This window comes from Blautia sp. AF14-40, assembly GCF_003479665.1.
GTDB classification, from domain to species: Bacteria; Bacillota; Clostridia; order Lachnospirales; family Lachnospiraceae; genus Fusicatenibacter; species Fusicatenibacter saccharivorans.
This window is the reverse complement of the sequence record NZ_QUHK01000025.1, coordinates 1-42,160: the sequence shown is the minus strand read 5'-3', so window position 1 is coordinate 42,160 and position 42,160 is coordinate 1. Positions and strand designations below refer to the sequence as shown.

Annotated in this window: 37 protein-coding genes and 2 pseudogenes; 14 read left to right on the top strand and 25 right to left on the bottom strand. The window is 47.3% G+C overall.

Annotated elements, in window-relative coordinates:
• Window positions 1–26: 26 nt before the first annotated feature.
• Window positions 27–338, bottom strand: coding sequence for a helix-turn-helix domain-containing protein (locus DWW13_RS14715; protein WP_117762084.1), 312 nt, complete (start codon window positions 336–338; stop codon window positions 27–29).
• Window positions 339–443: 105 nt separating this feature from the next.
• Here DWW13_RS14715 and DWW13_RS14710 point away from each other — a divergent pair.
• From DWW13_RS14710 to DWW13_RS14695, 5 genes and pseudogenes are all read left to right on the top strand, one after another.
• Window positions 444–611: pseudogene (locus DWW13_RS14710) on the top strand (IS256 family transposase); the annotation flags it as partial.
• Between the two features lie 96 nt (window positions 612–707).
• On the top strand, window positions 708–1,151 hold the full coding sequence (locus DWW13_RS19470) for a transposase family protein (RefSeq protein WP_173829196.1): 444 nt from the start codon (window positions 708–710) through the stop codon (window positions 1,149–1,151).
• Window positions 1,144–2,466 (top strand): ISL3 family transposase, encoded by a 1,323-nt coding sequence (locus tag DWW13_RS14705; RefSeq protein WP_243004596.1) that lies wholly within the window; start codon window positions 1,144–1,146, stop codon window positions 2,464–2,466. The genes DWW13_RS19470 and DWW13_RS14705 overlap by 8 nt, the downstream gene beginning before the upstream one ends.
• Before the next feature lie 313 nt (window positions 2,467–2,779).
• Window positions 2,780–3,139, top strand: a complete 360-nt coding sequence (locus DWW13_RS14700) for a transposase (RefSeq protein ID WP_243004597.1) — start codon at window positions 2,780–2,782, stop codon at window positions 3,137–3,139.
• Window positions 3,140–3,752: 613 nt separating this feature from the next.
• Window positions 3,753–4,208 (top strand): hypothetical protein, encoded by a 456-nt coding sequence (locus DWW13_RS14695; RefSeq protein WP_055221777.1) that lies wholly within the window; start codon window positions 3,753–3,755, stop codon window positions 4,206–4,208.
• Window positions 4,209–4,355: 147 nt separating this feature from the next.
• Here DWW13_RS14695 and DWW13_RS14690 read toward each other — a convergent pair whose 3' ends face one another.
• The 7 genes from DWW13_RS14690 to ispE form a co-directional block, all read right to left on the bottom strand.
• Entirely contained in the window at window positions 4,356–4,808 is a 453-nt protein-coding gene (locus DWW13_RS14690; protein ID WP_118720448.1) for a DUF1934 domain-containing protein, read from the bottom strand.
• 39 nt (window positions 4,809–4,847) lie between these two features.
• Entirely contained in the window at window positions 4,848–5,672 is an 825-nt protein-coding gene (murI, locus tag DWW13_RS14685; RefSeq protein ID WP_022462144.1) for a glutamate racemase, read from the bottom strand.
• Between the two features lie 197 nt (window positions 5,673–5,869).
• Window positions 5,870–6,616, bottom strand: coding sequence for a stage II sporulation protein R (gene spoIIR, locus DWW13_RS14680; RefSeq protein ID WP_117510034.1), 747 nt, complete (start codon window positions 6,614–6,616; stop codon window positions 5,870–5,872).
• A 96-nt stretch (window positions 6,617–6,712) separates the two neighbouring features.
• Window positions 6,713–8,449: a GerAB/ArcD/ProY family transporter gene (locus DWW13_RS14675; RefSeq protein ID WP_118720446.1), complete on the bottom strand. Its 1,737-nt coding sequence runs from the start codon at window positions 8,447–8,449 to the stop codon at window positions 6,713–6,715.
• 3 nt (window positions 8,450–8,452) lie between these two features.
• A complete protein-coding gene (locus tag DWW13_RS14670) occupies window positions 8,453–9,985 on the bottom strand; it encodes a spore germination protein (RefSeq protein WP_118720444.1) in 1,533 nt (510 codons plus the stop codon).
• Between the two features lie 145 nt (window positions 9,986–10,130).
• A complete protein-coding gene (locus DWW13_RS14665; RefSeq protein WP_226906400.1) occupies window positions 10,131–10,841 on the bottom strand; it encodes a GntR family transcriptional regulator in 711 nt (236 codons plus the stop codon).
• A complete protein-coding gene (gene ispE / locus DWW13_RS14660) occupies window positions 10,828–11,709 on the bottom strand; it encodes a 4-(cytidine 5'-diphospho)-2-C-methyl-D-erythritol kinase (RefSeq protein ID WP_118595250.1) in 882 nt (293 codons plus the stop codon). Before ispE ends, DWW13_RS14665 begins: the two co-directional genes overlap by 14 nt.
• A gap of 355 nt (window positions 11,710–12,064) precedes the next feature.
• On the opposite strand from ispE, the gene DWW13_RS14655 reads away from it, so the two are divergent.
• Complete coding sequence (locus DWW13_RS14655) at window positions 12,065–12,808, top strand: AzlC family ABC transporter permease (protein WP_118720442.1); 744 nt, start codon at window positions 12,065–12,067, stop codon at window positions 12,806–12,808.
• Window positions 12,798–13,100 (top strand): AzlD domain-containing protein, encoded by a 303-nt coding sequence (locus DWW13_RS14650; protein ID WP_330410127.1) that lies wholly within the window; start codon window positions 12,798–12,800, stop codon window positions 13,098–13,100. The genes DWW13_RS14655 and DWW13_RS14650 overlap by 11 nt, the downstream gene beginning before the upstream one ends.
• A gap of 60 nt (window positions 13,101–13,160) precedes the next feature.
• On the opposite strand, the gene DWW13_RS14645 is transcribed toward DWW13_RS14650, so the two are convergent.
• Window positions 13,161–14,690: an alpha-N-arabinofuranosidase gene (locus DWW13_RS14645; RefSeq protein WP_118720440.1), complete on the bottom strand. Its 1,530-nt coding sequence runs from the start codon at window positions 14,688–14,690 to the stop codon at window positions 13,161–13,163.
• A gap of 245 nt (window positions 14,691–14,935) precedes the next feature.
• On the opposite strand from DWW13_RS14645, the gene DWW13_RS14640 reads away from it, so the two are divergent.
• Window positions 14,936–16,225, top strand: coding sequence for an L-cysteine desulfidase family protein (locus tag DWW13_RS14640; protein ID WP_118720438.1), 1,290 nt, complete (start codon window positions 14,936–14,938; stop codon window positions 16,223–16,225).
• A gap of 135 nt (window positions 16,226–16,360) precedes the next feature.
• On the top strand, window positions 16,361–18,031 hold the full coding sequence (locus tag DWW13_RS14635) for an AAA family ATPase (RefSeq protein ID WP_118720436.1): 1,671 nt from the start codon (window positions 16,361–16,363) through the stop codon (window positions 18,029–18,031).
• 421 nt (window positions 18,032–18,452) lie between these two features.
• Here the strand turns inward: DWW13_RS14635 and DWW13_RS14630 are convergent, their stop codons facing one another.
• From DWW13_RS14630 to DWW13_RS14605, 6 genes are all read right to left on the bottom strand, one after another.
• Window positions 18,453–19,079: a GntR family transcriptional regulator gene (locus tag DWW13_RS14630; RefSeq protein WP_118720434.1), complete on the bottom strand. Its 627-nt coding sequence runs from the start codon at window positions 19,077–19,079 to the stop codon at window positions 18,453–18,455.
• A 214-nt stretch (window positions 19,080–19,293) separates the two neighbouring features.
• Entirely contained in the window at window positions 19,294–19,725 is a 432-nt protein-coding gene (locus tag DWW13_RS14625) for an RrF2 family transcriptional regulator (RefSeq protein ID WP_055226207.1), read from the bottom strand.
• A 147-nt stretch (window positions 19,726–19,872) separates the two neighbouring features.
• Entirely contained in the window at window positions 19,873–20,241 is a 369-nt protein-coding gene (locus DWW13_RS14620; RefSeq protein WP_226906401.1) for a prenylated flavin chaperone LpdD, read from the bottom strand.
• Window positions 20,235–20,810, bottom strand: coding sequence for a UbiX family flavin prenyltransferase (locus DWW13_RS14615; RefSeq protein WP_118720430.1), 576 nt, complete (start codon window positions 20,808–20,810; stop codon window positions 20,235–20,237). Before DWW13_RS14615 ends, DWW13_RS14620 begins: the two co-directional genes overlap by 7 nt.
• A gap of 17 nt (window positions 20,811–20,827) precedes the next feature.
• Window positions 20,828–22,228 carry a subtype B tannase gene (locus tag DWW13_RS14610; RefSeq protein WP_055267175.1) on the bottom strand — a complete coding sequence of 467 codons (1,401 nt, stop codon included), beginning with the start codon at window positions 22,226–22,228 and terminating at the stop codon, window positions 20,828–20,830.
• Window positions 22,229–22,263: 35 nt separating this feature from the next.
• The gene (locus tag DWW13_RS14605) at window positions 22,264–23,733 is read right to left on the bottom strand and encodes a UbiD family decarboxylase (RefSeq protein WP_118720428.1); all 1,470 of its coding nucleotides are present in this window, start codon (window positions 23,731–23,733) and stop codon (window positions 22,264–22,266) included.
• A gap of 219 nt (window positions 23,734–23,952) precedes the next feature.
• Here DWW13_RS14605 and DWW13_RS19775 point away from each other — a divergent pair.
• Together DWW13_RS19775 and DWW13_RS14600 are read left to right on the top strand one after the other, a co-directional pair.
• Window positions 23,953–24,066 (top strand): annotated as a pseudogene (locus DWW13_RS19775) (LysR family transcriptional regulator); the annotation flags it as partial.
• A gap of 57 nt (window positions 24,067–24,123) precedes the next feature.
• On the top strand, window positions 24,124–24,774 hold the full coding sequence (locus DWW13_RS14600) for a LysR family transcriptional regulator substrate-binding protein (protein ID WP_306666000.1): 651 nt from the start codon (window positions 24,124–24,126) through the stop codon (window positions 24,772–24,774).
• Window positions 24,775–24,920: 146 nt separating this feature from the next.
• On the opposite strand, the gene DWW13_RS14595 is transcribed toward DWW13_RS14600, so the two are convergent.
• On the bottom strand, window positions 24,921–26,228 hold the full coding sequence (locus DWW13_RS14595) for an O-acetylhomoserine aminocarboxypropyltransferase/cysteine synthase family protein (protein WP_055221806.1): 1,308 nt from the start codon (window positions 26,226–26,228) through the stop codon (window positions 24,921–24,923).
• 358 nt (window positions 26,229–26,586) lie between these two features.
• On the opposite strand from DWW13_RS14595, the gene DWW13_RS20205 reads away from it, so the two are divergent.
• Complete coding sequence (locus DWW13_RS20205) at window positions 26,587–26,730, top strand: DUF6783 domain-containing protein (protein ID WP_416388132.1); 144 nt, start codon at window positions 26,587–26,589, stop codon at window positions 26,728–26,730.
• A 141-nt stretch (window positions 26,731–26,871) separates the two neighbouring features.
• Here the strand turns inward: DWW13_RS20205 and DWW13_RS14590 are convergent, their stop codons facing one another.
• From DWW13_RS14590 to DWW13_RS14570, 5 genes are all read right to left on the bottom strand, one after another.
• Window positions 26,872–27,780: a LysR family transcriptional regulator gene (locus tag DWW13_RS14590; RefSeq protein WP_117762099.1), complete on the bottom strand. Its 909-nt coding sequence runs from the start codon at window positions 27,778–27,780 to the stop codon at window positions 26,872–26,874.
• A gap of 122 nt (window positions 27,781–27,902) precedes the next feature.
• Window positions 27,903–28,835, bottom strand: coding sequence for a cysteine synthase A (cysK, locus tag DWW13_RS14585; protein WP_055267184.1), 933 nt, complete (start codon window positions 28,833–28,835; stop codon window positions 27,903–27,905).
• 135 nt (window positions 28,836–28,970) lie between these two features.
• Window positions 28,971–29,495: a spore maturation protein gene (locus DWW13_RS14580; protein ID WP_055267185.1), complete on the bottom strand. Its 525-nt coding sequence runs from the start codon at window positions 29,493–29,495 to the stop codon at window positions 28,971–28,973.
• Window positions 29,496–29,620: 125 nt separating this feature from the next.
• A complete protein-coding gene (locus DWW13_RS14575) occupies window positions 29,621–31,831 on the bottom strand; it encodes a glycoside hydrolase family 36 protein (protein ID WP_226906402.1) in 2,211 nt (736 codons plus the stop codon).
• A gap of 135 nt (window positions 31,832–31,966) precedes the next feature.
• Entirely contained in the window at window positions 31,967–34,714 is a 2,748-nt protein-coding gene (locus DWW13_RS14570; RefSeq protein ID WP_226906403.1) for an alpha-mannosidase, read from the bottom strand.
• 362 nt (window positions 34,715–35,076) lie between these two features.
• Here DWW13_RS14570 and DWW13_RS14565 point away from each other — a divergent pair, with 362 nt between their 5' ends.
• On the top strand, window positions 35,077–36,219 hold the full coding sequence (locus DWW13_RS14565) for a LacI family DNA-binding transcriptional regulator (protein ID WP_117762100.1): 1,143 nt from the start codon (window positions 35,077–35,079) through the stop codon (window positions 36,217–36,219).
• A gap of 232 nt (window positions 36,220–36,451) precedes the next feature.
• On the opposite strand, the gene DWW13_RS14560 is transcribed toward DWW13_RS14565, so the two are convergent.
• Window positions 36,452–37,483: a MerR family transcriptional regulator gene (locus DWW13_RS14560; RefSeq protein ID WP_117762101.1), complete on the bottom strand. Its 1,032-nt coding sequence runs from the start codon at window positions 37,481–37,483 to the stop codon at window positions 36,452–36,454.
• A gap of 435 nt (window positions 37,484–37,918) precedes the next feature.
• On the opposite strand from DWW13_RS14560, the gene DWW13_RS14555 reads away from it, so the two are divergent.
• Entirely contained in the window at window positions 37,919–38,662 is a 744-nt protein-coding gene (locus DWW13_RS14555) for an SDR family NAD(P)-dependent oxidoreductase (RefSeq protein WP_117762102.1), read from the top strand.
• Between the two features lie 60 nt (window positions 38,663–38,722).
• Here the strand turns inward: DWW13_RS14555 and DWW13_RS14550 are convergent, their stop codons facing one another.
• The 3 genes from DWW13_RS14550 to DWW13_RS14540 form a co-directional block, all read right to left on the bottom strand.
• A complete protein-coding gene (locus DWW13_RS14550; RefSeq protein WP_117762103.1) occupies window positions 38,723–39,484 on the bottom strand; it encodes a sulfite exporter TauE/SafE family protein in 762 nt (253 codons plus the stop codon).
• Window positions 39,485–39,516: 32 nt separating this feature from the next.
• Complete coding sequence (locus tag DWW13_RS14545; protein ID WP_158568589.1) at window positions 39,517–39,939, bottom strand: MarR family winged helix-turn-helix transcriptional regulator; 423 nt, start codon at window positions 39,937–39,939, stop codon at window positions 39,517–39,519.
• Window positions 39,940–40,398: 459 nt separating this feature from the next.
• The coding region (locus DWW13_RS14540) for an AIPR family protein (protein ID WP_118720424.1) at window positions 40,399–42,160 on the bottom strand (1,762 nt) is incomplete at its 5' end.

Below are 42,160 nucleotides of genomic sequence, written 5' to 3'. Positions count from 1 at the left end.
GTTCCCTGGAGGTCGTGAACGGGTGATTATTCATCGCTTACATAAATACTAGCTCTACTATACCCAATGTCTTCTGAAACATATTTTATATTTTCTCCGAGCTCATAGCAACGGTGAATTGCATTTAATTTTACTTCTAATGGAGGATTGCGAGGATGATCAGGAGGATTATCAATTACAGGGTATTCTTTCCTTGTTTTGGGTGGGGTATTTTCCTCAGCAATCCATGTGTACAGATTTCTACGTGTTGGATACCCTAGAATCCTAATAGTTTCAGTTACAGACTCTGTTTGATGATATATCCGTAGTGCAATATCCTTTTGTTCTTTTGAATACATAAAAAGGCTCCTTTCGAAGCCCTATAGTAGTCCAGAATTTTGTCCGCACCCTCCTTTGTTCATTTCACAGAGTGTGTTAAGATAACAGGAAAGGATTAGAAAAGGATGAACACACTCACTATGGCAAGAAGAAAAAAAGATGTAACCCCGAACCGACAGCTTGCACAGGCTATCCTTGAGCAGTACCAGCCAAAAAGCGTAGAGGATATACAGAATGCACTAAAAGATATTTTTGGTCCCATGTTTGAAGCAATGCTGCAGGGCGAAATGAACGTAAATCCTCAAACGGTTCTTTCCACACTTGGTTGAAATTGATGTGTTAAAGTTATATAATACATTCAAAATATATTTACCAAGAGGGATATTTATATGGACGAATTTATTAAGTTACTTGACCCAGCCTATGAACTAATACAATATCGCATAAAAGAAGATAAAGTGATTTTTCATATTGCATCAACAATAGCTGAATTAGAATGTCCGTTTTGTGGAAGAAAAACATCTAAAGTTCATTCTATTTATGAAAGAGAAATTCAAGATCTTCCTATGCAAGGAAAAAAGGTCATTCTGTTGGTAGATACCAGGAAAATGCGATGTATGAATCTGGACTGTTCTCATAAAACTTTTTCCGAGAAACATCCATTTGTGGCTGCTAAATCGAAAAAAACGAACAGGTTAATCCAAAATATTTTATATACATCATCCCAACTAAGCTCGTTGAATGCTTCTAAACTTTTAAAAAGCGAAAATATTTCAGTTTGCAAAAGCAGCATCTGCGATCTGCTTAAAAAAAATGCCATCCATTGTGGATAAATCTTCTGTAAAAATGGTATGTGTGGATGACTTTGCTCTCCGTAAAAGATTTTCTTATGGAACAGTTATGATAAATTTGGAAAATCATCGGATTGTTGATATGATTCCGTCAAGAGATACAAATGTTGTCTGCAACTGGCTGAAAACGTTTCACAATATCGAAGTTATTTCAAGGGATGGAGCCATTACATACGCATCCGCTGCTACAAATTCTCATCCTGATGTCATACAGATTAGTGACCGTTTTCACTTGATAAAGGGACTTTCGGAAGTTATCTGTAAATATATATTTCGTGAGTTTTCTGCAAGGGTTGAAATACCATTAACAGAAGGCGTTACGGATGAAATGAAAGCATTATATAACACTGCAAACCGGTCATTGCGTATAAAATTCGCCCATGAAAAACGCAGGGAAGGACTGACCATATCGGATATAGCATTATTGTTACATTCATCACCTAAAACAATCCAAAAATATCTTGCGATTCCAGAAGACCAGATTCCAGAAAGTAAGGAAATTGCCAGGGAACGGCAACACCAGCTGGCTATAAAACAAAAAGAACAGGAAATAAAAGAAGCAAGAAAAATGGCTTTGGCAGGATATCCGATTGAGCAGATTGCATCTCAGATGCACCGTGCCCATAAGACTATACAAAATTATTTAAATCCTGATTTTTCAGTTACAAATGGTCATTATAATGTTCGAATTCCAGGAAAATTAGCTCCATATGAGAACGAGGTAATAAAACTCAGGAGTCAGGGATTAACGTATCCCCAAATACATGATATTATTTGTAAAAAGGGATATACTGGCAGTGTAGCTTCGTTACGAATGTTTATGCAAAAAGAAAGAACACGAATACATGAACAGAATGAAACAGAAAAGCCGCATTCTGAATATGTGCAAAGGAAATCCTTATGCCAGCTGGTTTATAAAAAACTCGAGGATATTGGCACAATCACTGTCAAACAGTATCAGGAAGTATTAAAAAAATATCCTTTATTGAGTGAGTTATATACATTAACCAAAGACTTTTGTAATGTCATATTCTCTAAAAATCCTACAAAAATAGATGAATGGATCAATGCAGCACAAAAATATGATATCCCTGAACTTCAAACATTCATAAACGGCATAAAAAAGGATATAACTGCTGTAAAAAATGGAATTATATATTCGTATAATAATGGCTTAGCAGAAGGCAGTGTAAATAAAATCAAAGTCATAAAACGGGTAATGTATGGTCGAAACAGTTTTGAACTATTGAAAGCGAAAGTGCTATTCGGAGAACTCTTTCACGTTAAATTCAACTAAGAATGGAAAGAACCCCTCAAACATGAGTACTGGATATTAAAAATCCCCGCCTTTTAGCGGGGATTGAGAGGATTTTATAGAAATGGAAGGCACATTGAAAAATCAAGCCTTTTGGTATCGGCTTGGGCATTCTTTCTAAACTCTGGGTGACCATGGAAGCAGATCATCAATAAATCGCAGATCTTTATCATCCATATGCTGTGGAAGTTCAGTAAGCAGCAGGTTGAAATACTCTGATGGTGTATAAATAAAGTTGACAGCCTATTCTCAAGGATTTCATAGTATAATCAAGAGAATAAGGAGGTGCCCAACTATGGCACGAAGTCAACGTAAGTACGATCATGAATACAAAGTGCAGGCAGTTAAGCTTGCAAAAGAAATCGGTGGTGCTAAGGCCGCTAAAGAATTAGGAATTCCTGAAGGTACTATCCATACCTGGCTTAAAGCCGTAAGAACCGGACAACTGGATATTGGAGAAGGTGCCTATACTCCAGAATCTGCCATGAGTCTTGCGGAGGAACTAACCATGCTTCGAAAACGCGTGAAAGATCAGGATAAAGAAATTCGTCGTCTGAAAGAAGAAAACGAGTTTCTGGAAGAAGCCAGCGCTTTTTTCGCAGCGAGCCCCGTCGGAAGTCTCCAAGACCGAAAGAATGAAATTCATTGCGATTAAGACTGACGATGGCACCATCAAGGGAAAACTGGCTTTTTACTGTGTAGCAGCTGTCCTTATAAAAAGGAGTTCTACAGGACATTGGAGAATATCCAGCAGCTGTTCGTGCAGTTGGAATAGCAACTATTAACGTACCTTGACAGTTCCAAAGTAACTTAATCAAACTTCACAGGGGGTAGTCTGTACATTTTCTGGGGGTGATTCGATTGAATTCAAGGAAACTGTTTCAAGGCTTTGCAGTATTGAGCATTTTTATATGCTCATGAATAATTGAGACTAATATATAGAGCTGTATAAACAGTAACACCAGTAAGAGTATAGCACTTTTTGAAGCAGATGAAAATCTGCTTATTTGTCGTTGAAAATACATAGTTTATTTACTGACAATCAAGCTTTCAACTATATTTGAAGCCTACAGCATCGTTTGACATGGAATATCATCAAGTATTGTTTACGTTATCTAAATACCATTGGTGAGTGAACAGTAACTGAAAATCACCTGGATTAGTCTAAAATGTGTTTGCGTTTTGCTGAAATCAATGTTAGAATGTTTATAGACTGGCATTGTATGTTCCGATGCCCACATTATTTTTTGCAGAGGAGGAATAGAGGGATGAAACCCTGGATTATCGTATTAATCGTATTAGCTGTCATCGCTGTCATCCTTGGTCTGCTGTATTACTTCGGTAAAAAAGCACAGACAAAACAGGCCGCACAGCAGGAACAAATGGAGGCCATGAAACAGACTGTCTCCATGTTGATCATAGATAAGAAAAAGCTTCGCATGAAAGATTCCGGACTTCCACAGATGGTCATCGACCAGACACCGAAAATGATGCGTCGTGCAAAACTGCCGATCGTCAAAGCAAAAGTCGGTCCGAGAATCATGACCCTGATCTGCGACGCTGCTATCTTCGATCAGATCCCGGTGAAAAAAGAAGTCAAAGCTACCGTAAGCGGTATCTACATCACCGGCGTTCGCGGCATCCGCGGTTCTTTAGAGCAGCCGGAAAAGAAAAACGGCTTCTGGCAGAAAATGCTCCGCAAGGCACGCGGCGAGGAGAAATAAAATTTCATCTGAAACAAAAAGAAACACGCTTTGCGTGTTTCTTTTTGCTTTCGCGGCAGTCGCCAAGGTCTCGTGCAAGCCCGGACTTTGGCTCGTTGCTCGCGAAAATACCCGAGTTGAATGATTTTCATTCTTCCCGGGTATTTTTTATAAATTCAGTTTTCCGCCTTCCCGCGGTCTTACCTCGATATCGATTGCGCAGTCCCCCACGTAGCTGTCGTTGATGTCGAGCGCGTATTCTGCCTTCAGTAAAATCTGATCCGGCGTCTCTTTCATTCTGACCTTCGTCGCCGCAACTCCCATGTTGATCATGCCATATGGCGTATGATAAAACGAAATGTTCTTTTTATCCTCCTCAAAAATCATATGGACATCAATGAGGCCGCGCTTGCGCACCTCGAGGGCGTTTTCCGTAAATTTGATCATGTTGTGCGTCATCATATCAAAGCCTTCGGTTGCCTCGTCGTAGATCAGAAAGTGATGGCCGTTTTTCTTGTAGTACGAACCCGTCGTCATAACCTCCACCGGTTCTTGTTCGCCGGATTCCTCATCCATCAGATACTGCAGTCCGCGGATGCTGATGAGTACGTCTTTTTCCATCCTTTTCTGGTGTTCCTCTCTCTTTTCTGTATGTCGTTTTTAATAGTTTTCAATCTGTACCTGTTTCGTATCGCTGATCTGCTCCGGCAGAACGGAATGTGCGAAGGCATTGAACCGCTCCACGCCGTCGCTTGCGAAGAACTGGTATTTCTGACGGCCCAGCTCATCGTTTCCCGGATTCTCCAGATCCAGCTCCCGCAGCAGTCTGCACAGTGCCTGTGAGGTTTCGTATGCCGGGTTGACGAGTGTTACTTTTTCTCCGACTACTTTCCGCAGCAGAGAACGCAGCAGCGGATAGTGGGTGCATCCCATAATCAGCGTGTCGATGTCTTTATCCAGAATCTCTGCCAGATAGCGGCGCGCCACTTCCTCGGTGATCGGATCTTTTGTCCAGCCCTCTTCCACGAGCGGCACGAACAGCGGACACGGTTTTCCGTAAACGGTGATCGCCGGATCTGCCTCGGTAATAAGCTGCTGGTAGAGGCCGCTCTGAATAGTGCTCTCGGTTGCGATGACGCCGACACGCTTGTTCTGCGTCGTCTCGACGGCCATCTGTGCGCCCGGTTTTACCACGCCGATGATCGGGAGATCAATCTCTTTTTCGATCGTATCGAGTGCCAGCGCACTTGCGGTGTTGCAGGCGATGACGATTGCCTTGACCTGCTGGGTTTCCAGAAAGTGTACGATCTGGCGGGAATAACGGATGACGGTGTTCTTCGATTTGGAACCGTACGGCACACGCGCGGTATCCCCAAAATATACGATTCGTTCATCGGGCAGGTTTCGCATAATCTCACGCACTACGGTCAGTCCGCCGACACCGGAATCAAAGACGCCGATCGGCGCCTGTCTGTCTGCTTTCATACTTTCCTCCATTTTTCATCCGGCATTACTTTTTTGTCATGCCGAATGGGGTTCATTTCTATATTTAATATATCTGAATTTTTACATTTCTTTTTTCATTTCACGACCCTGGTTAAAATAGGTCACTGATACATTATTTTAACCCGAATGGAGGAATATTGCAATCATTTCTCTTGAAAGTCTTTCGAAAAATCCGCTTAACGCCAGAAAAACCGAAACGAAATCCGGTCACTTTTCAGGATTTCGCGGTAGGCGGCGTCACTCAACAGATTCTGCAGCGGAATCCGGCTTTTTTCGACTTTTTCTGCACTTTCGCCGTCCTCGTTTACGGGGCGCAGGGCATCCGAAAAGCAGATGGACGGGTACAGCATGCACCACCAGTTGTGCCCTTTGGCTCTGCCGATGTTGATCTGAAGAGCGTCGTACGTTCCGGCGGGGAGAATATAATTGCCCGTTTCTTTTTCCTCAAAACTGGCTTTTCCGTACGTTACGGTGATATCGTCAGTACTGCCTCCTGCGCGCAGCGTCTGAAGGGCGGCGGCACGGATGGAGGGCTCGTTTTCACGCAGGATTTCTTCGGTTTCTGCTTTTGTTTCGGCTCCGTGCAGGATCGTCTGCAGTTCTTCGGCAACGGCATCGCGTACCTGAAGCTTGATCTGCTGGTCGGAGGCGCAGTCGCTGTTGGCTCTTACGTGAAAGCGCACGATCTTTGCAGCGACTTCCTGCTGCAGACGGGACTCGCGGAGAAGATTGGCGGTTCCGGAAAGGATCAGCGCCGCAATGCAGACGGGGAGCCAGCGGCGGCAGAAAATTTGAAATGCCGCCTGGAATTGACTTCTATGCTGGTTCCCAAATGTATTTCGGGGCTGCGCCTGCCTGTCTCTGGATTTCTTCTGTGTCTGATTTTGATTCCGTTTCCGGCTCTGTACTTTTTTCTCATTCATATGCTGCCTCCTGTTTTTTCCAGTTTTGCCGGATTTCAAAACTTTTATACACAGACACTCACTACCCGCTCCGATATTCCATACACTTTAAACCTTTTACGGCGCTTTCGGAATCCACGAAATGCTCCTTTCGTTTTCCCACGCATAGCGCAAGTCTGCCAGTGTCACCGCCTCTTTTCTTTTCACCCGGTTGTCATAAATTCCGCACAGGTACTCACCGACGGACTCCACCTGTTTTCCGTTCTGCTCCATGATATCTTCTGGTTTTTCTGCGTGAAACAGATAGGCACTGTGCCCAAGCGCACGGTCCTGTTCCAGGTACTTCAACAGTTCTTCCATCCGTCCCCGGTCACTGAGCAGTGCATCGGAAAATACAATCGCCTGGACGTGTCCGGTGTCGAGATCATATTCCTCTGTGCTGTCATATTGCTGCGCAATCTCCTCAAACGTCTCCGCTTCAAAGAACAGCGATGCGGGGTCCTCGTCGGTTCCCTCCTCCTGCTCATCCTTTCCCTGGCCGGTCACCACCGCAAGATTCGCAGGCGCATACCAGACGCGCCATTTACCGCCAGCCGTCTCCTTTTCTCCGCCGCTCTCACTGACCGCCGTCCCGGTTTCTTCCCCAGTTTCACTGTTTTCCGGCGCAGTCGCCTCTTCCGACACATAATCAAAGGCAACCGCCAGTGGATACAGCCGCTTTTCCGGCTCTACTGCCCCGCAGGATGACAGGAAAATCATACTGCCCAGCGCCAGACACACAAGCCGCAGTTTTTTCATATGCTTCTGGCAGAAGCCGAGCAGCACCGTGATGGCAAGGAAAAACGGAAAGTAACCGTATCGGACCGACCAGACGCTTTCCGCGCATGACAGCAGCCATATAAAAAGCACTGTACCGATCCGTACATAGAGATTCTGCGGTTTCCACAGTCCCGTCTTCTCTCCGATCAGCGATACGTAAAACAGCAGACTTCCCAGTGTGAACAGCAGTCCCATCAAAAGAAATGCCATCCACAGAATATCAAACCGCTCCAGAAATCCACCCGGCAGGCTCGTTCCTGCCATTAACAGTAAGAGCGGGTCCTGCGCCGCAGCCGTGCCGCACCGGCCGAAAACGCCGAGCAGCGCCATGCTTCCTGCAATTACAAGAAGCCCCGTTTTCCAGATACTCTGCGTCACCGGAAGAATGACACTCCTGTGCTCTTTCTGCACATGCCCCAGTAAAAACGGCAGCAGCGCAATCGGTGTTCCATTTTCCAGTGTTCTCCACACATTCCACCCAAAAAGTATTCCGTTATCCACAATTTCAACAGACTTTGCTGTCTTCCAGGCATCCTCAAACGAGGAAAAATGCATCTGCGGAACCGTCAGCAGAAGCAGAATCAAAATCCCGCCCACAATCCACGGATAGAGTGCTTCCGCCAGCCGTCCTCTTTTCTGTACTTCACTGCCGACACCAAACCCGGCCGCCGCGAGCAGAAACAGTCCGCAGAGCTCCTGCGGTACACCCGCTGTCAGATACGCGGCGGCAAGCTCCGCCATTCTGCGAAGCAGTGTTCCGCCGAGGAAAAGCAGATAACACAGATACATCACTGCCAGAAGGAGTTTCCCAGCCTTTCCCATCACGCTTTCCAGGCGGCAGTAAAGCCCGCCAAAGCGCACGAGATAAATGCACCACACCGCCAGCAGCCCATATCCAACGAAAATCCCTGCCATACCGGGCAGGCCGTCCGATGCGCCGTACGCCGCGAGCTGCCAGAACGCCGGGCAGAGCAGAACGAGCACGATCTGGCGTTCCATCTGGCGCTGTGAAATTCTGTCATTTTCCGAAAACATGCGTCACTCTCCCCTTTCCTGTTTTTCTTCCGGCTCCGCAACTTTTCTGTTTTTCCGCAGCCGCACTCTCTGATCGCGCTTTGTAAAGACCGGCCGCTCCCGCATCTGATGCAGCGGCGGCCGCCATACGGAATCCTTCGGCGCATGGTAGCCCGCAAGTCCTTTCCCGACGAACGGCATCAGATAGGGAATGCCAAAACTCGTAAGCCCGGCGAGATGACCCGCGAGAAGAAACGTGCCGAGCACCATGCCGAAAATGCCGAGCCATCCGCCGAGCAAAATGAAGCCGAATTTCAGCAGCCGGAACGGCGCACCGAACTCTTCGTTCGGAATCGCCAGCGAACAGAGCGCCGAAACCGCAACCACAACGACGGTCATCGGGCTTACCAGATTGGCGGAAACCGCTGCATCTCCGATGATCAGTCCGCCCACAATTCCGATCGTCCCGCCAAGCGGCCCCGGCATGCGCACACCGGCCTCGCGGATCAGTTCAAAAGCAAATTCCATCAGAAGAATTTCCAGAATGCCGGGGAACGGAACGCCTTTCCGCGCTTCGGCGAACGCCAGCAGGAGTTTGGTCGGAAGCACCTGCGTGTGAAAGCCCGTGACAGCCAGGTATCCGCCCGAAATCCACATGGCGAGAAAGACTGCCGCATACCGCAGCAGCCGCTCAAATGAGACGATCAGAAAATGATGATACCGGTCCTCACTGACCTTTAAAAAGCTGTCAAATGATGCCGGGAAGAGAATCCCGACCGGGGAATTATCACATAAAAGCAGGATTCTTCCGTCCAGAATCTCCATCGCCGCGCGGTCCGGCCGTTCGGTCGTCTCGAAGCGCGGGAACGGCGATTTCCACTGCGGTTCGCAGAGCTGCTCGACCATGCCGCTGTCAAAAACGCCGTCCACTTCCCAGCCGGCAATCTGCTGTTTTACCTCTTCCAGAAATTTCGGATAAATCAGCTCTTTCTCATACACCAGAGCCAGAACCGTATCAGAACGCGCACCAAAATGTATTTCTTCTACTTTCAGACTGGTCGTCCGCAGTCGTTTTCGGACGAGCGCCGTGTTGGTTTTGACAGAGTCGGAAAAACCTTCGTTAGAGCCGCGCAGCACTTTTTCGGACTCCGCTTTTTGCACTCCTAAATTGGGATAGCCCTTCGATCCGATTTTGACTGCACGGTCATAATGATCCACAAAAAGGACTGCATTTCCCGCAAGCATGGAAGCGAACGCTTCTTCCATGGTATCAAATTCCAGTGCATCCGAAATTCCGAGCTGATTTTCCGAGAGAACCCCCGGGATATCTGCCTCGGGAACCTCCATCAGACGGTTCAACAGCTTCCCGATCACGGAATCCTTCAACATAACGCAGCTCACCGCCACTTCTACGTAGATCAGCAGCGCACCGGTTCCGCCCGTTTTGCCGAGTTTCATCGGGCGGATCTGAATATCATCGCAATTTTCACACCATGTACGGATCACGCTTTCATTTTCCGCCAGTGTGAGTGAAATCTGCGTCTTCTCTTTTTCCATGCCTGCGTCCCTCCTTCTCCTCCTTTTGAAAGCTTCCGAAAAACCATCTGGAGAAATATACTCTGCAAAATCCCATAAAAAAACATTCTGTCACGATTTTTTTACTCTGTAACAGAATGTTCCTTTTTCGAAATTTTATACGCTTTTATTCTTCTACACCCGTCATGCTCTGGTGATGTACGGTCTGCATAATACTCTCCTGCTGTCGCTCGATATGCTCGCGGATCATCTTCTGTGCGCCTGCAAGATCCCGATTTTTCATACGTTCATAGAGGGCATCGTGCTCCTCGACCAGGGAACGTCGGGATTTTACATCCTTTAAATATTCAATCCGGTAACGGTACATTTGCTCCCGCAGATTGTTCAGCAGCTGAATCAGACGTTCGTTGTTCGTCGCCTGATAAATCACATCATGGAATGCCACATCTGCCTGTGCAAGCTTCTGCAGATCATCCGTCTCTGTTGTCTCCAGCATTTGTTCAAAGCTGCGCGATGCCTGATAAAGCTTCTGCAGTTCGCTCTCTGTAATCCGCTGACACGCCAGTTTTACCGCCAGCTCCTCCAGTCCAAGCCGCACCTCCAGCACATCGTTCAGGTCTTTTTCCGTAATCTGTGCTACCTGCGCACCCTTCCGCGGCACCATGATCACAAGGCCGTCCAGCTCCAGCATACGGATCGCCTCGCGGATCGGGGTACGCGAAACGCCGAGCTGATTTGCCAGCCGGATCTCCATCAGCCGTTCACCCGGCTTTAACTCCCCGCGCAGAATCGCCTGGCGCAGCGTGCGGAACACGACATCGCGGAGCGGAAGGTACTGATAATCCTCCATCTGCAGGTCTAACTCATTTTTTGCCATACTTTGTACCTCCCGGTTTTGATACAGTAGTCAGGAATGTCTGTTTCGACAGTCCGCTTATTTTTAACTGATCGCGGGCAAATTCTGCCTTGTCCGGATCGTCGAAAATGCCGAATACGGTCGGGCCGCTGCCGCTCATCATCGCATTGACCGCACCGTTTTTCATCATCTGTGCCTTGATCTCATCGATCACCGGATACGCCGGACACGTCACGGATTCCAGCACATTTCCCATGCGGTCCGTGATGCCGTACAGGTCATGATTTCGGATCGCCTCTACCATGCCGTCGATATCCGGATGCTCCGTCACCTCGTCAAGATGCAGGTTTCCATAGACAAATTTCGTCGAAACATTGATGCCCGGTTTTCCGATCAGCACGTAGCACATCGGTACGCCGGGAAGGGATGTCAGCTTTTCGCCGATTCCTTCTGCCAGCGCCGTACCGCGCATCACACAGTACGGAACATCCGCTCCGATCTGCATACCCCGCTCCATCAGCTGGCGTTTTGTCAGACCAAGCTGAAACATGCGGTTAATTCCTACCAGTGCTGCTGCCGCATCCGAGCTTCCGCCCGCCATGCCGGCCGCTACCGGGATAAATTTTGTCAGGTTCATATCGACACCCTGACGGATATCGAATTCATCCATCAGAAGTTTGGCCGCTTTGTATACGAGATTTCCGTCATTACACGGAAGGAACGGCAGATTGGTTGTCAGCCTTATGCCAAGTTCTTTGCTCTCCTTTATTTCCAGCTGATCGTACATCTGGATCGTCTGCATTACCATGCGGACTTCATGGTAACCATCCTCTCTTTTTCCGGTCACATCAAGACCAAGATTTATTTTTGCAAGCGCACGCAGTTTCATCGTAAGCACCACCTTCGGTAATGTTTTTTGTATACATAGATATTAATGGATTTTTCTTCTATTTTCAAGCGTTATCTTCTGTTTTTGTACATAATTTTATACAATTCAGTTCAACAGCCTTGGAAACGCAGGCGTAAGCGGTGGCTGAGGGAAACGAACAAGAGCAAAATAAGAGTTTACGAACCTGTCGAAACTTGCTATAATTTTCACCAGAAGATTGCGAGAGTGCAAAGCACGTAGCAATCTGGTATCAGACCATGTCTGAAAAAACCTTTTCGTAAGCTGCGAATCCCCGGTTACGGAAAGGTTTCTCAAACACACTCTGATTTTTACGCAGGAGAAGGAAGTATTTTTTATGAGTTCACAAAAATCTTATTCATTTTCCCGCCAGGTTCTGGTCAACGGAATCCGCGATGGCATTCCGATCGGGCTTGGCTATTTTGCGGTCTCGTTTTCGCTCGGCATTGCAGCGCGTAAGGCAGGTCTTAGTCCTTTTCAGGGCTTTCTCGCCAGTCTTTTCAACAATGCTTCCGCCGGAGAATACGCTGCCTTTACATTGATTGCCGCCAACGCAGGCTATCTGCAGGTCGCTATCATTACACTCATCGCCAATGCGCGGTATCTTCTGATGAGCTGTGCGCTTGCCCAGCGCTTTTCGCCGGACACGCCGTTTTTCCACCGTTTTCTCATTGGTTACGATGTAACGGATGAACTGTTTGGCATCACAATCGCGCGCCCGGGCTGGCTGAATCCATATTATACATACGGTGCCATTCTCGTCGCTGCTCCCGCGTGGTCGATCGGCACGGCTCTTGGCATTATTGCCGGAAATCTGCTGCCGCTGCGCGCTGTCAGTGCCTTAAGCGTGGCGCTGTACGGCATGTTCCTTGCAATCATCATTCCCCCGGCGAGAAAGAGCCGTGTGGTAGCGGGTCTTGTTGCCGTCAGCTTTTTCTTAAGCTTTATCTGCAGCTATCTCCCGGGCATCTCCACTCTCTCCGACGGAACCAGAACGATTCTGCTCACCGTTCTGATTTCCTGCGCCGGAGCTATCCTGTTCCCGGTAAAGACAGAGGAGGAAAATGCTGATGTACAATAATTATATCTATATCGCTGTCATGGCTCTGGTTTCCTACACAATCCGGATTCTGCCGCTGACGCTGATTCGGAAGCCGATTAAAAATCAGTTTATTCAGTCGTTTCTGTACTACGTTCCATACGTGACGCTGTCAGTCATGACCTTCCCGGCGATTGTCCATGCAACACAGAGCCCTGTTTCCGGCGCACTCGCGCTTGTCGTCGGCATCGCAGCCGCATGGTTCGGTGCAAGCCTGTTTCAGGTTTCGGTGGCATGCTGTGCCGTGGTGTTTGTGATTGAATTATTTTTGTAATAGAAATGAGCCGCCCTGTGGGAACAATCCTTTTCCCCGGGGCGGCCCGTTTTGTATGTATTACTTTTCTGTTTCTGTTTTTCTGAAATGATAAACGCTGACCGAAGCCGCCGGCAGTGCAATCTGGAAGGAGTCTTTTTCCCGTGCAGGTGCTTTTCCTTCTTTGCAGCGGACTCGGTTCGGATGTTTCGCATCGTTGTAGTTCTGCGGATCTTTGGAGTACAGTGTTTTGGCCTCAACAAATTCCGGACACTGTTTGAATTTCAATTCGATTTTCTTTGATTCGCTGTAGCTTGTATTTACGAGGTTGACGTAGATATCATCATTTTTGATCGAAGCAAAGATGCAGACCTCAGGATCTTTGTTCTTTTCCTCAAAGCCAAGCGTATACGCACCCTGATGCACCTGATACATATCGAACACATCGTAGTTTGGTGTCAGAATACAATGCTCACCATCCGTCAGGAACAGGGAATTCAGGACATTGACAGACTGTGCCACACATGCCATGCGCACATCCCCGGTATTGCGGTGGAAGATGTCGAGCGTCAGTGCAGTTGTAACGGCATCACGCATCGTACACTGCTGATACAGCGCCGGGCGCGCATTAAATGCACTGCTGTGCCAGTTGCCCCACTCACCGACAATCAGTTCACATTTTCTGGGTGCCGCCTGGAACGGACCCTCCGGTTTCGGAAGTGCCTCAAGACCAGCGTCTATCAGGCGGCGCTGCTCGTGAATGACATTTTCCAGCTCTTTGCATCCATTGATCACATCATACCACTGTTTTTCATCAAACTTTTTCTCTGTCTGAAGCTGTTTCAGATTCCAGTTGTAAAAATGGAGATCGTAGCCGTAAAGCAACGGCATACGGTATTTTCCCATCTCCTTAAAAAAGTCTTTCGTCCACGCAGCACGTTCTTTCGGCTTATTTCCATCCGGGCCGCTGGCGATGCATTTCATGGAAAATGTCTGATCGCCGCCTCCAAACGACGGACAGGAGGAACTGAATTTCCGGTATTCGTTCGCATACATCTGCGGCGTCATTTTTCCGCCGCCGTCCCATACTTCATTTCCGATACCCCAGTATTCAATCTCGAACGGTTTTTCATGGCCGTTTGTTTTTCGTTCCTGCGAAAGTGCCGTCGGCTCTTTGCGGTTACAGTACTCCATCCACTCTCGCATCTCGGATGGAGAGCCGGTCATCATATTGATATTAAACCATGGCTTCGCGCCGATCATCTCGCAAAATTCCATCATCTCGTGCGTACCGAACTGATTGGGATCCGTCTCGAAAGTACCGAAGTTTTCATTGTATGTAACCGGCCGCTGCTCCCGCGGACCTATGCCGTTCCGCCAGTGATATACATCCGCAAAACATCCGCCAGGCCAGCGGATCACCGGCGGGTGCAGCTTCTGAAATGCATCAACAAGGTCTTTTCGGATTCCATGATAATTCGGAATCTCCGAATCCTCTCCAACCCAGATTCCATCATAAATACAGGAGCCAAGAAACTCGATAAAGTGTCCCTGCAGTTCCGGGTAAATATATTTTTCTCCAGCTAATTTTCGAAACGTAATCTTCTGCATAAAAATCCTCCAAATGAAAGGGTGGTGTGTATTTTTGCTACTTTTCAGTATAGGACACTTTGAAAGGAAATACAATTTAATCTAAAAAAAGTCTTATGGATTCCTGTTTTTCACGGTATTTCTCTACATATTGCAATTCTCTGCTTGACATCTAATATTATCAGTGATATATCAATAGTATAATCAGAGCAGATACAAGATTTACCACTTACGAACAATAGAAAAAACTACACAGGAGAATTTTCATGGATCAGAAATTATATGACAGTTATGTAAAGATTTTAAAGAACGAGCTTGTTCCGGCGCTTGGCTGTACAGAGCCGATTGCCATCGCCTATGCGGCAGCCAAAGCACGCGAAGTGCTCGGAGAGATGCCAGAATCGATTGAGCTTTGCTGCAGTGGAAACATCATCAAAAACGTAAAGGGTGTTAAAGTTCCAAATTCCAACGGTCTGAAGGGCATTGATGTTGCGGCAACGCTTGGCGTCGTCGGAGGCTGTGCCGAACGCGAGCTTGAAGTACTTGAAGATGTGACCGAGGCAGATATTGAAAAGACAAAAGAACTGGTACAGCAGGGATTCTGTACCTGTACTTTAAAAGAAGGCGTAGAGAATCTTTACATTGTTGCAAAAGTCATTGCCGGAGAGCACAGCGCGGAGGTAACGATTGTAAACCGTCATACCCTGATTTCACGCATCGTAAAAGATGGTGAGATACTTTATCAAATTGCGGCTCATGAAGATTCCCCTGAATACGTTGATAAAAGTGTGCTGAACGTCAAGGATATTCTCGAATTCGCCGATACTGTGAAGATCGAAGATGTCAAAGAAATCCTCGACCGCCAGATCACCATGAACTCTGCGATTTCTGACGAAGGTCTCCGCCACGCTTACGGTGCACAGGTCGGCCGCACTCTGCTGAATGAGTACGGCGATGACGTAAAAATCCGCGCCCGCGCCCATGCCGCTGCCGGTTCCGATGCCCGTATGAGCGGCTGCTCTCTTCCGGTCGTCATCAATTCCGGCAGCGGAAACCAGGGCATGACCGTTTCCCTTCCTGTCATCGAGTTTGCAAAAGAATGGAACGTTTCCCAGGAAAAACTGTACCGCGCACTCGTTGTCAGCAACCTGATCGCGGTTCATCAGAAAAAATATATTGGAAGTCTTTCCGCTTACTGCGGCGCCGTCAGCGCAGGCTGTGGAGCCGGCGCCGCCATTACCTATCTTTCCGGCGGATCCTATGAGGATGTTAGCCTGACGATCGTCAATACCATTGGAAACGTCGGCGGTATTGTCTGCGACGGAGCAAAATCCTCCTGTGCGGCGAAAATTGCATCCGCTGTTGACGCTGCTATTCTCGCCCACTACATGGGCCAGCATCACAGAAGTTTTCAGCCGGGCGAAGGTATTGTTCGGGAAGATGTGGAAGATACGATTAAAAGTATGGGATATATCGGAAGAGTCGGCATGAAAGATACCGATACGGAAATTCTGAATATTATGATTGACCGGGTGGATGTGAACAAGGTCTGCTAATAAAAGAATAACTGATTTTGCTCAATTGATACATGCCTTGTTTTATGGTAACATATACATAAGTTTTGATACTATGTCTAAAAAGCCAGCATGCATAGTCTCTGGCGCGTGTTTGACAAGAAAGGAATGACCGAAATGAGCAAATTAAGTATTCCCGTTGGCATCTCAAATTTCGAAAAAATCCGTAATGGTGGATTTTACTACATTGACAAAACAGGTCTGATTGCAGAACTTGTGAGATCATCAGCAGAAGTGACATTAATTACACGACCCCGACGTTTCGGAAAAACGCTTGGCATGAGCATGCTGGAGAGTTTTTTTGACATCCGCAAAGACTCAAAAAAACTATTCGATGGCCTCGAAATTTCACACCAAAAGAATTTATGTGAGAAATGGATGAATCAATGGCCTGTTGTGTTTTTATCGCTCAAAAATGTTGACGGTATTCATTTTTCAGATGCTTACCAACAGCTGGTCTATGAAATTTCCCTTCTTTATCAGCAGCATGATAACCTTTTGAAAAGTACAGCTTTAAGTGATCGGGATAAGTTTCTTTTTAAACAGCTGCAGGAACGACAAGCCGGAAAAACGGATATTATGCGTTCCCTCCAGTTTCTTACGCGGCTGTTGGAACAGCATTATGGAAAAAAAGTGATCCTGCTGATTGATGAGTATGATGTGCCAATCGCCAAGGCGAACAGTCACGGATACTATAATGAAATGATGGATGTTATAAAGGGATTGATGCAGGCATTAAAAGATAATCCATCTCTTCACTTTGCTGTTATCACAGGATGTCTGAAAATTGCAAAAGAAAGTATCTTTACAGGAACAAATAACTTTGTCTCGGATACAATTACCAATTCCCGACTGAATGAATATTTTGGCTTTGTTCAGCATGAAGTCGACCAGCTTCTCCTTTCTGCAGATTTTACAGATAAAGCATCTGCCATGAAGGAGTGGTATGACGGCTATCATTTTGGTACTTTCGATGTTTACTGCCCCTGGGATGTGATGAATTATCTTCTGGAATTGCAGCGAAATCCCCAGGCAAGTCCTGTCAGCTACTGGAAAAACACGAGTGACAATGCCATCATCCGGTCTTTCATTGACTACGCCGGAAGCAGCATCACAAAAAAGCTCGAAACTCTAATGGCTGGCGGATCCATTTTGCAGCGTGTGGATGAAAATCTAACGTATGATTATCTACATTCCTCGGAAGATAATCTCTGGAGCCTGCTGTATCTGACAGGATATCTTACAAAAGCCCAAACTACGATTGATACAGATGAACTGCCTCCAGGAATGATGGAGCTGAAAATTCCGAATGCTGAAATCAAAGAAATCTTTGAGACAACAGTGGTCCGCTGGTTTGATGAAAGTGCAAAAACCTGGAACCGGAAAACACTGTTTGATGCCATCTGGAGTGGTGACTGCGATCGTATTACGCAAGAACTGACGGCTCTTCTTCGAAGAACGATCAGTTATCACGACTATCGGGAAGACTTTTACCATGCATTTCTTGCCGGAATCTTTACCGGGGCCGGTTACATGGTAGATTCTAACAAAGAACACGGCGAAGGCCGCAGCGATGTCGTTTTGTATGATTCCATTAACGGCCGGGTGGCAGTTTTTGAAGCAAAATATACGAAGGCTCTGGAAAATCTGAGTTCCGCATGCGACAGCGCCTTACAGCAGATGAACGAGAAGCTGTACGCAAAGGAATACGAGGATGACTACGATCAGATTTTCTGTTATGGAATTTCATTTTTTAAGAAACGCTGTCTGGTAAAAAAGGTACTGTGAAAGATCTCTTCTCCCGCAGAAAAGTTTTCTTTACAGCATGCACAGGTCTCTATCAAAAACGTCAAAAGTACAATTCTATTTTTCCAGATATCATTGGTATATAATAGAATCTTGACTTCTGACGTTTTTTCGTTCTTTTTTAGATCTTTTGTCTTTATCCTGTTTTATTTTACTCTTCCGCTATTCCATTCGGAATTATACCTCATAATTTCAAAATGACATGACCTCTTTAAAAAGCAAGGATGATGTGCTGACGCTGTTCGTTCACCTTGGGTATCTCGCTTATGATAAAAAGACACGGGAAGTATTTATTCCAAACAAAGAAACACTGGAAATTTGCAAAAGAAATAGTCTATATACAAAAACAGTCGTCCAAGCTATATCATAGCCGACGACTGTTTTTCTATATAATTACGTTTTCTCACCCGCAAAAATCCGCCAGATCCTCTTTCAGATAATTCAGCGTTTTCTCCAGATCTTTTTCCCGAATGTTCTGCATGATATCGGTATGATGCGCAATATCCAGCGCCGGATTCACGTTGGACCAGGTCTGCCAGTAGAACTGGGCATAGGCGCGTTTTAAAACGTTCATGGTTCGCTCGAGTTCCTGATATGCATAAGCATTTCCGGAAAAGGAGATTAATTTCAGATGAAATGCCGTATTTGCCTCCCAGTGATCCCAGACGCTGTCGGTGCTCTGCTTGCATCTCTCATCAATCTCGGCAAGCTCCGCCAGATTTTCTTCGGTGATATGTCCGATCGACTGACGAAGATATCCGCCCTCGAGAACAAGGCGGAAATCCAGAATATTCTGTGCCTCTTCGCGGGACACGCTGACAACCTGGTAGCCGAAGCGCGGGAAGCTGTGGAGAATTCCCTCGTTGCAGAGCGTCACCAGTGCTTCACGGATTGGCGTCTTGCTGCAGCCGAATTTCTGTACCAGCTCCTGCTCGTTGATAATTTGATTGGGTTTATATTCATCGGTAAAAATGCCGTTCAAAATGGCCTGATATACCATATTTTTAAGGCTTTCCTGTTGTTTTTTCATAAGGGGAAACTCCTTATCTTTTATTTTCTTCACTTTTGCGCATCCTGATTTTTTTCTTCTCCAAATGCGCCCTGTTTTTTATCTTAACAAATTTTTTTTTGCTTGTAAATGCCGTGCTCCCAGATTTTTACCGGTAAAAAAGAGGAAAATGATGTTTTCACCATTTTCCCTCTTCTGTTCCCTCATTGGACGTTATCGCTTATTCTGTCTGCCGTCAGATCACATACTCATTCGACTTCTGCATCTGCCATTCCACCAGATCTGCCAGCGTAATATTGTCCACCACACTGTTGATGGCATCGTTCAGTTTTTTCCAGAGCATCACCGTAACGCACTGATCTTCCCTGCCGCAGTCGGCGCCGTCTTCTACACAGTCCACCGGCGCAAGGCTGCCCTCGGTCAGACGCAGGATCATGCCCACGGTATATTCTTCCGGCTTTCGTTTCAGGGAATAACCGCCCGCCGGGCCGCGCACACTTTTTACGAAACCAGCTTTATTCAAAATCGAGATGATCTGTTCCAGATATTTTTCCGAAATCTCCTGCCGCTTTGCCACATCTTTCAAACGCACCGGTTCGCCGGTATTGTTGAGTGCCAGATCCAGCATCAGACGAAGCGCATACCGTCCTCTTGTCGAAACTTTCATTTTATTTCCTCCGAATATATGTCATGATAAAAATACCTTCTTTTATTTTATTCCATATTCTCTACATATTCAATAGGAAATATAACACAAACCCAAAGCATGTCCGAAAAATGCAATGACTTTTTATCCGCTTTCCATGCTTACTTATCATCTCAAATCCTGCGCAATCTCTTCTCCCATCTTCTCTACCGCATCCACAATCTCCCGGATCTGCTCTCCGGTAATTTCATTGATATGCACGCCACCGGTGCAGACGGTCACGGTACGGCAGGCACAACAGATTTTTTCCGCCAGCATCCGGCACAGTACCTCATCTTTATGTCCGGTGCGGTTCCACACCGAGGAAGTCGCACTCCAGCTCCCGTCTCCGGTCAGCGATTCTCGTGGTACGGCCTGCACCACACAGCCGATATGCGGCTTTTCTCCTCCGGCGAGACAGATCTGAAAGTCCTCACCGAGCTTCATTACCGTCACTTCCATCGTGCATCCTGCGGCTGTTGCCTTTTTTGTCAGCATTCTTTCCATCTCCGGTACTCCTTTACTTCCACGCCGAACGGCGAAAGCAGTTTGGCCGCAAGATGTGTCACCATATCGTCGATGGACTCCGGTTTCTGATAAAAGGTCATCATCGGCGGAACAATCCATACATTTGACAATCTCGACAGTTCGTACAGATTCCGCAGATGAATTTCACTCATCGGTGTCTCCCGTGCTGCCAGTACAAGCGGGCGTTTCTCCTTGATCGTCACATCCGCCGCACGCAGCAGCAGATTGTCGGTGTATCCGCTTACAATTCCTGCCGCTGTTTTCATGCTGCACGGCACAATCACCATGCCTTCTGTCCGGTACGACCCGCTCGCCGGGCCTGCGCCGATGTTGTCCGGATCGAGCACCTCGTCCGCCAGCGCTTCCACCTGCGAAACGCTCCAGTCCGTCTCCTGCTCCAGCGTCAGCTTCGCGCTGCGGCTCATCACCAGAAGGGAACGGTATTCTTCGTTATCCTGCAGAATTTCGAGACATTTGATCAGCAGCGGCATTCCGCTCGCCCCCGATGCGCCGACTACAATTTGTTTTTCCACAGCCATCCGTCACACGCCTCCCTTTATCCACAGATTCCGTCAATCCATGCGAATAACTCGTCGAGATCGTAGTCGCCCGCATGCGGTGTATTCCATGGGGAATGATAATCCACCTCACAGCCTGCCTCACGAAGTTTTAATACCAGCATCGCCGAGATCACCAGCGAGGTATCGCGGTCGCACTCGCCGTGGCGGATGCGGAAATGGTGTGCCTTTTGCGCCATTTCATCCATGACATATTCCATTGGATTCAGCATTTTCACGATCTTTTTTTCTGCGCGCTCACCCTGCACTTTGGTGTTGGCCGCACTGTATTCCGTGAAATGACGGCAGTTCGTCATCTCATTTCCAAACAGATCATTCTCCGGGCTTTCCAGATCCAGCGCATCGAAGGCCGGTGCGGTTTTCATGCGGGTGATGTCTTTGACATACGCCGCAAAATCCATGCTCTGCACTTTGCCGTTTTCGATGGTCAGCCACGTTTTATCCGCTAAATCCACGCCGCCGTCAAGCGCTCTCTGTGCGGATTCCATCACAATGTGTTTGACATACTCTTTCAAAGAACCTTCGCCGTCCGCATCGAGCGTCAGCGGAGCTCCGTTTTCGTCTTTTAATCCAAGGCTGCTCACATACGCCGGAAACAGGGCTTTTTCCTCAACGGACACGCGGATCTGTTCTTCCGTCATCTCGCCGTCCACCGGTGTGAAAACCGGGCGGCCGCCCTCGTCCATTTTCATGTTTGCGCGGTGGAAATCATTCACACTGCAGAACTCCCACTCATACGCCATGTCCGCGTGCTCCAGATTGATGATCGGGCAGTAACAGGAGGCCGCAAACACATCATCCCCAGCATCCGCTGCGCCGAGCGCCTGCAGATACGGCTCGTAGTCAGGGTGGTTTCCCGTGCTTCCCATCAGGGATGACAGTGCGCCGCCGGCACTCGTTCCGTTGGTGATGATTTTATTTTCATCGCCAGGCAGCTCATCCGCCAAAAAGTGAAGATACCGCACAGCCGCTTTATAATCCACTACGCACGCAGGTGCTTTCCCATTATAATGACCGTCCTCACCCTTCTGCACTCTGCCGCGGATCGCTGGAGATGCTACGACATAGCCGTGCTGTAAGGCGCGGAAAATCGTATTCGGTTTTCCCTGTAAAAACGGATTCGCTCCCGGCTCGTCCGCCGGACCCGGCATATAGCCGCCAACAGTATTCGGCATGAAAACCGGCGCGCTCAGTAAATCGTAACCGTTGATGGACGTTCCCTCATAATAACTCTCCGGCACAAAGAGATTCATTTTCTGAAACTCCACATTGACCGGTTTTTCCACATAAACCAGGTCACGGAACGCCCGAAACCGGACCGTCTCCCCGCACAGTGTTACTTCTTCTATGGTATAATGATTTTTCTTAAATTTCAGCATATCACAATGCTCTCCCTTTCCCAAAAACGTATTCTTTATTCCTCATCCAGCCAATGCTTCGGATCGACTTCCATAAATCTCGCCCGCACAAACCGTTCTTTTTGATCGTACGGCACCGTACAGTCGAAAATCGTCTTGCATGCAATCCCATGATCGCGGATCGACGGTGAACACGTCGGATCGTTCGACGGATCGAGCGGATGGCACCGCACGCCTGGAATTGTGATGATGTCCGCGTCACCCTGGAATCTCGTATTCATTGCCCAAATCACATCGTTCATATCAAAGCAGTCCACATCCTCGTCCACCAGAAAAACGTGTTTCAGCTCACTGAACGCCGAAAATGCCAGCAATGCTGCCTGACGCTGTCTTCCCTCGTCGCTGGGACTCAGTTTTTTGAACTGGAGAACCGCCATATACTTTCCGCCGCCTGCGGAACCGCAGTACACATTCTGGAGCCGTCCCGGCATCGCTTTTTCTACCATGCCGTAGATGCTCGCCTCGGTCGGAATACCAGCCATCGAAACGTGCTCTTCGCTTGGTCCGATGCAGGTCTGCATAATCGGACTGCGGCGGTGTGTCACGGCTTTTACTTTAATCAGACGGCACTGATCACTTGCCGGGCCGGTGTAGCCCGGGAACTCCGGCATCGCATAGCCAGTATGGCTGTTCTGGTCCTCCTGCACACGCACACCCGGGATGACCTCGCCCTCGATGACGTACTCTGCATTTGCAATCGCCATCTCCTTCACGGAAACGCAGCGGCACAGTTCTACCGGCTCTTTCCGCAGTGCACCCGCAACGGAAAGCTCATCGTAACCGAGCGGTGTTGTCGGCGGCTCGAAACAGGAACCGATCTCAATCGCAGGATCAACACCGATACTGATGGAAATCGGAAGTGTCTGTCCCAGTTCCTCCGCGCGGTCTGCCATTGCGCCGATGTGGCGTGCGCCCGGGGTGAAGAAAATCGAAAGCTCGTCTTTTCCCTGAATGCAGAGACGGTGAATCGTCACATCATGCAGTCCGGTGTCCGGATGGGAGGCGTAGCACATGCCGAGCGTGATGTACGGGCCGGCATCATCCGGCGTATTCGTCGGCGCCGGGACGAGACGGTTCAGATCAAAATCGGGATCGGTCGCCAGATGTACCACTTCCTGGCATGGCGGCGCGCCCTGAAATTCAACCGGTACAATCGGCTCTTCTACGCTGTGATACAGCATTTTTCCAAGACTCTCCGGCTCGCAGTCCAGCAGGGCAGCCACGCGTTTCCGGCTTGCCAGAACACCAATCGCAACGCTGGCGTCCGGGTGCCCTTTTACGTTGCGAAAAATCATCGCCGGGCCTTCTTTCGTCGGACGCTTTACGGTCCCGCCCGCACCGACGTAACGGTAAACACCGGCAAGCTCCGCCATCGGATCAACCTCAACGTCTGTCTCGGCAAGCTGTCCCGGCATATTTCTCAATCGTTCCAGCGCACTACGCAGATCTCTTACTTTTTCAGCCATAGTTCTTCTCCTTTTATTCTATCGACGGCGCCCCGAAGGATGCCTTTTCATCCTCATTTTCTACCCTTATTGTAAAAAGAAACCTTTGTGGAATCAATTCGATTTGTGGTACAATTGTTTCCAGAATGGAATGAATCAAACAAAAAGGAGGCTCCCCTTATGACTCTGGAACAGATCGACTTTTTTCTGATGGCCGTTTGATGCGACACCTTTTTAGAGGCCGCGGAAAATCTTCATATCGCACAGTCCACGCTCTCGAAACAGATCCAGAAGCTCGAGACTGAATTGAATCTTCCCCTCTTCGACCGCACCCGCCGCCAGGCCGTACTGACTCCGGCAGGCGAACTATTTCTGCAGGAAGCCGCGGAGCTCTCCCTCCAGTATCACCAGATGCTGCAAAAAATGCATCACTTCCAGGAAACCACGCGCCAGCCGCTCCGCGTTGGCTCTCTTCCGTTTCTGACGCAGTATCATCTCACTTCCCGCATCCGTGCCTTCACGCACGCGCATCTGGAAATTGGGCTGACTCTGGAAGAATGCGAAGAGACTGAGCTGATGGACGGCCTGCAATCAGGCCATTTTGACCTTGTGATCGCGCGGGATTCCATGATTTCACTGCAGAAATACCACTTCGAACCCATCACAGAAGACCGCCTCTGCGTGATGCTGCCCATCGATCATCCACTTGCCGAAAAGCCTGCTCTTACCATCGCTGATCTTGCCGCCGAACCGCTGATTCTCATGCACCCCTATACCTCGATTTATCAGCTCTGCATGCAGCTATTTGAAAAGGCAGGTGTAAAACCGCAGATCCTGCGCACGGCCCGCCTGGAATCCACGATCAGCTCTGTGGAAATCGGCGAGGCTTTCAGTCTCTTTGCCGAGAGCAACTTTGAACTTTTCCGCCATCCAAATGTCACCGCCGTTCCTCTTCTCGACGCACCACCGCTTGTAATCGGTGCAGCGTATCCGCTCCGAACGGAAACAATGAAAAAACCAGCATTAAAATCTTTTTCCTCTTTCATTCAAGATCCCACATAACCAAAACTCGCTTCACTCGTTATCGCGGCATTCGTCAAGGTCTCATGCAAGCACGGACTTTTCCTCATTGCACGCGAAAAATACGCCCCTGACACTTTGAACTGTGCCAGAGGCGTACGTTTTATTTACTATAACCTGTTTTCCAATTACTGAACTGCCTTAAATGCCTCATCCAGATCCTCGATAATATCATCGACATTTTCGGTACCGATGGAAAGACGGATGGTGTTTGGTTTGATTCCCTGATCCAGCAGTTCTTCCTCGGTGCACTGGCTGTGAGTGGTGGTTGCCGGATGGATTACCAGAGATTTTACATCGGCAACGTTAGCCAGCAGGGAGAACAGTTCCAGATTGTCGATGAAATCTTTTGCTTTCTGTGCATCGCCTTTGATTTCGAAGGTGAAGATGGAACCGCCGCCGTTCGGGAAGTATTTTGCGTACAGTGCCTGCTGCTTGGGATCGTCGGATACAGACGGATGATGTACTTTCTCAACCTGCGGCTGGCTCTCCAGATATTTTACAACTTTCAGTGCGTTCTCAACGTGACGCTCTACGCGGAGAGACAGAGTCTCAAGTCCCTGCAGAAGCAGGAATGAGTTGAACGGAGAAAGCGTAGCTCCGGTATCACGAAGAAGGATGGCACGTACTTTTGTAACGAATGCAGCCGGTCCAACTGCTTTTGTGAAGCTGATGCCGTGATAGCTCGGGTTTGGCTCGGTCAGGGATGCGAATTTTCCGGATCCCTCCCAGTCGAATTTACCGCTGTCTACAATCACACCGCCAAGAGTAGTTCCATGGCCGCCGATGAATTTGGTTGCGGAATGAACAACGATGTCTGCGCCGTACTCGATCGGACGAACGAGGTATGGAGTTGCGAAGGTATTATCGACAACCAGCGGAATTTTGTTCTCATGTGCAATTTTTGCAAGTGCTTCGATATCGACAACATCAGAGTTCGGGTTTCCGAGGGTCTCGATGTAGATGGCTTTTGTGTTCTCCTGAACGGCTGCGCGAACCTCATCCAGATCGAATACATCAACAAATGTGGTGCTGATGCCGTACTGTGGAAGGGTGTGTGCCAGCAGGTTGTAGGAACCGCCGTAGATGTTCTTTGCGGATACGATGTGGTCGCCCTTCTGAGCCAGGTTGATGATGGTGTAGTTGATGGCTGCTGCTCCGGAAGCTACTGCAAGTGCCGCAACGCCGCCCTCCAGTGCTGCCATTCTCTGCTCGAAGACGTCCTCTGTCGGATTAGTCAGACGACCGTAGATGTTTCCTGCATCCTGAAGTCCGAATCTTGCTGCCGCGTGATCGGAGTTATTGAATACGAAAGAAGAGGTCTGATAGATCGGAACTGCTCTTGCTCCGGTTGCCGGATCCGGATTTTCCTGTCCTACGTGAAGCTGTAAGGTTTCAAATTTAAGATTTCTTTCTGCTCTTGTTTTTTTGCTCATGATTGTATTCTCCTGTTCTGTTTTTCGTTTTTCTATTTCTTTTCATGTTCGATTTTCTATTATCTATCGGAACCGGTTGTCATCCTGTTCTGTCTATGCTGCAATGCGGCTCCGTTTTCTTTCGGTTTTATCTGCTTACGCTGCAACACATGACATCATAGATCACGATTCGATTCTCTGCGAAAACTGCTCTCATTCTCTTCGCTTCCTCTCGTTTTTGTGATATTTCCTATCTGTTTACAAGGATTATTATAGCGACAGTCTTCTGCTTTGTCCAATATAGAAAATTGATGGCTGGTTATAGGGTTTCCCTATAGCTATTCTTTATCGCCAATATTTTTTCTTCTGAAATTTCTATATCCAATCATGCTACATAAAACAAGATAACAAATGCAATTCATCTCCCACAAGATGGGACTCGCAGCTTGCGAAAAGCCTTTTTCAAACACACTCCAGAGAGTCAAAGCGGATATTCGCAATCCGCTTCGCTACTTGCTCATAACCGAATAGCTGCTTCGCAGCTTATCAGGAGTGGCTTGTACCACTCCTGATACAAGCAAGTCCCCACCCACTGCTTATTGCTTTTCGCAATGGAAGCAGGGGACTTACTTGATTCGGTTAAAGTCTTCTTGTTTCTCCTTTTTTACAGCACAAGCTCCTTATATTTCCGAATTTCTTCCAAATACTGCTGTCCCAGTGCGCTGATCGACATACCCTTCCTGGAAATATAACCGATCATCATGTTTTCCTCCGCGTGAAGCGGCACAGCGCGGTAGTCACTGCCGTTTAATTCCTCACAGATAATGCCGGAGCAAAGCGTATAACCATTCAGTCCGACCATCAGATTCAGCATGGTCGCACGGTCATTTGCTTTAATGATTCTCTTATATTCATACGTCGAAAGCACTTCCTCTGCCAGGAAGAACGAATTGTTGCTTCCCTGATCAAATGACAGGCATGGATATTCCTTCAGCTCCTCCATTGTGATCTCCGCCTGATCCGCAAGCGGATGATCTTTCCATAGATAGACGTACGTTCCGCAGGAAAACAGGTCGTGAAACTCGAGGTTATTATCCTTCAGCAGCTTGTTCAGCACCTTCGCATTAAAGTCATTCCGATATAAGATCCCAAGCTCGCTCTTGAAGTTCTTTACATCCATCAGCACATCATACGTTCTCGTCTCATAAACCGCAAACTCGTACTCATCCATACCAAACTGCTTCACCAGCTCCACAAACGCCTTTACGGCAAAACTGTAATGCTGCATCGACACGCTGAATTTTTTCTTTCCCTTGGTGCGATAAATATAGCGGTTTTCGAGAAGCTGATACTGGTCTGTGACCTGACGTGCGTAACCCAGAAACTCCTCGCCCTCCGGGGTCAGTACTGTTCCGTGGCTGCTGCGCTTGAACAGCTCAATTCCGATCTCTTTTTCCAGCTCCTTGATTGCTCCAGAGAGACTCGGCTGTGAAATATAGAGTGCCTTTGCCGCCTCATTCATGGATCTGGAGTCTGCGGCCTGAATTACGTAGCGAAGCTGTTGTAGTGTCATAAGTAAAGTTCCCTTTCTGGTATAAATTAATATGCGAAACTGCCATTCGCGGTGGAGAGAAAGTGCCGCGGATGGCAGTGTTCACTGATATCTATTATTTTAAAATCTGAGGCTGTTCCCTTTTATTTGGCAAACAGAGCTGTGGAATAGTATCTGTCTCCGTTATCCGGCAGGAGCACAACGATGGTTTTTCCTTTATTTTCCTCACGTTTTGCCAGCTGGATCGCCGCATACAGAGCTGCTCCGGAGGAAATTCCCGCAAGAATAGCTTCCTCGGCTGCCAGATCTCTGCCGGTCTTGAAAGCGTCTTCATTTTCTACCTTGATAATCTCATCGTAAATGCCGGTATTCAGCGTCTCCGGCACAAAGCCTGCACCGATTCCCTGAATCTTATGTGGTCCGGAAACACCCTCCGACAGCACCGGTGAGGATGCCGGTTCTACCGCTACCACTTTTACTTCCGGTTTTTTCTCTTTTAAGTACTCACCCGTTCCGGTAATGGTTCCACCGGTACCAACGCCCGCAACAAAGATATCAACTGCTCCATCGGTGTCTTCCCAGATCTCCGGTCCGGTTGTCTTTTTGTGTGTCTCCGGGTTTGCCGGGTTCACAAACTGTCCTGCGATAAAGCTGTTCGGAATCTCTTTTGCAAGCTCATCGGCTTTCTCGATAGCGCCCTTCATTCCTTTTGTTCCATCCGTCAGAACAACCTCTGCGCCGTATGCCTTTACGATATTCCGGCGCTCTACACTCATCGTTTCCGGCATAGTAAGGATCATGCGATAGCCTTTTACCGTTGCTGCCGCTGCCAGTCCGATTCCGGTATTTCCGGAGGTCGGCTCAATGATAACGGAGCCTTCCTTTAAGAGACCTTTTGCTTCCGCATCCTCGATCATCGCTTTTGCAATACGGTCTTTGACACTTCCTGCCGGATTAAAGGATTCTACTTTTGCGATCAGTTTCGCCTGCAGTCCTTCTTTTTCTTCGATCCGTTTCAGCTCTACCAGCGGAGTTTTTCCTACAAGATCTAAAATGCTGTCATATACCTTTGCCATCGTTCATTTCCTCCTTATTCTGCACTTTTTTATTTCCTTATTTCCTATTGATTTTGTATGTTTTAAGTTGTTTCCATCTTATTCCAATCGTTTTGAAATGTCAACACATTTCACTGGTATGATCAGAAAAAATGGTCAGATCAACCGTGCAAGCAAAACACCGACTGTCATTCCAACAAGAGAAGAAAACAAGGCGCCAGCCAGAGTATACCGCGTTTTTTTGATCCGAACCGCACCAAAGTAAACCGTCATCGTATAAAAAACGGTCTCGGTACACGACATGATAATGGAAGCTGCCCGTCCGGCAAAGGAGTCGCAGCCCGCCTCCTTGTAAAGATCCAGCAAAAGGCTCACCGCCGCGCTGTTGGAAAACAGACGCACAACACTGAGCGGAACCAGCGCAGATGGGATTCCCGTCGGTTCCAGCACAGTTCCGAGCAGGTTTCCAAAATCCTCCAGAAATCCCGATGACCGCAAAACCCCGACCGCCGCCATCAGCCCGATCAGCGTCGGCACAATCCCGATCACAGTCCGCATGCCATCCTTTGCCCCGTTCAAAAAATCTCCAAACACATCCTGCTTCATCAAAAGCCCCAATCCGACCACATAAAAGATCAGCAGGGGAACCATAAGATCTGAAAGTACCGTAAGAATACGCAAAAAATCCCCTCCCCGGAAAACATTGCTGAAGATACACTCCATACAATTTATTCCGTGGGTGGGGATTTATGTTTTTATTTCGTAACGATTCAGCGCCATGCGAAATGGGGCTCTCAATCGTTACTTTATTTCACTTTAATCTGAAACAGCCGCGCCATATACGTCTCCGGAAAATGGACCTTCAGTTTTTTGCTGTAATCATCGTAATGGAATACATCTCCGCACGCTTTCGGATAAATACAGCTTACTTCCAGCTCTTTTCCCGGAAAGGCACGGTCAAGCGGAACTTCAAAATCCGTCTCTCCGCCGCGTCTCCATACACCAAGGTAAATCACATCTCCGGGTACCCGGATTCCGGCTGCAAGATGCTTGTCCTCATTATCCGCCCATCCCATTGACCAGAACGGAACACCATCCTTGATTCCGCTGCGGATCTCTTTGTAGCAGTCGATTCCCTCTTTTACCAGTGCAAACCGCTCCGGCGAAATTTCTGCCAGATGACCGCTCTGGTGAATACGAAGCAGAAGCGCGTTGACCATGTTGAAAATAACTTCCTCTTCGGTACCGTCCCGCAATGGGTACGACCAGATCGCAGCCTGCTCCGGCGTTACACCAATCGCCGCATTCGCCGAAATCGTCGCGTAGTTACGGTAATCCTCCTGATCACTGGTGGACTGAATACTGTTTCTTGCCAGCATCGCATAATCCATCCGAAGACCGCCGCTTGAGCAGTTCTCGATCACGAGATCCGGGTATTTTCTGTAAATACCATCCAGCCATGCCAGATATGCTCTCTCATGCTCTAAGAGACCATCTCCAAAACTGTCTGCATCCACTTCCGTACCGATACCAGGTTCGATATTGTAATCCATCTTAATATAGCCGACACCATAATCTCTGACCACGCGGTCGATCACTTCCGTTACATGCTCAACGACCAGCGGATGACGGAAGTCAAGCTGATAACGGCTTCTGTCATACACACGTTTTCCATGGCGCAGGAAGAAACACTCATCCGGCAGAATAGAAGCCTTTTTACAGTTAATACCCATAACCTCAAGCTCCAGCCATACGCCGGGAATCATACCCTTGGAACGGATATAATCTGTCACTTCACGAACGCCGTTCGGGAAACGTTTTCTGCTCTCCTGCCACTCGCCGACACTGTCCCACCAGTTGCCGTCCGCATACCAGCCGGCATCGATGACAAAGTATTCACATCCTGCTTTTTCGGCAGCATCCACCAGCGGAAATTCTTTTTCTGTCGTCGGATCTCCAAACAGACAGTTCATGTAATCGTTGAAAATAACCGGCAGGTTCTCATTGTCCTTATTCGGACGGCGAATTCTTCTGCGGTACTTCGTTAAGGTACCGATTGCCTCCTCAAAATCATCATGACCGACACCGACAGCCACCGGCACGGTTGTAAAGCTGTCTCCCGGCTTCAGGTTTTTCGACCAGTGCGACTGGATTTCCGTCGGGCCGCTCACAGCCAGGTAAAAGTGGCAGTTCTGATCTCCAATTTCATAATGCCAGGAACCGCTGTGATCGATCTCGAAAAACAGGCTCGCATCTGCTGCGCTGTTCCCAATATATCCCATCGGAATATATTCCTTCGCCGACCAGTTACCCGTATTTGTAATCTCAATCGTCTTCGATGTTCTCTGATAGTTGTGCGACTGCGTCTGCGCCATGCCAAGATCTGCAAAGCGGTATTTTTTCACCGTCAGCTCCTTCTGCCAGCCATTGTGAACCACTATCATCGACATCTTATCATCTGAGCTGATAAACTCCGGAATGCCCTCTTTCTGCTCTTTTTCGATGCCCCAGTAGCTGAAGCTTGAGATATATTCCAGTGTCTGGTTCTCACTGCCCTCATTCGTCACGGTATTGTACATTCTTGCAACCGGAAGGCCGTCATAAAACTGCATAACCGACTCTACCCTTGCTCCCGTCACATCATCCTTCTGTACAATGCGAAGCAGATCGCCATCTTCGTTTCTTTCTTCCGAAATCGAGTCAAATTTCAGCATAAAGCCAGGCGCTGTCACAATGTACTTATTTCCGTGCTTTTCATACGGCCGGTTATAACCGGAAAAATTCACCTGTACCAGCTGGAAGCTCTCTTCGATCTGAGCCTCCCGCATTCCCTCCATCGGCCACCAGTTATCCGGCTTCCGGCAGAGATTCTCTGCATCAAACGGCGCACTCGAAAAATGAAACAGCTTTAACGCCTTCTCTTTTGTCACCCCAAACACAATGTGAATTCCATTCACATCATAACAGATCAGCTCCGCCTGAATCGGAGTTTCCATTCGGTCTGTCCATTTTTTCATGTAAAAACCCTCCTGTAAAAAATCATTTTTTACTTATACCAAAAGCATATAACTTGTCTGCCCTAAAGTCCACCTTATTCTTGCTTTTTCCCCGTTTTTTGCAACGACCGCACGCCCTCCTGCCGAAGCGTCCGCTTATCTCACAACCCCAAACGTAGCAATCTCAAATTCCCTCAGCGACACATGATAAATACCGTCCGCATCCGGGGTCAGCACATTGTCCTTCTCTTCGATGACATTGCTGCGATAAACCTCTTTCATCCAATCTTCTTTCTTAAAAGAAAGGATCTCTCCCTGCTCCATATGATTCACGAACCGCACAAACAGATCGTCCTTCTTCTGACCTTTCTTAAATGCAGTCATATGAATACCATTGCCTTCAAATGTAAGAAAACTCATCTCTAACGGAAGTTTACCTTCAATCAGCTCCGGCTTTACCTGACCCGGTTTCCGAAGGAACGCTCTCTCCAGCCCGGCCTGTGCCACCGTCAGATCCTGCTGGAACGCATAGCCTTCCTCAAATGCAGTGCCGGTCTCCCCGGCCGCATATGGCACAACCTCAAACTCCAGACAGAATGTTCCAAGCTGCTGTGCCTTCGGTGTCGGGAAATATCCCCAATCGCCCATCTCCGCAACACAGCGAAGCAGCGTCACCGCAATTGCATTCTCCTGCTCTTCCAGAATCTCATACTCATACAAACCGCGGTTGGCAACCAGAAGGCCGCCCTTTTCGTCCTCCATCGCCGCAAAACACTGCTGTCTCTCACATCCGCATGGATTTGTCCAGGTATCGTTATGACGGTTATTTCTCCGAACCACCTCAAACGCAGAATCCGCCATATGCATCGATGTATGCAGTCCCGTCGGAAAAATCACACGAACCCGGTGATCCTTCGCCTGATTGCAGATGGTGGTAGCCACACGCAGCCCTTTCGCCGATTTTTCCAGCGTAAGCACCGTCTTCACATCCATTTCAACCAGCTCAAAAGAGCGGTTTGCCACCCGCGTATATGGATCAATACACATCTCGCGCTGCCGCTGCAGCTCTTCACCCATTCCGGACGGAACCATCATTTTGTGGCGGATTTCAACCACTGTACGGAACGCATTTCGCTCCACGCAGGAAACCTCCGCCTTTCTGCCCTTCGTGGAAATCACCTGTTTTCCGGTATCCTGAATATAAATATACTCATTGCCCATATCCCCGGTGTCTTCATAGCAACCCAGGTTCTCATACGTTCTGCCCGTCTTCTTGTCCAGAAGGCTGTAAGAACCATCCTCGTTCACAACAACCTTCATTGCATCATTTTCAAGCACATTCGCGTCACCGGAAACTACGTCCACGTTTTGCAGCTGTTCTGCGGTTTCCAAATAATACGTACGGTATCCAAGAGCCGGAACCTCTGCCTCAAACGTCACCCGTACCTTCTTCGCCATATATGGCTGACGGAACCGGTCATCCGGCAGATCGTATCCGAACGCAATCCCCGCATCCGCAATCTTCGCCGGAACTTCATTTCCGTCCGCATCGCGCAGCACCATTGCCGGAAGCTCCACCTGTTCTGCCGCCTCATAGCCATCCCACACAAACAGATTGTAATCCCGGAACAGGTGAATTTCTTTCTCCACCACCTGTGTTTTCGCTGTTCCCGATGTATTCCATACCACAAACGGGATTTTCTCGCCGTCCCCCGGAAGTGCCGCCGTGTTTACCTTATTCGTCAGATACTCCACGCTCTCCTCGTAAATTGCATCCGCAACCTGTCTGCTCTTTGCAAAACGAGTCTTCATTTCTTCGTTGACCTCGTCCACACTGCAGCCGCAGATGCTGTCATGCGGATGATTCTGCATCAGCTTCTTCCAGCTGTAGGTCATCTGGTCCTCCGGATATGTTTTTCCAAACACCTGTGCCATTGCAGCCGCAGGCTCTGCTTTTCGCTCCAGCGCCGTCTCTCCCGCGCGGTTGTCCTGTTTTAATCCGATCCAGGAAGACGCTGTATTTGCCAGCGTCCATCTTCCATCGGTTTCCTGGCTTGTCAGCTCACCCTTAACCGTAGAGAAGTTCTCAGAGATTTCCTTCTCCATTGCTTCTACATATTTTTTGAAATCAGAATGAATAAACTCGATGTCCGGGTACAGCTTTCTTGCCACGCGGATTGCTTCCGTAATGTTCTTCTGCAGCGGCTGATGATCGCATCCGTTCATCAGCAGAAGCTGATGCGTTGCAGCAAATTTTCTCGCATCTGCCAGCTTTTTATCCCAGTAAACCTTCGCTTCCGCCTCGTCTACCGGAATTTCAACGCCGTTGTTATACCAGTTTGCAAACAGGATGCCCGGCAGCTTCGTTCCATCCGGGGATTCCCACATCATCTCAGAATATGTAGACTCATACTGTCCGCCGGTAACTTCGTTGTTCGGTCCGATTGGTTTGACGCCCCGCCCGAAGACAACTGCCTCCATGCCTGCCTGCTTCAATACCTGCGGCATCTGACCTGCGTTTCCAAACGCATCCGGGAAATAGCCAACGTTTCCGACTGCACCGTACTGTTCTGCTTCCTGCATGCCGACCTGAAGATTGCGGACACATGCCTCTCCGCTCGTCAGGAACTCATCCTGCAGAATATACCACGGACCGGTCTGGATTTTGCCCTCGCGGATACATTTTTCCACCTGCGCACGCTTCTCCGGACGGATTTCCAGATAATCATCGATTGCGATGACCTGTCCGTCGAGGAAAAAGCCTCCAAACTCCGGGTCGTTTTCCGCCTTATCCAAAATATTGTCCACCAGCTCAATCAGTTTCATGCGGTGTGTTTCAAAAGACTGATACCACTCTCTGTCCCAGTGGGAATGGGAAATAATATGTACGGTTGTTTTCATCATGATCTGTTTCCTTTCGTTTCTTTGCAGTCTGGTATCAAATGGTTCAAAATACCTTTCTACCTATTTGATATATCATATTATAAAAATCAGACGATATTCTGTCAAGTATTTTACACTTCTTTTCTATATGATATATCAAGTTGCCATTTTCTCATGTCACACCTGATCTGGCAATAAATCGTGTTTGAAAAGGCCTGTTACAATTCACGCAGCACCGGAGCACTTGCTGTTCCGGTGTACAGGAAAATAATTCCGGCGCGAGCAGCTCTTATTTGACTTGCTTTTTTGCATTCGTTATAATAACAAAAGAAACACGCAGACAAAGTCAACGTTTTTATATCTTTTTATCCCAGAGGAATTTTATGGATTCACAGACCAGAAAAACAAAACCAAAATATGAAATCATCAAAGAAGCCCTGCTTGCACGCATTCACGCCGGAGACTTTTCGTTTGACGAATCCTTCTGCACCGAAAAAATGCTGTCGGAGCAACACCACGTCAGCCGGATTACCGCAAAGCGTGCTATCGAGGATCTGGAACAGCAGGGGATTCTGTACCGGAAGCGAGGTGTCGGAAGCTTTGTTTCTCGAAGCCTTTCACCGGTCAGCAAAACAACCGATGCGCCGAAAATGATTTCTCTTCTTCTTCCGTTCGCCACCACACAGGGAAATATTTCAGAGGCAATCGGAAGCTTAAGCGCTGTACTGGCTGAATGTGGCTATTTTCTAAGCATTCACGTCACCGGCTCTTCCTCACTGAAGGAACGCACAACACTGGAACTGCTCCGGTCTCAAAATATTGCCGCGCTTGTCTATTATCCGAAGCGCGACAACATTCACCTGGAAAAGCTGAACGATTTCATGTTCTCCGGCTGTCCGATCGTCATCGTTGACAAGCAGACGGACTGTCCGTATCTGAACAATGTTGTCTGCGACAACTATGACGGCGGACGACAGGCAGCGCGCCATCTGCTCGGGCAGGGACACCGAAACATCGCGTTTTTCACCGCGGCGCCACTCTCTGAGACTTCATCGGTACGCGACCGCTTTGCCGGATTTCTGCATGAAATGAAAGCCGCCGGGATCGCGCCGGACCCGCATCAGCTTGTCACCTGCTGCGAGGAGCTTTCCGATGATGCCACACTTTCCACAAAACGCACACCGTTTCAGCAGAAGCTTCTTGCCATGCACAGCGACGGCATCACCGCCATCATTGCCGAAAATGACCGCATCGCCGAGCTGATTTTCCTCGCCTGCCGCACAATCGGTCTTCGCATCCCGGAGGATCTCTGCCTCTGCGGCTTCGACGATACAAATGTCAGCCGAAGCCTCGGCATAACCTCCATCCATCAGGATTTTGCCGGAATCGGACGCGAAGTCGGACGGATTCTGCTTTCCGCCCTCAAAAATCCCGCCGCCGAGACGGAAAAAATCATTCTTCCGGTAACGATCGTTCCGCGCGCATCGTCGAAAAAAAATCTGTCTTCCATTTCCGAGCATGATTGAAGAATCTTTTTTTATCATGCTCGAAAACCGCAATCGCCTCATGGGCTTCCGACCCGTGAGGCGATTGTCTATTTTGTTTTGTATTCCCATTTGACACAAACTCTGTTTCCGAAGCAAGGTCAGATGCTCAGTCAAAGCGGATACTCGCAATCCGCTTCGCTACTTGCTTGATTCCGTTAAATTTTGTTTTCATATTCTCGCAAAAAAGAAACACTAAAATGGATTCAGAAAATTACCCTTCCACCCCTGCCAGAAATTCACGGATCTGTTCCGGTGACAGAAGTGCATAAATGCTTTTGTGAAATGTTGCCGCCACTTCGAGTTCGCCGTAGTAACCGGTGCGCACATCGCAGTTTCCGTTGAATGCTTTGTTCAGCGCAGCATTCAGTAAAGCTCCCTCCGGACTGTCCATGAAATCTTTCAGCATGCGGCAGCAGGTGTGCGTGTTTTCATAATAGCGGCGGTATGCCGGGTGGAACTCGCGCATCCAGCCGCTGACAGAGACGCAGAAAGCGGCGATCGGATGGATGAGCGGCTGGTAGAGGAGACTCCATTTTTCCTGCTGTACCGGGTCAGAGGCAAACGCAAGGAGAGAAGTTTTCAATTCTTCCACAAACGTCGGATAATCCGCCCCCGTGAGAGCAATGATTTTCTGGTTCCGCAGATACTGGTTAATATTCGTCGCATCAATCCGCTCCGGGGAAATAGACTGCAGATAACGGGACATCATTTTCAGATCTGTCCGCGCATGTTCCATGGTCTGCTGCATGATTTTCTGCCACAGAAACTGCTGATACTCCGTGACCGGCGTGTCCAGATAAGCCATCCAGAGATACTGCGCCAGCAGCCTGGCATCTCTCGATTCCATCTGAAACTGCGGCGGCTCATCGGGGCTGAAATTCGTGTCTTCCAGCATTCCCGCAAGCTGGTCGAGCGACTGGCAGACCGGGAGCTGGCCGCTTAAGCGGTCCATCTCGCTGATCGTTTTCTGTATCGTAAGCATCTGCGTCTGCAGCTCATTCATCTGCTTATGAAGATAAAACGGCGTTGTTCGCGGCTTACGCAGAATTGCACGGATATCCGCAAGAGAAAGCCCCGCCTCCCGCAGCTTTCGGATAATAAAAAGCTTCTGTACATCCTCCCCTGTAAAATCATGATACCCATTGCCCTCATTCACCGGGGGGATAATTAATTTCTGATCGATGTAATAATGGATCGTCCGTCTGGACAGTCCCGTTTTTCCCATTACTTCCTGTATTCTCATGAATTCACACCTTGTACATCATTTTCCCTTTTTGTCAGTTTCCCTCATCTTTTCCGGAGCATCGAACGTCTTCCAAAGCGAACCCTATCATCTGCCGCGCCGTCTTGTTTGCTCCCGGCACATTCAGAAAATATTTTCCAAACAAGAAAGTCGCAGCCCGCAAAACACCTTTTTCTGATACGTTCTGCTCAAAGTGTACACTTACTGGACACTTTTTTAGCTTTATTATAACTATTTATGGCAAAGAAATCCACACCGCAATTTCATCTACCCGCAAAAATCGTCGTTACAGTTTGCTGATCTCCGGCGCACTGTAACAACTCGTCTGATTTTAAGAAAAATTCACTGTTTTTTCCGGCAAAAAATATGTATTGACTGTTCACCAACGGAATCCATTATGATAGAAATAAGAAAATAGATTGTGAGGTGGTTTTTATGTTACAGAATAAAATAGCAGTTGTTACCGGTGGAACCAGGGGAATCGGCTATGCCATTGTTCAAAAATTCTTACAGAACGGCGCGAAAGTTGTACTTTTTGGCTCCCGCGAGGAGACCGTTGTAAAAGCGGTTGCTTCCCTGAAAGAAGAAAACCCGGACTGGGACGTTTCCGGCGCATGGCCAAAGCTGACCGATGCGGCCGCCATGGCAGATGAGATTGCTAAAATCAAGGAAAAATACGGAAGAATTGATATTCTCGTAAACAATGCCGGCGTTTCCGACAGCACACCGCTCGACAAATACACCGCAGAACATTTCGCCAACGTAATGGATCTGAATGTGAACGCCATGATGAACGGAATCCTGCCGGCCGCTGCTATCATGAAAGAGCAGGGCGGCGGATGTATTCTGAACACCAGCTCTATGGTCAGCATCTGTGGCCAGCCAGGCGGCGTTGCCTATCCGTCCAGCAAATATGCTGTCAATGGTCTCACCTGGTCACTTGCAAGAGAACTCGGACCGTTTCACATCCGCGTGAACGCCGTTGCCCCCGGTATCACCAGAACTGATATGGTTGCAGCACTTCCGAAGGAAATGATCGATCCTCTGATCAGCCACATCCCGCTTCGAAGAATCGGCGAGGCAGAAGATATCGCAAATGCATTTCTCTTCCTGGCAAGCGACATGGCTTCCTATATAACGGGTGAAATTCTTTCCGTGGACGGAGCGATGAGAACCTGATTTGCATGCTTTCATAGTAAGAAAAAATCCTGTCCGGTTTTGTATTGGACAGGATTTTTTTCAGAAGAACAGCATCACCATTCCCAGCACGCACAGCAGGATTCCGGTTACGCGATTCAGCATTTTTACGTTTGCGCTGTTCGCCCATTTTGCTCCAAGCTGCGCGAACACCAGTGTGCTGATCACACAGGCAATCATAATCGGAAGGTTCGGTTTTCCGCCGATATAGAAATGTGAAACAGCTCCGGTCAGCGCAGTAAAGGTCATGATAAAGACGCTCGTTCCAACCGCCGTTTTTAACTCATAGCCAAGCACACTTGTAAGCACCAGAAGCAGCATCATACCGCCGCCGGCACCGACAAAACCGCAGATAAAGCCAATTAACACACCGCAAAGAATGGACTGCCGGATTTTCTGTTCCTCGGATTTGTTTGCCTGTACTTCCTTCGTTGTCATGATCGGGCGAATCATAAATTTGAGGCCGACAAGCAGTGTCATACCTTTTGAAAATCCGCCCATTGTTCCGTTTGGCACAAGGGAGGAAACGAAGCTTCCGACCAGTGTAAAAATCAATACGGAGATCAACATAATCACGCCATGGCGAATGTCGATATTTTTGTTTTTCTTGTATGTCCACGCACTGACCCCCGACGCGAGGACATCCGATGCAAGTGCTATCCCGATCGCCTGGTACGCCGGCATATGCAGAAATGTGATCAGCATAGGCGAAACGACCGCCGCCGCAGAAAGTCCCGCAAGACCCGTTCCAAGGCCGGCACCGAGGCCGGCCACAATACATACGATTAATTCTGTAATAGTCATGAAATTCCTTCTTTCTCCATTCTTTCTCCATTCTATTTCCCGATTACATTTTTCCGGATCAGCTCACAGAGCCGCAAAAATTCTTTTTTATCTTCCTCTGAAATTCCGCAAAACAGAGATTCTCCAAATTCCTTCTGACATTTCTGTCCGTAACAAACGCACTCTGCCGCAGCCGGTTCCAGCTTCAAATGCACTTTCTTCCGGTCTGCCATATCGCCCTCTTTTCGCAGGTAGCCTTTTTCACACAACCCGTTTACGGCCAGCGAAACGTGTGATTTCTGCATTTTCCGCACACGTACAATATCTGTTGCAAGATCAAACTGACTGTTATTTGCAAGAAACAGCAAAATATCTACTTCTGCGGCAGACAAATGATAACGCATCATCACCTTTTTGCGGTACTGTGCATATTCCCGTTCTACTTCCACGGCAAACTGCCACTGCTCATCAAACATGCTTCCACCTTCCTCTTGTTCTAATTTGAACTTCTTGTATTTTAGTTCTAATTTGAACATTTGTCAACCCACAAAAATGGATATCCAGCGATAGAGTTTCCCCTGTAAAGTAAAATATGCTCCCTTCCTGGGAGACAAGTTTTTATTTGTCTACCCGGAAGGGAGCATATCAGCAAAAAATATTTGCTCATGTGACAGACCCGTCTTGCGTTTGAAAACAATATACCTTGCGGTACTCTACATTTTTCGCACAAATCAGTCATTGCTCAATGAAGGATTGTAGCAACACGTCCTGAACCTACAGTACGTCCACCTTCACGGTATCAGAATGGCGTGTTGCAGAGGCTAAATGGTTATTTTCCGTGCATTTTGTGTGGAAAAATACGGATTTTCCGCTGTGTCCGTGTGGTTTTTGGAGATTTTGTTATCATGGTGTTATCACAATATCTCTGTATTTATCTACATATCTGTATTTATACTATCTGAAAATGGTTTCAATTGTTGAGCATACATTGAACTAAACGATGTCAACGTTGCTCTCAATTGTTTAGCTGCATTTTGTGTGGCTTCCTTACTTTTTAAACCACTTACAATTGCCGGTTCAAGCGTAGAATGCCATGGCATCAAAACATCTAATATTGCTTTCCATTCTTCAACTAACTTATCAAAATTTTTATTATCTTTAAACACTAACCTCCAAGAATCTAAAATCTTTTTTCCAAGTAAGCTTTCCATACAAGTGCTTACTGCTGATATCAATAACATTTTAGAGCCACGCTTACTCAAAAAATTAAGTTCATCATCTTCTATATCCGTTCTTTGTTCTTTCTTATTTTTTAAGTTAATTTTAAATTCATCAATAGCTCTCCCCAATGAATATACGAAAATAATATGTTCTGCAGTTAATTGATCCGAAAAAATATTTGTGTATTCTTTATCCTCGTCCCATATCAATTTCTTTGAGTTATAAGCAGTTACACAATCTCCATGAAAAGCCAATAAAGTTTGTGCAACCAAATATGGATCAAAGACTTCTTTGTTTCTAACCCTTGTACTATCTCTTCTACCACCGCTATAATACAGTTGTGGATATTTTTCAAACTCTTTTCTAAGTCTTACTTGTTGTTTATCATTACTTCTTAAATCAGATGGCAAAATTTCATTTTGTTTATTGTTATTATTGATAATTTCTTCTATGATCTTAGGATCACTACATACAATAAAACGTATCGGCACAAGAAAATCTTCTTTTAAGCTTTCAACAGCTCCAATAGCTCCCGTTGATTGTGCTCCATTAATAATAGTTATTCCATGTACCTTTGTTATATTGTCATCATCTATTTCATAATCATTCACTAATGCTGTTAATCCATTGTTATATGCCCAAAAATTTTCTGGTTGCTCTTGCACTGTGTCCATAATGCCTAAATTAATTTTATTTTTTCTTTTTCCCGCCCCTAAATAGTTTCTTGGATTTCCAGAAAAAAGATCATCTTTATACATTAAGTAAAGTTTTCGTATCCAGCTACCTTTTACAGCTGTTACACAAGATTTCCACTTTCCTCCCTTGACTTCAAAGGCTTTTCCATTTCCTTCTACATCAATCTCTTCTTCAATTGTAATTCGTTTACTAGAGCTATTATACCAACGTTCAATCGTATCATTTCCAACTTCTAATGAAACTATTTTAACAGAATTATCTCCAGCCAAATTATTTACCAATTTTTGTGCTGCAATCTGAACAGTATTCAATTCCTCCTGAACTTCTGGATTATTTTTTTCATTCATATTATGAACATACCAAAAATAAACTGTGTTAATATCGCCATCTTTAATAGCTTCTTGTAACTCATTAACTGAATCTTTTATTCTATCTGGTATATCATTTATATCTCTCGTAAAAATCCATGATGCTGCCGTATTTAAATCACTTGCTTTATTTACCTTCGCCAAGTCTGTTTCCGTCGGATTTTTCTTCATATAAGCTTGCGCCACAACTGCAAATCCCGAATCTCTATCTATATAAATCAAATCACACTTTTTATCATCACTTCCATCTGTCAACGCTTCCGAAGCAACTGATATTATATCTTCAATGTCATATCTCAATTGTAACGCATACAATAACAATGAATTATCTCCATATAAATCGACCAAATCAGTTCGTCCTTTATAATTACTTATATAACTATAAATGAGCAAATCCAAAATATTGCACAAA

Bases quoted from the DNA above. Each gene is read 5' to 3' on its own strand.
- DWW13_RS19470 (WP_173829196.1), top strand. From the start codon at position 708: ATGGACGAATTTATTAAGTTACTTGACCCAGCCTATGAACTAATACAA.
- DWW13_RS14595 (WP_055221806.1), bottom strand. From the start codon at position 26,228: ATGAGCAAAAAAACAAGAGCAGAAAGAAATCTTAAATTTGAAACCTTA.
- DWW13_RS14560 (WP_117762101.1), bottom strand. From the start codon at position 37,483: ATGAGAATACAGGAAGTAATGGGAAAAACGGGACTGTCCAGACGGACG.
- DWW13_RS14590 (WP_117762099.1), bottom strand. From the start codon at position 27,780: ATGACACTACAACAGCTTCGCTACGTAATTCAGGCCGCAGACTCCAGA.
- DWW13_RS14645 (WP_118720440.1), bottom strand. From the start codon at position 14,690: ATGCAGAAGATTACGTTTCGAAAATTAGCTGGAGAAAAATATATTTAC.
- DWW13_RS14700 (WP_243004597.1), top strand. From the start codon at position 2,780: ATGGCACGAAGTCAACGTAAGTACGATCATGAATACAAAGTGCAGGCA.
- DWW13_RS14640 (WP_118720438.1), top strand. From the start codon at position 14,936: ATGGATCAGAAATTATATGACAGTTATGTAAAGATTTTAAAGAACGAG.
- spoIIR (WP_117510034.1), bottom strand. From the start codon at position 6,616: ATGAATGAGAAAAAAGTACAGAGCCGGAAACGGAATCAAAATCAGACA.
- DWW13_RS14555 (WP_117762102.1), top strand. From the start codon at position 37,919: ATGTTACAGAATAAAATAGCAGTTGTTACCGGTGGAACCAGGGGAATC.
- murI (WP_022462144.1), bottom strand. From the start codon at position 5,672: ATGAAAGCAGACAGACAGGCGCCGATCGGCGTCTTTGATTCCGGTGTC.
- DWW13_RS14565 (WP_117762100.1), top strand. From the start codon at position 35,077: ATGGATTCACAGACCAGAAAAACAAAACCAAAATATGAAATCATCAAA.
- DWW13_RS14635 (WP_118720436.1), top strand. From the start codon at position 16,361: ATGAGCAAATTAAGTATTCCCGTTGGCATCTCAAATTTCGAAAAAATC.
- DWW13_RS14675 (WP_118720446.1), bottom strand. From the start codon at position 8,449: ATGTTTTCGGAAAATGACAGAATTTCACAGCGCCAGATGGAACGCCAG.
- DWW13_RS14695 (WP_055221777.1), top strand. From the start codon at position 3,753: ATGAAACCCTGGATTATCGTATTAATCGTATTAGCTGTCATCGCTGTC.
- DWW13_RS14615 (WP_118720430.1), bottom strand. From the start codon at position 20,810: ATGGCTGTGGAAAAACAAATTGTAGTCGGCGCATCGGGGGCGAGCGGA.
- DWW13_RS14715 (WP_117762084.1), bottom strand. From the start codon at position 338: ATGTATTCAAAAGAACAAAAGGATATTGCACTACGGATATATCATCAA.
- DWW13_RS14545 (WP_158568589.1), bottom strand. From the start codon at position 39,939: ATGTTTGATGAGCAGTGGCAGTTTGCCGTGGAAGTAGAACGGGAATAT.
- DWW13_RS14650 (WP_330410127.1), top strand. From the start codon at position 12,798: ATGTACAATAATTATATCTATATCGCTGTCATGGCTCTGGTTTCCTAC.
- cysK (WP_055267184.1), bottom strand. From the start codon at position 28,835: ATGGCAAAGGTATATGACAGCATTTTAGATCTTGTAGGAAAAACTCCG.
- DWW13_RS14670 (WP_118720444.1), bottom strand. From the start codon at position 9,985: ATGGAAAAAGAGAAGACGCAGATTTCACTCACACTGGCGGAAAATGAA.
- DWW13_RS14620 (WP_226906401.1), bottom strand. From the start codon at position 20,241: ATGCTGACAAAAAAGGCAACAGCCGCAGGATGCACGATGGAAGTGACG.
- DWW13_RS14655 (WP_118720442.1), top strand. From the start codon at position 12,065: ATGAGTTCACAAAAATCTTATTCATTTTCCCGCCAGGTTCTGGTCAAC.
- DWW13_RS14625 (WP_055226207.1), bottom strand. From the start codon at position 19,725: ATGAAAGTTTCGACAAGAGGACGGTATGCGCTTCGTCTGATGCTGGAT.
- DWW13_RS14575 (WP_226906402.1), bottom strand. From the start codon at position 31,831: ATGAAAAAATGGACAGACCGAATGGAAACTCCGATTCAGGCGGAGCTG.
- DWW13_RS14550 (WP_117762103.1), bottom strand. From the start codon at position 39,484: ATGACTATTACAGAATTAATCGTATGTATTGTGGCCGGCCTCGGTGCC.
- DWW13_RS14690 (WP_118720448.1), bottom strand. From the start codon at position 4,808: ATGGAAAAAGACGTACTCATCAGCATCCGCGGACTGCAGTATCTGATG.
- DWW13_RS14630 (WP_118720434.1), bottom strand. From the start codon at position 19,079: ATGAAAAAACAACAGGAAAGCCTTAAAAATATGGTATATCAGGCCATT.
- DWW13_RS14610 (WP_055267175.1), bottom strand. From the start codon at position 22,228: ATGCTGAAATTTAAGAAAAATCATTATACCATAGAAGAAGTAACACTG.
- DWW13_RS14600 (WP_306666000.1), top strand. From the start codon at position 24,124: ATGCTGCAAAAAATGCATCACTTCCAGGAAACCACGCGCCAGCCGCTC.
- DWW13_RS14665 (WP_226906400.1), bottom strand. From the start codon at position 10,841: ATGGCAAAAAATGAGTTAGACCTGCAGATGGAGGATTATCAGTACCTT.
- ispE (WP_118595250.1), bottom strand. From the start codon at position 11,709: ATGAAACTGCGTGCGCTTGCAAAAATAAATCTTGGTCTTGATGTGACC.
- DWW13_RS14605 (WP_118720428.1), bottom strand. From the start codon at position 23,733: ATGGCTGAAAAAGTAAGAGATCTGCGTAGTGCGCTGGAACGATTGAGA.
- DWW13_RS14570 (WP_226906403.1), bottom strand. From the start codon at position 34,714: ATGATGAAAACAACCGTACATATTATTTCCCATTCCCACTGGGACAGA.